Origin of the sequence: Ignisphaera cupida (assembly GCF_030186535.1) — an archaeon.
GTDB lineage: Archaea > Thermoproteota > Thermoprotei_A > Sulfolobales > Ignisphaeraceae > Ignisphaera > Ignisphaera cupida.
The window spans coordinates 230,686-277,156 of sequence record NZ_JASNVW010000003.1 but is presented as its reverse complement, the minus strand read 5'-3'; the positions used below and the strand labels follow the sequence as shown (position 1 = coordinate 277,156).

General features: G+C 35.9%; 42 protein-coding genes and 1 tRNA gene (1 of these 43 cut by a window edge). 10 read left to right on the top strand and 33 right to left on the bottom strand.

From position 1 onward, the window contains the following. Positions 1 to 110: 110 nt before the first annotated feature. A complete protein-coding gene (locus QPL79_RS06665; protein WP_285274023.1) occupies positions 111 to 1,298 on the bottom strand; it encodes a DUF763 domain-containing protein in 1,188 nt (395 codons plus the stop codon). 80 nt (positions 1,299 to 1,378) lie between these two features. Here QPL79_RS06665 and QPL79_RS06660 point away from each other — a divergent pair, with 80 nt between their 5' ends. Further along, positions 1,379 to 2,995: a glycogen/starch synthase gene (locus tag QPL79_RS06660; protein ID WP_285274022.1), complete on the top strand. Its 1,617-nt coding sequence runs from the start codon at positions 1,379 to 1,381 to the stop codon at positions 2,993 to 2,995. Between the two features lie 26 nt (positions 2,996 to 3,021). Here QPL79_RS06660 and QPL79_RS06655 read toward each other — a convergent pair whose 3' ends face one another. The 19 genes from QPL79_RS06655 to QPL79_RS06565 form a co-directional block, all read right to left on the bottom strand. Beyond that, positions 3,022 to 3,891, bottom strand: a complete 870-nt coding sequence (locus QPL79_RS06655) for a class I SAM-dependent methyltransferase (RefSeq protein ID WP_285274021.1) — start codon at positions 3,889 to 3,891, stop codon at positions 3,022 to 3,024. Between the two features lie 113 nt (positions 3,892 to 4,004). Continuing rightward, positions 4,005 to 4,931 carry a branched-chain amino acid transaminase gene (locus QPL79_RS06650; protein ID WP_285274020.1) on the bottom strand — a complete coding sequence of 309 codons (927 nt, stop codon included), beginning with the start codon at positions 4,929 to 4,931 and terminating at the stop codon, positions 4,005 to 4,007. A 102-nt stretch (positions 4,932 to 5,033) separates the two neighbouring features. Beyond that, the gene (locus QPL79_RS06645) at positions 5,034 to 6,185 is read right to left on the bottom strand and encodes an MFS transporter (protein WP_285274019.1); all 1,152 of its coding nucleotides are present in this window, start codon (positions 6,183 to 6,185) and stop codon (positions 5,034 to 5,036) included. 120 nt (positions 6,186 to 6,305) lie between these two features. Further along, a tRNA-Tyr gene (locus tag QPL79_RS06640) sits at positions 6,306 to 6,391 on the bottom strand. Between the two features lie 332 nt (positions 6,392 to 6,723). Next, positions 6,724 to 7,590, bottom strand: coding sequence for a putative RNA uridine N3 methyltransferase (locus QPL79_RS06635; RefSeq protein WP_285274018.1), 867 nt, complete (start codon positions 7,588 to 7,590; stop codon positions 6,724 to 6,726). Positions 7,591 to 7,734: 144 nt separating this feature from the next. Then, entirely contained in the window at positions 7,735 to 8,358 is a 624-nt protein-coding gene (locus QPL79_RS06630; RefSeq protein WP_285274017.1) for a translin family protein, read from the bottom strand. 169 nt (positions 8,359 to 8,527) lie between these two features. Continuing rightward, positions 8,528 to 9,805, bottom strand: coding sequence for a Ni/Fe hydrogenase subunit alpha (locus tag QPL79_RS06625; protein WP_285274016.1), 1,278 nt, complete (start codon positions 9,803 to 9,805; stop codon positions 8,528 to 8,530). A gap of 6 nt (positions 9,806 to 9,811) precedes the next feature. Further along, positions 9,812 to 10,540 carry an NADH-quinone oxidoreductase subunit B family protein gene (locus QPL79_RS06620; protein ID WP_285274015.1) on the bottom strand — a complete coding sequence of 243 codons (729 nt, stop codon included), beginning with the start codon at positions 10,538 to 10,540 and terminating at the stop codon, positions 9,812 to 9,814. Positions 10,541 to 10,586: 46 nt separating this feature from the next. Next, a complete protein-coding gene (locus QPL79_RS06615) occupies positions 10,587 to 11,417 on the bottom strand; it encodes an FAD/NAD(P)-binding protein (RefSeq protein WP_285274014.1) in 831 nt (276 codons plus the stop codon). A 3-nt stretch (positions 11,418 to 11,420) separates the two neighbouring features. Beyond that, the gene (locus QPL79_RS06610) at positions 11,421 to 12,497 is read right to left on the bottom strand and encodes a 4Fe-4S dicluster domain-containing protein (RefSeq protein ID WP_285274013.1); all 1,077 of its coding nucleotides are present in this window, start codon (positions 12,495 to 12,497) and stop codon (positions 11,421 to 11,423) included. A 275-nt stretch (positions 12,498 to 12,772) separates the two neighbouring features. Then, the gene (locus QPL79_RS06605) at positions 12,773 to 14,032 is read right to left on the bottom strand and encodes a DUF790 family protein (RefSeq protein ID WP_285274012.1); all 1,260 of its coding nucleotides are present in this window, start codon (positions 14,030 to 14,032) and stop codon (positions 12,773 to 12,775) included. Then, a complete protein-coding gene (locus QPL79_RS06600) occupies positions 14,022 to 15,671 on the bottom strand; it encodes a DEAD/DEAH box helicase (protein ID WP_285274011.1) in 1,650 nt (549 codons plus the stop codon). Before QPL79_RS06600 ends, QPL79_RS06605 begins: the two co-directional genes overlap by 11 nt. Further along, positions 15,643 to 16,929 carry a hypothetical protein gene (locus tag QPL79_RS06595; protein WP_285274010.1) on the bottom strand — a complete coding sequence of 429 codons (1,287 nt, stop codon included), beginning with the start codon at positions 16,927 to 16,929 and terminating at the stop codon, positions 15,643 to 15,645. The genes QPL79_RS06600 and QPL79_RS06595 overlap by 29 nt, the downstream gene beginning before the upstream one ends. Before the next feature lie 166 nt (positions 16,930 to 17,095). Then, positions 17,096 to 17,719 (bottom strand): phosphate signaling complex PhoU family protein, encoded by a 624-nt coding sequence (locus tag QPL79_RS06590; RefSeq protein WP_285274009.1) that lies wholly within the window; start codon positions 17,717 to 17,719, stop codon positions 17,096 to 17,098. Further along, the gene (locus QPL79_RS06585; RefSeq protein ID WP_285274008.1) at positions 17,720 to 18,472 is read right to left on the bottom strand and encodes a phosphate ABC transporter ATP-binding protein; all 753 of its coding nucleotides are present in this window, start codon (positions 18,470 to 18,472) and stop codon (positions 17,720 to 17,722) included. After that, on the bottom strand, positions 18,472 to 19,317 hold the full coding sequence (locus tag QPL79_RS06580; protein WP_285274007.1) for a PstA family ABC transporter permease: 846 nt from the start codon (positions 19,315 to 19,317) through the stop codon (positions 18,472 to 18,474). Before QPL79_RS06580 ends, QPL79_RS06585 begins: the two co-directional genes overlap by 1 nt. Then, a complete protein-coding gene (locus QPL79_RS06575; protein WP_285274029.1) occupies positions 19,310 to 20,224 on the bottom strand; it encodes a PstC family ABC transporter permease in 915 nt (304 codons plus the stop codon). Before QPL79_RS06575 ends, QPL79_RS06580 begins: the two co-directional genes overlap by 8 nt. A gap of 5 nt (positions 20,225 to 20,229) precedes the next feature. Beyond that, positions 20,230 to 21,360: a phosphate ABC transporter substrate-binding protein PstS gene (gene pstS / locus QPL79_RS06570; RefSeq protein WP_285274006.1), complete on the bottom strand. Its 1,131-nt coding sequence runs from the start codon at positions 21,358 to 21,360 to the stop codon at positions 20,230 to 20,232. A gap of 119 nt (positions 21,361 to 21,479) precedes the next feature. Further along, a complete protein-coding gene (locus tag QPL79_RS06565) occupies positions 21,480 to 23,483 on the bottom strand; it encodes a molybdopterin oxidoreductase family protein (RefSeq protein ID WP_285274005.1) in 2,004 nt (667 codons plus the stop codon). 189 nt (positions 23,484 to 23,672) lie between these two features. Here QPL79_RS06565 and QPL79_RS06560 point away from each other — a divergent pair, with 189 nt between their 5' ends. Further along, positions 23,673 to 24,380: a class I SAM-dependent methyltransferase gene (locus tag QPL79_RS06560; protein WP_285274004.1), complete on the top strand. Its 708-nt coding sequence runs from the start codon at positions 23,673 to 23,675 to the stop codon at positions 24,378 to 24,380. Between the two features lie 10 nt (positions 24,381 to 24,390). Here the strand turns inward: QPL79_RS06560 and QPL79_RS06555 are convergent, their stop codons facing one another. The 4 genes from QPL79_RS06555 to QPL79_RS06540 all read right to left on the bottom strand — a co-directional run bounded on the left by QPL79_RS06555 (position 24,391) and on the right by QPL79_RS06540 (position 30,311). After that, positions 24,391 to 25,815: a tRNA uridine(34) 5-carboxymethylaminomethyl modification radical SAM/GNAT enzyme Elp3 gene (locus QPL79_RS06555; protein ID WP_350309095.1), complete on the bottom strand. Its 1,425-nt coding sequence runs from the start codon at positions 25,813 to 25,815 to the stop codon at positions 24,391 to 24,393. Between the two features lie 315 nt (positions 25,816 to 26,130). Then, positions 26,131 to 27,627, bottom strand: a complete 1,497-nt coding sequence (locus QPL79_RS06550; RefSeq protein WP_285274002.1) for an L-fucose/L-arabinose isomerase family protein — start codon at positions 27,625 to 27,627, stop codon at positions 26,131 to 26,133. A 94-nt stretch (positions 27,628 to 27,721) separates the two neighbouring features. Continuing rightward, on the bottom strand, positions 27,722 to 28,729 hold the full coding sequence (locus QPL79_RS06545) for an ABC transporter permease (protein ID WP_285274001.1): 1,008 nt from the start codon (positions 28,727 to 28,729) through the stop codon (positions 27,722 to 27,724). A 40-nt stretch (positions 28,730 to 28,769) separates the two neighbouring features. After that, on the bottom strand, positions 28,770 to 30,311 hold the full coding sequence (locus tag QPL79_RS06540) for a sugar ABC transporter ATP-binding protein (RefSeq protein WP_285274000.1): 1,542 nt from the start codon (positions 30,309 to 30,311) through the stop codon (positions 28,770 to 28,772). Between the two features lie 122 nt (positions 30,312 to 30,433). On the opposite strand from QPL79_RS06540, the gene QPL79_RS06535 reads away from it, so the two are divergent. Then, positions 30,434 to 31,651 carry a sugar ABC transporter substrate-binding protein gene (locus QPL79_RS06535; RefSeq protein WP_285273999.1) on the top strand — a complete coding sequence of 406 codons (1,218 nt, stop codon included), beginning with the start codon at positions 30,434 to 30,436 and terminating at the stop codon, positions 31,649 to 31,651. 189 nt (positions 31,652 to 31,840) lie between these two features. Here the strand turns inward: QPL79_RS06535 and QPL79_RS06530 are convergent, their stop codons facing one another. After that, positions 31,841 to 32,812: an aldo/keto reductase gene (locus tag QPL79_RS06530; RefSeq protein ID WP_285273998.1), complete on the bottom strand. Its 972-nt coding sequence runs from the start codon at positions 32,810 to 32,812 to the stop codon at positions 31,841 to 31,843. Positions 32,813 to 32,940: 128 nt separating this feature from the next. After that, entirely contained in the window at positions 32,941 to 33,651 is a 711-nt protein-coding gene (locus tag QPL79_RS06525) for an HAD family hydrolase (protein ID WP_285273997.1), read from the bottom strand. A gap of 773 nt (positions 33,652 to 34,424) precedes the next feature. On the opposite strand from QPL79_RS06525, the gene rbcL reads away from it, so the two are divergent. Further along, entirely contained in the window at positions 34,425 to 35,759 is a 1,335-nt protein-coding gene (gene rbcL / locus QPL79_RS06520) for a type III ribulose-bisphosphate carboxylase (RefSeq protein WP_285273996.1), read from the top strand. Between the two features lie 72 nt (positions 35,760 to 35,831). Then, entirely contained in the window at positions 35,832 to 36,593 is a 762-nt protein-coding gene (locus tag QPL79_RS06515; protein ID WP_285273995.1) for a phosphoglycolate phosphatase, read from the top strand. A gap of 17 nt (positions 36,594 to 36,610) precedes the next feature. Here the strand turns inward: QPL79_RS06515 and QPL79_RS06510 are convergent, their stop codons facing one another. From QPL79_RS06510 to QPL79_RS06500, 3 genes are all read right to left on the bottom strand, one after another. Beyond that, a complete protein-coding gene (locus QPL79_RS06510; RefSeq protein WP_285273994.1) occupies positions 36,611 to 38,068 on the bottom strand; it encodes an FGGY family carbohydrate kinase in 1,458 nt (485 codons plus the stop codon). A gap of 7 nt (positions 38,069 to 38,075) precedes the next feature. Next, positions 38,076 to 39,569, bottom strand: coding sequence for a rhamnulokinase (locus QPL79_RS06505; RefSeq protein ID WP_285273993.1), 1,494 nt, complete (start codon positions 39,567 to 39,569; stop codon positions 38,076 to 38,078). A gap of 82 nt (positions 39,570 to 39,651) precedes the next feature. After that, entirely contained in the window at positions 39,652 to 40,377 is a 726-nt protein-coding gene (locus QPL79_RS06500; RefSeq protein ID WP_285273992.1) for a YqaA family protein, read from the bottom strand. A 162-nt stretch (positions 40,378 to 40,539) separates the two neighbouring features. Here QPL79_RS06500 and QPL79_RS06495 point away from each other — a divergent pair, with 162 nt between their 5' ends. Further along, positions 40,540 to 41,265, top strand: coding sequence for a molybdenum cofactor biosynthesis protein (locus tag QPL79_RS06495; protein ID WP_285273991.1), 726 nt, complete (start codon positions 40,540 to 40,542; stop codon positions 41,263 to 41,265). On the opposite strand, the gene QPL79_RS06490 is transcribed toward QPL79_RS06495, so the two are convergent. From QPL79_RS06490 to QPL79_RS06480, 3 genes are all read right to left on the bottom strand, one after another. Then, positions 41,249 to 42,121: a helix-turn-helix transcriptional regulator gene (locus QPL79_RS06490; RefSeq protein ID WP_285273990.1), complete on the bottom strand. Its 873-nt coding sequence runs from the start codon at positions 42,119 to 42,121 to the stop codon at positions 41,249 to 41,251. The genes QPL79_RS06495 and QPL79_RS06490 overlap by 17 nt on opposite strands. A gap of 124 nt (positions 42,122 to 42,245) precedes the next feature. After that, the gene (locus QPL79_RS06485; RefSeq protein WP_285273989.1) at positions 42,246 to 43,433 is read right to left on the bottom strand and encodes a SufB/SufD family protein; all 1,188 of its coding nucleotides are present in this window, start codon (positions 43,431 to 43,433) and stop codon (positions 42,246 to 42,248) included. After that, on the bottom strand, positions 43,411 to 44,115 hold the full coding sequence (locus QPL79_RS06480) for an ATP-binding cassette domain-containing protein (RefSeq protein ID WP_285273988.1): 705 nt from the start codon (positions 44,113 to 44,115) through the stop codon (positions 43,411 to 43,413). The genes QPL79_RS06485 and QPL79_RS06480 overlap by 23 nt, the downstream gene beginning before the upstream one ends. Before the next feature lie 379 nt (positions 44,116 to 44,494). On the opposite strand from QPL79_RS06480, the gene QPL79_RS06475 reads away from it, so the two are divergent. The 4 genes from QPL79_RS06475 to QPL79_RS06460 are packed head-to-tail and all read left to right on the top strand — an operon-like array spanning position 44,495 to position 45,759. Further along, complete coding sequence (locus QPL79_RS06475) at positions 44,495 to 44,740, top strand: hypothetical protein (RefSeq protein WP_285273987.1); 246 nt, start codon at positions 44,495 to 44,497, stop codon at positions 44,738 to 44,740. Beyond that, positions 44,734 to 44,991, top strand: coding sequence for a hypothetical protein (locus tag QPL79_RS06470; protein WP_285273986.1), 258 nt, complete (start codon positions 44,734 to 44,736; stop codon positions 44,989 to 44,991). The genes QPL79_RS06475 and QPL79_RS06470 overlap by 7 nt, the downstream gene beginning before the upstream one ends. 33 nt (positions 44,992 to 45,024) lie before the next feature. Then, positions 45,025 to 45,183, top strand: coding sequence for a hypothetical protein (locus QPL79_RS06465; RefSeq protein WP_350309094.1), 159 nt, complete (start codon positions 45,025 to 45,027; stop codon positions 45,181 to 45,183). 30 nt (positions 45,184 to 45,213) lie between these two features. After that, positions 45,214 to 45,759, top strand: a complete 546-nt coding sequence (locus QPL79_RS06460; RefSeq protein ID WP_285273985.1) for a zinc ribbon domain-containing protein — start codon at positions 45,214 to 45,216, stop codon at positions 45,757 to 45,759. A gap of 33 nt (positions 45,760 to 45,792) precedes the next feature. Here QPL79_RS06460 and QPL79_RS06455 read toward each other — a convergent pair whose 3' ends face one another. Beyond that, positions 45,793 to 46,471: the 3' portion of a DNA double-strand break repair nuclease NurA gene (locus tag QPL79_RS06455; RefSeq protein WP_285273984.1), read on the bottom strand. The gene runs 554 nt beyond the window's last position; the window shows 679 of its 1,233 coding nt (coding positions 555-1,233); the start codon falls outside the window, past its right edge; its stop codon occupies positions 45,793 to 45,795.

Below are 46,471 nucleotides of genomic sequence, written 5' to 3'. Positions count from 1 at the left end.
GTGGTAAGGCTAATTCGAATTAATATTGTGGTCATTTATTGTTTTTGTCAAGCTGTTTATACAATAAATATTAAATAAAACATTTATGTTATGTGCTTAATTTGATTTGTTTATTGATTAACGATATCTTTAAATAGTTTGTATAGTCTTTCTAAGGCCTTTTTCTTTGTGTTGTTATCTATTTTTGATTCTTGAATTGCCTCCTCCAAAAAGTTTATTGTTTGTTTCATTAGCTCTATTTTAATGGGGTAAGGAATGCCATCTTTTCCTCCATGTGCATATGAGTATATGAATGGGTCTAGAGGATGTGTGACAGGGTCTTTAAATGAGGGTTTTGAGTGGTATATTACATCAGCTACTAGAGCTAGTGCCCTAAGTGTTTCAGGTCCCAATCCCTTGAATAGAAGAAGCTCTTCAAATGTTTGTGGCTTGATTTCTGTTAGCTTCTTTAGCACATTCTCTATTCTTGCAATATTTGTTACTGGTCTATAAAATAAATGCCCTATTCTATGCACATTGTCATTGCTTTGTATGTTTTGTTGTAAAAATGGGCTTCTTTGGGCAATCCACTGCTCAAGGCCTTTATCCCCTCTGATCATTCTATTAATCAATGCTATGTCCCTTAAGATGCTGCTATACGGTGTTGATAACACTATATCCAAGATTGTTTTTCTGCTTTTCTCAGCCTCGCTATCAATAAGATTAATGGCAACACCAATAGAATTACAGGCTATGCCACTATGTGGATCGCCACTAATTCTTATCATGGAATTGCCGTGAATATGGTATCTTCTAGCAAGCTTTGTGCTAACATTCATTCCTTGTTGAACTATGGTCCAAAGACCCTTCTCACTCACCACAATGCTATGTATGTATAAGCTGTAGCCATCCTGAAGCGCAACACCATCAATTTTTGCACCTAATCTACTAACAGCTTCGATATAGTTAGCATCTATTCTATCTCCAATTTCCCTCACCTCATTAACAACACTTCTTGAGTCTTCTCCCTTACCACCAAGCACAGCTATTCCAAGATCCTTAAAAGAACTTGGGTTAGCAAAGCTTTTCAGCATGTATATAACAACTGTTGTAGCACCACTGCTATCCCAATCCATTCCAATCACATTATTGAATGCTTGAAACCAAAAAGGATCTGCAACTCTTTTAACAATTTCCTCAGGGCCGAACACCTCATGTATGTAGTTAAGTATTGCATGAGACAATTTCCTCATGTAGCGAAGAAGATACTGTGGAACTTTTCCCTCGTGTAGTATAAGCTCTGCAAAAGCTGTTTCCATAAAACTCTCCGTACAACACTATATGTGTAGCTAATCTAGGATTTTAAATTTGGAGTGTGGTAAAAGTTTTAGGAGTAGTTATGATAGTTGCACCTACAAAAATAAACAATGTGTGGCTATTAACATTTGAATTCGGTGGATTAGCCTCTCTTGGTGGTTTGGGAAGAGCTGTTACTTTATATGCTAAGGTTTTGAAGAAGCTGGGGTATAATGTTAAGGTTTTTATGCCTTCTCATGGTAGACATCTTTCGGAAGAGCATAGGCGGATTTATAGTATTAAACCAATTGATTGGTTCAAAGTATGTAGGGCTAGAAGAGGATTGGATGGGAATGAGTATAGATATTGTATTGGAGCTGAAGAAGCAATTGTAGATGGAATCAAAGTCGTAATGTTCAAGGGTCTTGATATTCAAACTGGTAGATTTCTCGATAATTGGCATATATATGCACATTCAGAGGAAAAAGCATGTTTATTTGCAAGAGGGTTACAGCATTGGATAGAAATCACTGGTGAGGTACCAGATGTTATCCACGCTAATGACTGGTCAACAGCACTTGCTGGTGTTGCTGCTAAGATAATTTTTGAAGCAAGGGGATATGCAATTCCCTTGGTTTATTCAATTCATTTACTATCATACAAGGCATTTCCATGGCATTACGCATCATGTGAATGGTGTGGAGTTCCAGATATTTGTCACAGAATTTGGATTCCAAATAAACATATTCATATCTGTACACAAAGGCTATGGGATAGTCTAAAAGGCGAAATCGATGCTTTTACATCTATTGAAGCAGATGTTATGGCAACAAATAGCTGGGGCTATTTAAGAGAGTTGTTATCGAGATTTGGATTTTGGCTAGAGGAAAAATCCTTTGTCATACACAATATTACAGACTGGAAAGAGGAAGAAGCATCTAGCTATAGTCTAGCCCTCTTCAAAACAACTAGCAGAAAAATTGTCAGGGAAATAATAATTAATGAATGGGCAAACAAATTAAATATAGCGAAAATTGGGTATCTAGGCACTAAATGCAAGTATCTAGTGAGTGCTGCAGGTAGATTAACATCAACAAAAGGTTTTGACATTCTATTAAAATCACTGGAACATACATCAAAAGATGTTTGTGTAGCTATATTTGGGCTTCCAATTGGTGATAGTAGCTATGAACACTATTTAGCAACACTTGTTGGCGAGGAATGGGGAAGGGCAATACTTTTCACGCAACCAGTTGATGAGAAAATATTGAAAACAGTAATATTTGCATCAAATGCATTTGTTGTTCCATCTCGATATGAACCATTTGGAATTGTTTCTATAGAAGCACAAGCTGTTGGCACACCATCAATTGTTTCAAACGTTGGGGGGCTTCCAGAAACAGTAATTGATTTGAAATGGGATTTTGCAAATGGTACAGGTGTTGTTGTTCCATCGGAAAATCCATACATTTTTGGAGAAGCAATTAATGACGTGGTTATGCTTACAGAGTTTATTGATACTGGTGATAGAAGTAATTTAGATAAGGTGAGAAGTGAGTGGGGTCGCAAAGTTGTTGAGAGAATTGGCAATATCAATATAAGATTGAATTGTGTAAACTGGGTTAATAGAAACTTTAGAGAAGATAAACTGGCGGAGCTTCTACAGTTATGCTATGAAAAAGCAAGGCAATACTCTTACTTCAGAGCAGTAACAATGTAGCTTTAAATAAACTTGGCTTAGGCATGTTAAGAAATTTTCAATGCCTTAAAACCCTTTGCTTTATCAACCCAGGTAACATATTCAAAACCTGCTTGCTCTAATCTATTCTTAATCCCCTTTATAATGCTAATATTTGAATGCTTTCCCGGCTCACCTGTGTAGTGAAAGATAACGCCGCCTTTTCTCAAAACCCTGTATAGATTACGATAAAACTCTAGACTATAAAGCTCACCAGCTATATTGAATCTTGGAGGATCATGGAAAATAGCATCAAATTCCTCATCAGAAAACATTTTCACAGCTTCAACAGCATCCTGAAGTATAATCTCGATTCTTTTATCCTCAAGGTTTTTAGACCATGGATTAAGAGATGCTATATATAAAACATTTTGATCCTTCTCCACAGTAACAACACTTCTAGCCCCCTTCATAACTTCAATAATGCTTGAATATCCAAGACCAGTACAAACATCCAAAACTTTTTTACCCTTTAAAGAACCTAGTGCAGACACTTTAAGCAAAGTATCTTCCCACGGATCCACATCTACAGATCTATGCATTTGAATACCATTTATCTCTAAAGTTGGAGGCTTTTTAGAAGCAACAGGTTTAAGCTTGTAGTACTTGCCACTATCATAAAAATCAATTCTATAGAGCTTGCCATTCAAAAATTTATACACAAACCCGCTTTCCAAAGACAAAATATCTTCAATTGGAATTTCAGCATCATCAATTATAACATACTTATCCAAAACCTTTACACTTCTTCTTGAGGTACCAAGATCCATAACCATTGTGAACTCTTTTACACCATTTCTAACATTATTTAGAATTTCATCGACATCCCACTTTGTTAACACCACGCCTTCAACATATTTATACTCATAGTATCTCATGGAAAATAAAACCTTTTAGCCTAACAAATTAAAATGTTTTCAGATTCATAAATCTTAAATGAAATGATGATGTCTATTGGGGCTGAAAAGTGATTGGACGGCGGAGTTCTGAACTAGTCAATTCTTACCTCTGTTACCCATTTTCTGTACTTCTCTATTTTTCCAAGTGTAATACTGTTGTAGTAGTCCATTATTTTCGATGTTACCTCCCCTATTCTGCCATTGCCAATAGTCCTGCCATCAACTTCTACAATAGGTGTTATTTCTGCTGCTGTTCCTGTGAAGAATGCTTCATCAGCTGTGTACAGCTCTTCCCTCCTAATTCTTCTCTCTATAACATTTAGTCCAAGATCCTCCTTAGCTACCTTGATAACAGTATCTCTTGTTATACCCTCTAAAATAGCATCGTATGTTGGGGGAGTTATTAAGGTATTGTTCTTCACTATGAAAATGTTTTCACCAGAGCCTTCAGCAACAAAACCTTCGTGATCTAGAAGTATTGCCTCGTCATATCCATTCATAGCTGCTTCAATAGATGCCAAGTGGTAAAGCAAGTATATTCCAGTTGTCTTTGCATATACAGGGAATGAGTCTGCTGATGGCTTTCTCCAACTAGAGATAGTGCATCTTATACCTGTTTTCTTAAGGTATTTACCAAATTCAACTGCTATTATGGCTACATCAACAGGGTTTTGAGCTCTTAAGCCAAAGCTTCCAAGACCTCTAAAAACAATGGGTCTTATGTATATATCCTTTGTAAACTTGTTTGCTTTAATAAGCTCTACTGTGGCATTTACTAAATCATGTACTGTATAAGGTATTTTGATGTGGATTATTTTAGCAGAGTTAAACAATCTCTTCATATGATCTTCCAATCTAAAAATCTTTATATAGCCACTATCATAGTATCCTCTAATACCCTCAAACACACCTGTGCCGTAGTGAAGCCCATGGACAAATACATGAACTTTGGCATTTTCCCATTCAACTATCTTACCATTAATCCAGGCGTATTTAGGCCACGAAACCTCTACAGACATGTTATCAACCACAATCATTTATAGCCTAATTATTGTATGCAAATAAAAATCTTTATACTGTATAAGCAAAATCTTAGCTCTTTAAAAATAATTAAAAATTTATTAAATCATTGTAAGCAAAGCTATGGACAAACACTGCATTAAAACAACATAAGTCGCTGCAAATGTTATTGATGTTTGCAGCAAAAATACAAAAACAAATGCTCCAACGGTCCATGAAATACCGTAGATAAGACCAAATATTCCATAGCCCATAGCCCTTCTTTCAGGAGGTAATATATCAGCTATAGACGCTCTCATTATAGTTTCGAAACAACCCATTGTAACTCCCCACAAAGCTGCTGATACATAAGCCATTATCTTATTAGGATTAGCAGCATTTAGCAATAGAATCAATGCAGCACCTAATGCTGATGGCGGTGCTATGTACAAGCTTCTAAACTTGAGTTTGTCATACATAACTCCTATTGGTACAGCTATTGCAGCATCAGTTAACATGGCCAGCATATAGGCCAAAGCTATTTCAGCATCCGTAAGCACATTCCAGTACCTCAAATAATATGAAATCACCATCCAATGGATATAGCCCAGTGAGAGAAACGTCATAGATGCAATGTATATCCAGAATCTTTTCCCCATACCCCTAAACCCTATTCTCGGTGGCGATATCTCAACAGCTTTTATTGTTGGATAAAGAGCATAGGATGTTAATATAAATGCTATTGATGCTACTCCAGGTATTAGCAATGCTGCAAAAGCAACTCTATATCCATAGAAAGCTAGCACAACAGAAACTATTACTGGTCCTCCAACAGCTCCTATTTGATCCATTAACTCGTGAATACCAAAACCCTTGCCTCTACCAATTTTCTCAGAAACCTCAGCCAAAATAACATCTCTTACAGGAGATCTAATACCTTTGCCAACTCTCTCCAAAAGAATTAGTGTTGTTGCCCATTGCCATGAACTTGCATATGATAAAAGCGGTATTGACAAAGCTGTAATGGCATATCCAAATATTGTGAAACCCCAGAAAATTGCTGATGATGCAAAAACAGATGCTAGAAAGGCGCTTACAAAGCGAAGCCCATAACCAATCAAATCACCTGAACTAGCAATAGCAGAAGCAATAGCGCTACCACCAAGAAATTCTATATAAGAACCGCCAACAGATCTACCACCCTCATAAACCATGTCAGCAGTTAGCGATGTTAAACCCAATAAGATGAATACATACAGCCACTTCCTACTCATGGCATCCACCATTCTGAAAACATACATTATTACGTGTTTGCTATGTCTAACATTTAAAAGTTTATGATAACATGTCATATCCAATTGAAATGAAAAAGATTTTGGAATAAGAACTGAAGGTCCCGCCGGGGGGACTTGAACCCCCGACCACCCGGTGTCCGCCCGCCTCACTACAGCCGGGCGCTCTGCCGCTGAGCTACGGCGGGTTTCTACAAAAACTTTTTTGTTTTAGCTTTATAAAGCTTTATTCTCTTTGTGTTATTGGTGACAGTTAAAGAGTTTTGATGAATGATGAGGGAGGTGATCATATATTGATTGGTGATAGGAGATCAACCGGCTGAATTACCACAACTAATTGTCATTTAATATTTAATTAGTACCAATGTTTTTAGTCAGCCCATGAAAGTTACATCATGTTTTCAGTATCTGCCGGAATCATCACTATGTACAAGTAATTTCTTATTAACATTAAAAGGTTTATAGATTTAATTTTGTTATCTTAAAACAAAGTTTTTCTCAATGAAGCTTTACGCTAAATTTATGTGGTGTTAATTCTTTCCTTTAAATAATTGAGTATTGCTAAGACTATGAATATTGCTTCTTCTGTTCTTATGCTTTCAACACCTTGGCGAGGTACAAAATTGATTATGTAATTGCAATACTTGTTTATATCTATATTAGATTCCCTAGCTATTTCATCAATATCAAGCTTGGGTCCACCAAACAACACATTTACTTTTTCACATGTTTTAAAATCCTTGCTAATGTTATCTTCAACATCATATATCATATTACCCTTTTTAGATGCACAAACTATGAGATAGTTATTGCTTTTGAGAAACTTTAGAAGATCTTCAATGCTATTAAATATTCTTGTTTCAAACCCCCAGTACCATTTAATTGAATTCTTATCCACAATTTTTCCAATATAGCTACTACTAGTTTCTTTTTCAAGCAAAACAGTAACTCTTTTACCAATTGGCAGCGTGTTGTAAACAACAACATGTTTCTTCAGCCCAACATCTACCACGCTTCTCACTTCATTTGATGAAATAACAATGCCATCTCTAATATTCAATTCAAATGCTTCTGGAACGTGATGAACGGATTTTAAAGGTTGAAGAAGTCCTGCAAACTTTAGTCTGGAATCAATTCTAACGATTTTCTTCTTTAAATAAGGTGGAATTTCCTGATACCTCAACAAAATGTCTATGTGTTCAGCATTATCTCTAGAATCATCCACATATATCATAATCTCATTAACTCTAAATATTGCAGCGGCTCTTCCAACAAAACCAATTTTTCTAACCTTTTCTCTCTCATCGAAAACATCTGATACTATTGATGATGGAATAGAAAATGATACTAGTGGCAATGTTCTAAGTGGTTGCAGTAAATTGTTCATTAAAATCATTTCACCATAAGTGTTTAACTTAATTTACAAGTAATTAATTTTCAACAATCTTCAAAAGCATAGATATTGTTTCAGTCCAGAAACCGATCATCATCAACTCAGATTATCTAGCCATCATCATGGAGAGCTCCATATCTAAACTTGTTTTATAGACTCTATAGCTTTTCTAAGCTTAACTCTAGATAAAAGATCTATTAACAATTCTCTCCAATCATCTAAAACCTTTCTATAGACATCAATTCTTCTTTTAAGACCTGGAATAGCATTTTCTATGTGACTTAGCTCGGCTATTTCCTCAAAAATTTTCTCAGCTACTTCAAAAATTTTTAGGCTATCATCATATCGCTCCTTCTCAATAAGCTCTAGGGAATATCTCTTCAATTCTCCAATAACATCTAAAAGACCTAAGACATAGGATGCTGGATGTACATTCAACTCGTTAACGGTTTTTATTTTCCCTTCATTAACTATGTAATAGAATTGAATTGCTTCAACATATTCAGACTCGACCATGCTATAGAAACTTGAGTAGTATATCTCTAAATGTTGCATAGCATAATTCTTAAACATGTTGAATGCTTCCTCAAGACTCTTGACATACTTGTTATTACAATCACCATATAAACATCGCGTAATTAAACGTCTGCATTGAGTTAAAACATCTCTGCTAAGCTTGATTACATGCTCTCTTGTGTTGCTAAGGGTTTCTAAATACTCTTTAACACTTCTAAGCGCATTGTTTAATTCATCAATACTCATAATACATCATCTCATGGAACTATTAAAACTTGATTCGATAGCACATAACCTCAAGCAGAGATAGATTCGCTAATCCATTTTTAACATTTTTGCTTTAAGCAAAACAAATATTGAAAGTTTTCTTTATTTCAAGTTGATACTTGTTCCATCTTCTATCTTGTTACCAAATCTAGTATTTAGATGATAACACGTGAACAGAACATGATATGCATGGATCAAAGGCTCTAACAATTCTCTCAGTTAACTTTGCTGCCTCATGTTCTGCTGCTCTACCCAACATTCTTAGTTTTTCTTGTGACAACTCCTCCATTGCCAATATGTTTTGCGCTGTCGGAGTAATAATGTTGCAGTGTAAAACCTTCAGTTTTTCATCTATATCATACCTATGGTAGAGAATGCCACGTGGAGCTTCCACAGCTGCTACACATCTTAACTTATCCGCCTTAGCAGGTTCTATCCTAGGTGAATATATCTCAAAAGGTTTGTAATTTTGAAAGAAATCGCGAAGAGTTAGCAGAGAATCTAGTATTTCTGCAACACGTGCAATTATCTGTTGTCTAACATCTTTTAATGGCGGTTTCCACCCATATGAAGATACAAAGTCTCTGGCTTCTCCATGCAACCTGTCATAAGATGTGTTAAACCTTGCAAATGGGCCTACAATATATGATTGGCCCTTGTATTTGTATAGAAGCGCTGTTTTGCCAGGCCTTTGCATAACATCTAAGACATTTTCAAAGTTTTGCACATCGAAAATCTCGGCATTTTCAGAATTGTAAAAAGCTATTTCGTCTGAGACATGGGGATAACCATTTCCATGCAATATCATGAGAGGTTTTGCAAGCTTTTCCTCAGGTATGTTTTTAAGTGATAAAACGAAATCTGCTAAAGGTTTGAAAAGCTCGATAGCATCTTTAATAAGCTTGACTATTTTAACAGCATCGCTTTCTGATGGCGGTTTGTAAACACCTCCAATTTTAATGTTAACAACATTATGCGTTCTACCCCCAAGAATATCCATTATGTTGACGGCTAGTGTTAGAAGCTTCATAGAGTTTCTAAGCATTGCTGAGTTAACAGCTCCTAGTCTAAATGAGTTAGGCATTTCTAGAAAGTCTGGCAAGTTTAAAAGGAATACGTGAATCACATGGCTTTTAACTCTCTCAGCTAAGTGGATAATTCTTCTAAGTTCCTCAACCTCTTGTGGAACATCAATCTTTAAACACTTTTCAAATGCACGTGTAGCTGTTAGCATGTATGAAACTCCACAAAGCCCACAGACCCTACTAACTATTTCCACAACATTGTTAATGTGTTTTCCTCGAACAATATACTCAAAGAATCTTGGTGCTTCAGTTATCTGTATTTCAACATCTATAACATTACCTTCCTTAACTTTTACCAGTACCTTGCCCTCGCCCTCAACTCTTGTCAAAACCCTCTCCATATAGAATCACCTGTGATATACATTTTGATACTTTGACCATGTCTTCCATGAATAAGCTTTAACAGTTTGTTCAAACCTATCATTGTCCATGCCGAGATCCTTTAATTGCTGAGCAAACATCTTGAGTTTTGAGTTATCAAGATCAAAATCTTTAAGTCCGAAACATCCATAGCATCCCCTACCGAAAGAGGGGCAAATAGCTCCACAACCACTAATTGTTATAGGACCTAAGCATGGTATACCATATGCAACCATTACACATACTATGCCTTTTCTTTTACATTCACTACAAACACTTTCTGGAATGGCTATTGGCAAACCCTCGCTAACAAATTTTTTGAGAAGTGAAGCAATAGCTTCGTGGTTTACTGGGCATCCAGGTATGAACATATCAACGCTAATCACATTATCCACAGGCTTAACATCTTTATTCACATCTATATGCTCAGGATTTGGATATACATAAGCTTTAACTTTTTCAATATCATCACCAATTCTAAGAGCTTGAACACCACCTTGAACAGCACATGTACCCATAGCCACTACAAAATCTGATATTTCTCTAAACTTCTTCACAACCTCCTCTTGTTCTCTAGTTACTGTAGAACCCTCTATAAGCAGCAAATCAATTTTCTTTGGCATTTCTAAACGCTCTGTAATTTCATCAAATAAAACTATGTTGTAGAAATTAAGCAATTTTTCCTCAGATGCTAAAGCCCTAACAACTTGATTCAAGCAGCCTGAACATGAAGCAAGCTTAATTATTGCTAAGGTTTTCACTTCAAATCCCCTCAACATTAATATAGTTCTCTATTTCAGAATATCTAAAAATGGGCCCATTTTTACAAACAAAGAGGTGACCGAATTGGCATGTTCCACAAATTCCCACACCACATCTCATTCTTCTCTCCATAGATAAAAATATTTTATCCTTTCTAAACCCCCTTTCAAGAAGCTTTTTTACAGCAACTTTCATCATAATTTCTGGTCCACATACAAAAGTGTAGCTATTACCTGTATCCACATCAGTATACTTAATCAAATCAGTAACGAAGCCTACATAGCCTGTCCATCCTGGATATGGCTTGTCTATAGATAGCAAAAACTTTGAGTTTGGAATCTTAGAATATTCTTCAAGTTCGTATTTGTAAAGAAACTCTTCTGGTGTTCTTGCACCATATAAGATATTTACTCTTCTAAACCTCTCTCTATTCATTATTATGTACTTAACCACTGGTCTAAGAGGTGCAAAACCTATGCCGCCACTCACAATAAGAATGTCACTACCTTCAGCTTCTTCCAAAGGCCATTTATTTCCATAAGGACCTCTAACACCTATTTGAGAACCTACCCTAATAGCTTTTATCATAGCTCTTGTAACAGCTCCAACAAATCTAATTGTATGCTCAACTATGTCTCTTTTTCCTGGATAAAGATTTGAAATAGATATTGGCACCTCTCCCAAACCAAAAACATATAGCATGTTGAATTGACCAGGCATTGGATTCATAGACCCATTGACAAGTTTAATTGTTATGGTCTTTGTAGTTGTAGTTTCGCTGATTTCATTAATAACCACGCCCTTAATAATTGATGTAAATGGGTTTGACATAGCCTATCCCCTATACCTAGATGCTACAGTCTTGACTGTTTCACGAATATCTATACCCACAGGACACCAAACAGTGCACCTACCACACCCAACACATCCAAATAAATCAATTTGCTTAGGGTAGAAAACAAATTTGTGCAAGATGAAATGCCTATATCTTGTGTAAAGTTCTTTTCTAAAATGACCACCAGCAACAAGGCCATATGTATATGATAAGCAGCCAATTAACTGCATGATTCTAACAGCCTCATCTCCTACAACATCATCTACAATTTCTGAACAAAAACATGTAGGACAAACCATATTGCAATTAGCACAACCAACACATTTCTCAGATACTTTACGCCATAATTCAACATCTGTTATAGATTTTTCGAGAGAAGTTTGAATATCTTCAACACCTATTCCTAGATTTGTTTTTCTCTTTGCCTCCTCCAAAAGAATTTCATATCTCTTGACATCATCATCAGATGCTTTTTGAAGATTAGCTTTTGCAACAATTTTTTCTCCAAGAGATGAGCCAGCTTTAAAGATTACAAGGTCTCTATCTACCTTAGCAAATGCCAAGTCAAATCCATTCCTAGCATCTGGACCGGTGCCCATTGTTGAGCAAAAGCATGTTTCTCCTGGGTTTAAACACTCCTCAACAACTATTCCTACAACAGATCTCCTTCTATTCAAGTAATATGGATTAAAATTGTTACCAAATAACTTATCAAAAACATTTATAGCTGCAACATCACATGGCTTTATACCAAAAAGTATAACAGGCTTTAATGAATTTTCCAAGGTCTTGATATTTAGTTCTTGATCCACTCTAAAAAGTTCTTGCTTAAAGGGGTAAAGCAAGTTTTTTGGGCTGTGAGAAGAATGTATAAATCCAAAGCCTCTAGAAACTCTATAGAAACCTGGTCTTTGAACAACATGCACATCTATTGGCAGTTCAGAACTGCTCTCTATGAAGTCAAACACTAAGCTATTTCCATACCTCTTATACCCATAAACATCAGCTTTCAAGAATTCCTTTACAATATTATAAATATTGATTATATCCTCTATACCTCCTCTATATAATTGCAAATTGCTTACACCAAACTATGCAACTATAATACGTCTTTTAACAACTGGCAATACTTGGTTGGACTAAGTATATAAATTTTAGATTCATAATGTTTATAATGTGGAAGTATAAATCTAGGAACAAAAACTGTATTTACAACTGAAAGCCATATTTTTCATGGCTTGGAGGAGGTCAGATAACAAATTATGCATTAACTTTTAATTATGAATAATCAAATGATTTTCATATTGGCACTAAATTCATTCCCACTTTGAACACATCATTAGATTCTCGATTAGGATTCCTGTAGGTTATTTATCTTCAGCTTTGTTATATAATCCAAAACGTTTTTATATGAGACTCTTGGTACACCATCAACTAGTTTATAATATATTACCAAGGTTTTTATGTTCTTCAAAAACTCCTTTAGATTTTCATCAGCTATAATAATAAGATTTCTGAATTTTTTGGAAAGTTTCTGCAACTTTTCTGCTTTTCTTTCTGCAACTTCTCTTTTCCAAAAACCAGCGACTTCAACATAGAATGTTTTACCATTTACAAAAATTTTGAAGGTAGGTATGTAGACAGTGTCTTCAACTATTAAAGGCTCTTCATTTCTAATTATCCTCAATCCAAATGCTTTTAATATATCATAGATTCTGTTCTCAATAGAACCATCGAATACAGGTTTTACTAAAAGCCATTTACTTATTGGAAGAAGTGGTTTTAAATTGCTTGATAACAACATAACATTGAAATTATCTATACCATTCTTGATAATGGCGCTGACATGCCAATTCGTTCCACAGCTGTAGAGCATTGGTGCAATAGTTAGTAGAAGTTGTGCAATTCTTAAACCATATTTGGATGCTTTTCCAAAAACTGTTGTAGGCCCCTCAATTCTTATTATATACCTGCCCTTTACATAATCAATATCATACAAAAGGTCGTATAACCTAGAGTTTTTACTAATAATTCTAATAACATCCCTGGCTTGGCAACCTTCATCAAGATCAATAACTATATAGGAACTGTAAATGCATAAAGTCTTAACTATATAGAGATTATATTCCGCCACAATTTTTTCTAAAGAAGCATCTTCAATCTTCTTAACAATGAACATATCATTCTCATCACACCACAGAATAGAGTCTAGATTAATTGCTTTAGGAATTCGAAAAACATATTTAATTCTTTTCACAATCCAGTTTCTCATTTCTGATGATGCAAAACCCCCATACCTCTTACTTACATAACGAAAAACCTGAACCCTTAAAAGCTTTGGCGATATGGGTATATCACATGTTTTAATGTCATAAACAGGCATGTAAAATTTTGACATAATCAATCTAATCATGTTATAAAATCTTCTATCACCAACAATAATTCTTAACTCATCCCAATCAACATCACTCACTTTTTTACCGGTAATCGAATCGTAGAACGATATTATGGTTTTCACTAGCTCTTTATCTACATCAACATCTAAATACCTAGGTCTATACACATCCTCATCCAACTTTATGAATGGAACATATCTTAGGCTAAAAACCATTTAATGCTCCCTTCTTCAAATCATTGATTTTCTTATCTTTAACATCATTTTCAATTTTATTGATATCTGTAACTATTTCTATAATTAGAGACTGTCTATTCTTAGGCTTCAGCAATTCCATGATTCTCTGAATGCATTTACTACATGAGAAAATTCTGCTAACAATAATGGCTATGCTTGGCTCAGGATATTCAACGCCTTTGCTAAACAGTATAGACGTTGCTAAAACTCTTACATCTTCACGTTTAAACATATTAAGATAAACTCTTTTTTCATCTTCAGGAGTATCTTGTAGTATTTTTGGCACGAGAAATGATCTAGAAATTCGTTTTATAATATCAATATTTCGAGAGAATATCAATATCTTCTCATTTTCAAACTTCTTCAAGAGATTTTCAACAACTTTGATCTTTCTTTCAGCATTCCAAGCAATTCTATTTGCTTTAAGCCTAGCTCTTAGAGCTTCTCTAGCCTCTTGATTCATAGGGCATAACTCCAACACCTTTCTAAATCTCTCTTTAGCGTTGTTAATGCCTGGAAAAGCCTTGTTGCAATAACTAAGATATATCCTCATAAGTCTTCTATACTCCTCAAACTCCTCTCTGGAAAGCCCAACTGGTATTCTAAACCCCTTTGGCTTATTTAAGTACTCCATACTTCGAAGTTCATGAAGTGTTAAATGATATACTATGGGGCCTAAAACCTTGCTATAGTATTTATGCAAACCATCATCTCTGTAAGGAGTAGATGTTAAGCCAAGTCTATATGGAGCAGATATGCTATTTAAAGCAATTCTATACAAATCGCTAACGGCATAGTGACACTCATCAGCTATTACAAGACCAAAGAACGTTGGTATTTTCCACAAACTGGAGGAGGCGTCATCATACGTCATTAATGTTATGTCTCTAACCTTTCTTTTTCTAGGATCAAAAATTTCTATAAAGTTTTGGGAAATACCTAGATGATTAACCAAATACTTAAACCATTTATTTAAAGACTCTAGTGTTGGAGCAAGAATAAGCGTTTTAACCTTTAAATCATCAATAGCCTTCAAAGCAACAACCATTCTACTAGCACCATCAGGCATTACAACAACTCCTCTATAACCAGCTTTTCTCCACTCTCTATACGCTTCCTCGTGGTATTCTCTAAGATTTACCTGTAAATTTGATTTAAAAGAGGCTTTGTAATCAAGTTTAAAGCCAAGTTTAACCTTAAGTCCTCTAACAGTGAAATAATCCAGTATTGTGTGAAGATCTTTTACCTTGGCAATGAAATTCTTGAAATAGATATCATAATCAACAATTCCCTCATTTATGAGAGAATCTAAAATTTTATTGTTAGCTGGGTAAAGATGAAGAAAACCATCTTTCAAATCTATAAAAAGATCGAAAGGCTCTGAAGAAACATCATTTAAAAGCTTCAAAATATTTGGTTGTATACTAACATTTAATTTATTTGTGAGAAAATCAATAGCATTTTTAATGCCGTAGAAAGATACCTTAGCAGGATTTAATCTATATACCCATATGCGTAAATAGTTATCATAGCTCACAATATCTCCTATCTTATCTATTTCTAAAAACAAAGCATTGTTTTGTTTTTCATCAACAGAAAACAACATCATGTTTGACATCCTCAACACAAATTTTTTTAATAATGTATTCAATAACAGCATCTATGCTTCTAAGATTCAAAACATTCTTTATCTCCTCAAGTTTAGCAGCAACATTTTTTGAAACCTCTATCAAAACAGTATCAGCAGAGCCAAAAGATGCTAAATCATTTAAAAACTGTGCAACAGCTTCAAGCTTCTTCTCGTTGAATTCAACATTATCAATAACATCAATACTATAATCCGCAAAAAACTTCTTTATATCACTTGGAATTTCTTTTCTTGAAACAAGAACCATTCTCATAGGCTTATATGTTGTTTTATACAACACAATAAGCTGGTATTCCTTAACCCTAAGTGAAGAGCCTTCCTCAACTCTCTTTCTAACCTCACTTTTCCTAATGCCCATTGCCTCTCCCAAACCCTCAAAAAGCCCATCAATCCACTTAGACTTCCACTCTTCGGCTGTCAAAGGCTTTTTGAAATAACCCCTAAGATCTCTTGACCTTCTCCACCAGTCTTCAAGTTCTTTAAACTCTAATATTGCATCTGGTTTTTCGACAGGGGGATTATTAGACAAGTTGACAATGTTTAGCACTTTTCCACTGTAAACCATGACATCTGGTCTCAAAGCTGTGTACAAACCCCAAATTCTTTGAAGATCACTTGTATCCTCCCAGCTGAGAGGTCTTGGAGCTTCGTGGAAAAAACTTAGATAGCCTTTCCCAATATTGAATAAAATGAAGTTTGGTGGAATAATGCCAAGCCTTTGTTTACCACTTCTATCAAAATTGAGATGCTTTGTTTCAGGATAAGCAATTGTGTAACCCATTTCACCAAGAATTTTTATAATCGATGTTAAAGCCCATATTTGATAGCAACTCCTCAAATTTGTTCTAATAGATGTTGTCAAAGCTTGGAAAGCCTTTGAGTAAAACTCATCTAATGTTATATTTCCTCGAATAAGATCATAAGAATAATTAAATATTTTCTTCTTCAAATGCTGAAAAGGGTCTGACATAAAAGAAATAAACTCTTTGGGAAAAGTGTATCCAGAAATTCCAAGAAGCTTTGAAGTTTCGTCTAAAACATTTTTAACATGAAGAAGCCATTCATTTACAATATCCATTTCATTACCAGCAATAAACTTGACAACGCAACCTCTAAAAATGTCAAAAAGTTCAACATCATCAACACTATTAAATCTGGGAACTTTGCTGGAATCTATATGAATACGCTCTTTTAATTTCGATAATAATTCTTTAATGTTACAACTCATTACATAAAACCCCACTTAATAATAGATTAAGATAATTTGAAGGTAATAAACTCTTCAAGACCTTTATAAGGAATGTAGCTAAAATTAGGCGAAGTTGGTTTATATTAAAGTTATGTAAATGTGGTTAGTTGACCAGGCATGTCTACAGTATCTTTGTGTGTTGAATTTATACAACTTCTGATAGGTGTTGCTCTATATATTGTGCATGATCAACTATTCGTTCTATGTGTCTCATTAGCAATGCTTTTACAGCCTTTTCTCTCGACACAACATCACTTGTTGTAATTTCTTTTAGAACTTCCTGATACTCTTTATCAATATTCTCATCAACATCACTAACAATATTAACTCTTTTAGGTGCAAACTCTACAAGATCATTTAATGCTGCTTCCAATGCTTTCATAGCTTCTTCAAAGGCGTTTGAAATGCTTTTTACTGTGGCTATGGATGATGATGGTGCTAGCAAAGAGTCTATTCTTGCTATTTCCCTACAATATCTAGATATTCTATAAACATCATACGCAATGCTTATTAATGCATGTGCTGTTAAAAGCTCTCTTCCAAGGGGCTGCCTTCTAGCTATAAAAACTAGAACCTCTGTCACAAACTCTCTTCTAATTTTATCTAGTATTAGTGAAAGCTCTTCTATCTCCTTCCAAAGACTCTTTCTTACTTCTAGATCCTCTGTTTTCATCATGTTTCTAGTTAGATTTGCTATGGCCTTTACATTTTGACTCATGTGAAGTAGAATAGTTCTTAGTTTTTCAAGTTCTGAAATTGTCAAAGACATCTATATTTCGCCTCTCAAAAGCTTTTGAGCAATTTCTGTAGACGGTTTTAGGAATATTTGGCTTGCGGAACCCTGCTCAACAATTCTCCCATCATATATTATAGAAACATAATCAGCAACTCTAGCTGCTTGGTGAGGATTGTGAGTAACCATAACTATTGTAATCTCGTTTTTTAGGGAGATTATAGCCTCTTCAAGTTTTCTAGCATTAACAGGATCGATATTGGCTGTTGGCTCGTCAAGTAGAAGAATCTTTGGCTTCATTGCAAGAGCTCTAGCAAGACACAATCTCTGCTTCTGACCTCCGCTAAGCTGATGTGGATAATCATGTAGCCTATCTTTAACCTCGTCCCATAGCATAGCTTTTTCTAAAGCCCATTTAACAACCTCGTAAAGATCTTTTTTATTTCTAGCAACATTATTTATTCTAGCTGCAACAGCAACATTGTCATATATTGTCATATGTGGAAATGGATTTGGAACCTGGAACAACATTCCTATATGTCTTCTAAGATCATATGGGTCATGATTTAAAGCGTTAAGTCCAAGAACCTTTACAACACCTTCAACTTTAGCATTTGGATTAACATCTATAAGCCTGTTTATAACCCTTAAAAGTGTTGTTTTTCCAGAACCTGAAGGACCCATGATAACATATACTGTATTGTATGGAACCTTCAAGCTAATATTCTTCAAAATGTGTCTGTTATCAATATAAACATTGACATTATTCATCTCGATAGCATAATCCATTACAGTCTCACCTCTTTAATTACAAACTTTGCAACAATAAAAATAATTAGATATGCTATTAGCAGAAGAGTTGCAGCACCCCAGGCAACCTCTTGAAATACTTTGTATGGTGTCAATATATAGTCAAATATTAGAAGAGGTATAGCATCAGATGGACTAAGAACAGAGAATGATACACCTGTTCTATATCTGCCAACAGTAAATAGCAGTGCAGCTGTTTCCCCCAGTATCCTTGCCATTGTCATTAGAATAGTTACTAGAAAACCTCTTCTAATAATGGGAAGCGACACATTTATAACCGCTCTCCACCTGCTCATGCCTATGGCAAAAGCAGCCTCTCTATAGGTTGTTGGAACAGAGCGTAGGTATGTTGAAAAATATGTGTATGTGTATGGCAGAGAGACTATTGTTAATGCAATAGCACCTGCAAGTATAGAGAATCTGCCCATTGGAACAACAACAAGTAGGTAAACAACCATGGAAACAACTATTGTTGGTACACTTGCCAAGGATTTTGCAACAACATCAACAGCAATTGATAGAGGATTGTTTGGAAACTCCACAGCCATTATTGAGGCAAACAATGCTATAAAAACTGTTATTGGAAGAGATAAGGCTGTTAAAAGTATTGAGCCAACTAGGGATGGAGCTATACCACCAACGTTTTTTGATGTTGGTGTTGGCGGGTTTTCTGTGAAGAAACCTAATCCAGCATTCAATATTACTGAAAAACCATTCAACATTGTTACAATGATTAAATGAATTAGTGGTGCAATAGCAACTATGGATATTGCCAATACTAAAGCAAGGAATAGTCTATCCTTTAATTTTCTCCAGCTATACAACTACTCTCCTCCTCCAATTACTCATAATAGTTAAACCAGTGAAGCTAAGCACAATAGCAACACCTAATATAACTAAGGATGAGGCATATAGAGCTGATTCAGCAAATTTATATAGATAAGCATTCCCAAACTGAGATGCTACAAGAGCTGAAACTGTATAGCCTGGTGAAAATAAACAAGAACTTAAATACATGGAATTCCCCACTGTTGTTACAGCTATTGTTGTTTCTCCCAACGCTCTTGCAATTCCAAGTATAACAGATGCTAATATAGCTGGTTTAATCAATGACAAAAGAATTTTTACAGTCTCATATCTTGTTGCCCCTATTCCTAAACAAGCCTCTTTATAGGTAATGGGAATAGAGTTGTAGCTTTCAAGAATAAGCGCTGTTATATATGGCACTAAATAAATCCCCATTGAAATGCCAGCAGTGAAGAGAGTAAAAGGCGATATTACTCTACAAGAAAATATGGGTATGAAGGATAGGTATTTGCTTAGAGGATCCATGACATATGTTTTTAGAATGAGAGATAAATATGTTGAGGACCACATTGCATAGATTATTGTTGGCAGACCACTCATAAGTTCAACAATTGATGACATGAAGTTTTTTGCTGCTCCATGCAAATACTCAGCTATGAGAATTGATAATGGTATTGATAGTGCAAGAGCTGTTAAAGTGGCTAATAATGATGTTATAAGAGAACCTGCTATAGGGCCTAAAACACCATATTTTTCATGCTCAGGATCCCACATATTTGATGTGAATAGCTTAATTCCAAAAAAGGCTATAGAGTCTATCGATCTAGAAGTTATTGCAATAACTGTTATTATGAGAATAGCTAAGAGAGATATTGAGAATGGTAAGAGAGATAAAATGAAAAACTTGTCCCTTTTGCTGATCACCAATTTTAGGACGCCACTTGCTTCTCTAAAATATTTGCTGCTTCAAGCAACAAGTTTTTAATTTTTTGTGGTGGCGCTACATAACCTTGAATTATATTGTTGTAACCTTCATCAACAACCCATCTAAGGAATTTTGCTAGTGCCAAAGCTTTTGAGGAATCCTGGTACTTCTTCCATAACACAATATGTGTTACAGCTGTAATGGGATAACTATTATCGCCTGGAGCATAAACAGATTCAAAAACTATGTTGCTAAAATCATCAAGTGGTGATTGAGGAATATTGACATTAGCTAGAGCCTCAGCTACTGACTTTTCTGAAGGTTTTACAAATCTACCTGCAGCATTCTTTATGGAGGCTGTTGGAAGATTGTTGAGTATTGCATAGCTCCACTCAACATAGCCTATGCTATATGGTGTTTGAATTACTGTTTGAGTTACTCCTTCACTGCCCTTGCCACCAATACCTCTACCTGTTGCTGCAACAGGCCAATTAACAGTTTTTCCAACAAGATCTCTAGACCAAGCACCGTTGGTTGCCTTGTAGAGAAATGTTGTAAATATTTCTGTTGTTCCACTAGCATCTGTTCTATAAACAGGTATTATCTCCTTGTGTGGAAGCATATTTGCAATATCGGGGTTAAGCATCTTTATTTGATCATCATCCCAGTAAACTATACTGCCATTGTATATACCTGCTAAAATATTTGCATCAAGTTTTAGTTCAGCATCTTTAGGAAGTTCAGGAATATTATAAATTATTGCCACAGGTCCTGCAAGCCATGGTATCTGCATTACCCTACCCTCATATCTTTTCCACATATCTTTTGAAAGTGGAGGATCACTACAAGCAAAGTCAGTAACATTCTGAAAGAACATGCTAAGCCCAGCTCCGCTTCCAACAGACTGATAACTTATTTTAATACCACTTTGTGTATAGAACCTCTGAATCCATTCATTTAGCTGTGGGTAAACAAGTGATGATCCAGCACCCTGCAATAAAACATTTGAAAGTGGTTTACTTGTTGTTGGAGAGATTTCTGCTGATGGTGTATGGAAAATGTTTAGCAACATAATCAATGAGATGAGTATAACAATCATTGCCACAGCTAATACAATCAACATAATTTTATTCATGTTGTGTTCACCAAACTATACCGAGCTTTATCTAGGAATATAACTAAATATAAATCTTTTGAATATAGCTCTATAGAGAATGATTATGGTAGTATAGATAAATTCATTAAAATTTATACTCAGTGTATAGATTTATTTCTAGTAGATGTTTCGAGAATTTTTATTTCCAAAATCTCAACACTTTTGAGAGGTTGCACATTTTTAGGACCAACCTGACTATTGCACGTAATAATGTTTGCTTTTTTGTGCCACGGAATGGCTATAACTCCTTTTGGAATTTTATCATCTATTTTTGCATGAAATGTGCTTTTCCCACATCTTGTAGCAATTTCAATTAAATCTCCATCTCTGATATTTAATAGATGTGCATCTTGCCTACTTAGAAAAGCTGTGTCAATATCAACGCCTTTAGTGTTGTTTATACATAGAGTGGTGTTGTAGCATTCACCTAATCTAAATGTTGTAAGTATTAACTTGCTGAAATTTTTAAAATCATTACTTTCAATGCTTAAAAACCTGGCCTTGCCTGTTGGAGTTTCAAACTTGTTTTGATACAATCTCTGTGAACAAACTTCGTTGTGACATGGCCACACCAATCCATCTTCACTAGCCTTAAGCCTTTCTGGTGTAATTCCATAGTATATTGGAACCGTGTTGCTTATTTCCATCAATATGTTCTCTGCTGATTCATAACTTCTCCAATTCCTTAACCCCATCAAATCTCCAAGACGTGAAAACACCACCCAGTCTGGAACAGCATTTCCTGGTGGATCAAATACCTTAAAAGACCACTGTACTCTTCTTTCCGAATTTGTGTAAGAACCATCTTTTTCTGTATGAGCAGCAGAGGCTAGTACATAATCTGCCAAATATACTGTTTCACTCCACCTAATCTCATTAACAACCACTAGCTCAATGTTTTGAAGAGCCTTTTCAACAAGGACTCTGTTTGGATGACTCACAACAGGGTTTTCACCAATTATGAAAAGCGCTTTTATATCCCCATTCAATGCTTTTTCAAACACCTCAACACTTGTGTAACCAGGTATGCTGGGAATCCAATCAACACCCCAAGCACTTTGAAACAACTTTCTAGCCTTCTCATCATTAACTCTTGCATATCCAGGTAAATAATTAGGTAAGCACCCCATATCACATGCACCCTGAACATTGTTTTGGCCTCTAACCGGGTAAAGACCACAACCCTTTCTACCAACATAGCCTAGAAGAAGAGCAAGATTAACAATTGCAGCAACATTGTTATATGCATTTGCATGTTGAGTCACCCCCATTCCCCACAGTATAGAGCCGCAGCCAGCCAATGCAAACTCCTCTGCAGCTTCCTCAATTAGTTTTCTTGGAATCATCAACATCTCTTCACAAAATGATGAATCAAATTTCTTCACAATAGATAAGAACCCATCCAATCCCTCTGTTTTCTGCAACAAAAACTCTTTGTTGTATAATCCTTTAGACAGTATTATATTTATCATGCAAAGCAAAATCATGTAATCTAGTCCAGGCTTCTTCACCTGTATAAAGATATCTGCCATTTTCGCAGTTTCGCTTTCTCTAACATCAATAACTATAACCTTAGCACCTCTCTTCCTAGCCTCCATAATTATTGATGCTAGTGGTGGATGTGAAACTACGGGGTTGTAACCAATGATTAGAATAGCCTTAGAATACAACAAATCTGAAAAAGGGTTTGTTTGAGCACCTAATCCAAGAGATTTTTCAAGAACTTCAACACTTATAGCATGGCAAAGTCTTGCACAATTATCTATATTGTTACTTCCAAGAAACCTAGCAAATTTCTGAATAATGTAGTTCTCCTCGTTGGAGCATTTAGAACAGCCAATGAAAGCTATTGAATCACCTCCATAAACCTTAACAATCTTTTTAAGTTCTGAAGCTATAGTATTTAAAGCTGTATCCCAAGAAACTTCAATAAACCTTTCTCCACTTCTGACATGAGGAGCAAGAATCCTATCCAAGTTTTTAGCAAAATTCTTCACCAATAATCCCTTGGCACAGCCATAGCCGTACATAGAATAATCTTCTTTGTTTATGTAAATAGGGCATCCAAAACCACAGAAAGGGCATATAACCTTTGTATTCAATATCAATACACCACAAAAATACTACAAGTTTAGTGAGCATTATAAGCAATATATTTACATAAATTATGTAATGGGTTAGAGATATTAGTGAGAATAATCTAAATTATTTATGGAAAAATGTTGTGAAATACCATTAATGATGAACCCTTCATGCCCTGAGGAAAACAATGATGTGTGCTGGGATATCTGATGATCCATAGACAGTTGAAGACATGCTACAAGGATCTTAGGGAAAATGTTTACTCGTATAATGTGATAGGTATTGGATATAGCTTTTGGAGGCAGAGGCCATGGCCCATAGTAGAGGTTGTGAAGGGTAAAAATATTTTGGATCTTGGCTCAGGTCCCTGCGTAAATGGTGCAGTAACAGCTTTGAGGAATCGTGGTTATGTTGTGTGTTTTGACATATCCAAAACAATGGCATATGCGTCTAAGGCAACTCTCATGAAATTGAATGTTCATGGAGATGTTGTTGTTGGAGATGCTTTGAAAATGCCATTTAGAAGCAATTCATTCGATGGTATATTAGCTATTGCAGTTATTCATCACATACCAAAACCATTTCTAATAATATTATTTACAGATGTTAAAAGAGTTTTGAAGAAACTTGGTGTTTTCGTTGCAACAGTTTGGTCTTGGAAGCAAAGAAGATTTGTTGTTAAAGCATTCATAGGTATTCTCAAATCCTTTTGTGGTGTTTTTAGCTATGTGAGAAGATATGTTGTTTCTTGGAAGAGTAGAAGAGGGGTTTTTAAAAGAATCTATTACCTATATGATCTGAACGAACTTGTGGAAATAGTGAGAGGTTTGAATATGGTTGTTGTTTCAAGTGGATACACATGGTATTTGAAGCAAGAAAACAAGAATGTGTATATAGTGCTACTGAAAAATGACTGAAGTAATTCAATTATTTAAGCTCCTTGACCATGTATGGAGAATTAAAATGTTTTCTATATCCACGCTTTCTATAGTAATCCCTTGCTCCAACACCAGACAAAACAAGTATCTTCCTACAGCTAAATTCATACCTTGCAATCTCCTCTGCTATTGCAAGAAGCTTTGAGCCCCAGCCCTTATGCTGCCAACCACTCTCATCATAGTCGCCAATAGGTATTTGAGGACCATAAACATGAAGTTCTCTCACAATAGCTGTTGAAGAATCTACTTCAGGTCTGTGAGCCATTGGGGAGGGTATTCTAAGTCTAAGCAAACCAACTAAAACATTGTTCTCAACGTCTTCAGCTGCTAGAAAAATCTCTACTCCTTGGCTAGCCTCATAAACCTCCTTAGTTATTTCTATTTTTGTTGGTTTAACACCTCTAAACAGCTCTTGCCTACCAACTTCCCTAAACCTAATCTCATTAATTTTAATACCCTTCTCCAAAGCTCTTTTCTCAACAAGTTCTCTTAGATTTGCTTTTCTAGGCCCTGCCACAATTAGTTGTGCTGGAATATCTCTCTGAATCCTCATCACCCTCACCCACCTCGGTATAAACCTATAGAACTCTGAAATCAGATCAGCAGCCTCATCATCTGCTAAAGCCTTGTATAAACCAGCTTTCCAAAGATCATAAAGCTTTGTACCTTCTACAACAAGTGTTGGGTATATCTTCAACATATCTGGTCTGAAGTCAGGGTTTTCAAAAATCTCTTTAACCATCTCAATATCCCTTTCTCTGTCAGATCCAGGCAAACCAGGCATTATATGGTAAACAATTTTGAATCCAGAATCCTTCAATATCCTTGTAGCCTCAACAACATCTCTAACAGTGTGACCTCTGTTAATTTTTTGCAAAACATCGTCATAGATGCTTTGAACACCTATCTCAACCTTTGTTGCACCAAGATAAAGCATCCAATCAGCGTCTTTCTCCTTAGCCCAGTCAGGTCTTGTTTCAAGAGTTAAACCAACAATTCTAATAGCAGCCTTCTCATTTCTTTCATGAGCCTCCAAAAGACTTGGGAGCTTCTCAGGCCTTGGCTCTGGAAACCTGTTAACAGCCTCGAAAACACTTGTTATAAACCATTCTTGGTAATCTCTTGGAAGAGCAGTAAAAGTACCACCCATAACAATTATCTCTACCTTGCTTGGCAAATGACCCATGCCAAAATACTGCTTCAGCCTCAGCCTAACCTGCTCATATGGATCAAAACCAACATGCAAAGCTCTCATCAAAGCAGGTTCATTACCTATATAACTCTGTGGAGTTCCAAACTCCACACCACCAGGACAGTAAATGCACTTCCCATGTGGACATGGAAAAGGCTTTGTCATCACAGCTACAATTGTCACACCAGAAAGTGTTCTTGTAGGTCTTATCACACCTTCCATTATCTTTAAAGCCATCGAGTTTCTCATAAAAAATTTGTTAAGAGTATTAAAAAATGTTTTTAGTTAGATATCGATTCACTTAGCCAATAACATCTAAAACACCATTACATAGTCCAAAACCCTTTTCACTTTCATCATCAAGATCAATACACTATGTAATTTACAAAACTCCTAATGTAGTGAACATTCTAATAAGTAGTAAACATGGTAATGATGTATCAAATGATGAAAACACAAAAATTTTGTTGATGCTTCAATCATAAAATAATGGTAAAAATACAAATTGAGATCAATTTAATAAAAATATATCGTATTTTATTTGAGAAGTTTCCATATGGGAGCTTTGACTTTTTCTCTGTCTTCACCTAGTACTATTGGCTCTACTCCAGCAATTTCGCAGAATTTAACCAATCTATTAACATGGTTACCTGGTATACCATGTATGTGATTTGCTGGAAATACATTTATAAATTCTTCATATGTTGCCTTTAGCTTAACATACATATGAGGCCAAGTTGGATTAGTTTGGTCTCTCAATTTCTTTTTTTCATCCTCTGGTAGATCTATAGATTCCCCTCTTACAATAACCATATATATTTTATCATCGTATATTCCAAGTCTTGCGAAAGTCATTTCACCTGGAGCTGCATCGAATTCTACTGAGGCTCCTCCTGCTGGGAAATACATCTCTATTGCTGGCCATAAGGTAACTTTTCTAAAGTTTTCTTCAGGGTTAAAACTTCTAGTAGCATACCAGCTTGCATGGTTTCCAGAATTTGCAAAGATCCAAAGATCCTTTTCAGGTACATAGAGTCTAACATCTGCAAAAAGCACAGGTAAACCTCCACTAACATACTTAAGTATTTGCATAGTTAATGCGCCAAAGGAATCTGCTTCAGTGGAACATACAAATGGCTCTTTAGTTCCATTCCAATCATATGGATCATTCATAAGCATTTCAGCGACATCAGTAATAACAACATGTTCTGTTAATTCTCTTTGACCCTTAATGCCGCAGAAATCGAATCCGTATTCTTCATTTATCATCTTCATAGCTAGATAAAGTCTCAGCTGTGTTTTCAGTTTTTCTGGAGTAAGCATTTTACCATCATACTTTATTCTATCACCAAGCATTTTACTAAGCCATTTAAAACCTTTCTCAACTTCCTCCTCAGAAACCTTTTCCATATATTTTACTAGGAGAAGCTGATCTATTTGATAAGCTGTTACACCAAATTTCTTCTGTATAGGTATCATGTGGAAATATCCTGTTTCCATACCCATTGAATGTCCTCCATATATTCCGTAGACTTGGCCTCTTAAGGAAACATATGCTTCAGCTGCCATGATCCAATCAATAATCTCTTCTTGTATTCTTGGATCTTCTATATCACCAATTACTCTATGTGTTATCATCCCAGCTTGTCTTAGTGCACCATCAGTTGCTAGAAGACCTACATTTCCTGGATATTCACCTTCATTATTAGAAACATTTAGTATTGGCTTATCCTTACCAAGAATATTCACAAGAGGCCAGACAAGATATGGATAATCCCATATATAGTATTGAATAATTAGTATCTTCACACCATTTTTAACAAAATACTCACCAACATCCTTAGAATCCTTAATGGAGCTTATTACTTTAGGAGCTACAACAACATCAGGTACCTGACCAGTAACATACTTAACCCTTGATTTTATTATTTCAGCTAATCTCTTCATACGCTTGATACACTCATTCTCAAGTCTCTCCATAACAGATCTTCTCTCATCTCCTAACATAGCAATTCCTATAGGAACTAGACGCAATCTATTCTCACCTAGTATTTGCTAAAACATTATTTAGATAAAAATTTTAATGAAAAAATAAAACGCAATAATTACTTTTAGCTATGTTTTACTTTTACTTAGCGTATTTCAAACCTCTTGTAAGTGCTGTTGCAGCAGCAATAAGCACTATGCCTACAACAGTTTGTTGAACTGCTATTTCAGTAATTCCAAGTAGAACCAATATATTCGATAATATGGTAAGTATTGCAGCTCCAAGCAATCCACTTAATGGATGTCCACTACCACCTGTCAACATAACACCTCCTAAAACACATGATGCTATAGCATTTAATTCAAATCCTCTAGCAGTCCAGGGATCCACAGCTAAGCCACTCATAGCAATTAACATAACACCTCCAATGCCATATAATGTTCCTGCCAATGTAAATGCTAAAAACTTAGCTAGATCTGCTCTTATTCCTGCAAGTCTAACAGCATCTTCATTACTACCAATACCATAAATATAACGCCCAAGAACTGTTCTTGTAAGCATAAAATATATAGCAATCACAATCATAAGTGTTATCACAAACCCCAATGGTATATAAGTTCCAAAATCTTGTACAAACACATTATATGCTGTAAGACCATATATCAGTTTGCCACCCGATATTACTATAACAAATGATCTCCAAATAACTAAAGCTGCTAGTGTTGCCACAAACGAATATATCTTGAACTTTGAAACTAATAATCCATTTATAGCTCCAATCATAGTTCCAAGAGCTATTGCGACTAGAATTGCCAGTTCTAAACTTCCATAGCGACGTATTACTAATGCTGAAAGCATTGCTGTAGCCGCTAATGCTGAGCCAGGACTCAAATCAATACTGCCCATTAGAATTATAAGCATTTCACCTGTTGCTATTAGAGTAAGTGGCGTTAACTGCATTAGTATTACCTTAATGTTTATGGGTTTTAGAAAATATCCAGGTGCTAATGCTATTGATACTATGATCAATAATATAAGTGGTACAACCGCTCTTGAAAGCTCATAGGTAAAGTAAACACCTTTGAACCATTTCCAAAAGCTATTAACAATACTTGCGTTTGCAGTAAATGCCTTCTTGGTTTTTTTCATAAGCACCACATCACTACTGGTTTAGGTTATTCCTGGCTTTTTAAGCCAAGATTTTGAGTATATCATCTCTATCAAGATTTTCATTTATGTATTCCTTAACTATGCTACCATCTCTCATAACATATATTCTATCCGCAATACCTAATGCCTCATCGACATCACTTGTTAAAATGATTGATGATACTCCCCGATCCCTTGAATATCTATATATAAGTCTTCTTATTTCTGCTTTGGCCCCAATATCTATGCCAATTGTTGGCTCATCAAATATTACAAGCTTTGCATTACTTAACATAGCACGTGCAACCAAAACTTTTTGCTGATTACCACCACTTAGTTGTTGTATATTAGCATATGGTGAAGGGGTTACAATACTTAGTTTTTTAATCATGTCACTACTCATTAAGACTTCCTTATCCAAATTTAGCCATATCTTGGCTTTGGTGAAGTAATATAGAGATGATATAGTCATATTTGAAGCAACTGTGAAATGAGGTATAAGTCCTTCTGTTCTTCTATCTTCAGGTAGATAAAATATTCCATACTTTACAGCTTCAGTAGGACTCTTAATTTTTATCTTTCTCCCCATATACTTAACCTCTCCAGAAAGAATTTTTGTTGCACCAACAATTGCTTTTCCCAATTCTGTTTTTCCAGCACCAACAAACCCAAATATTGCTACCACCTCCCCTTGATAAACTCTTAAATTTACATTTTTTAATGGTATTTCACTTGGAGAAGATGGTTGGGTATATATGTTAACCAATTCTATTAACGGTGTAGTTTTACTAAATTTTTCAATAAGAACCTTTGTATCCTTCTCTGTTCTAAATTTGTAAAGCTCTTCTGGTTCTCGTCCTAACATGAGTTTTATAAGTTCATGAGTATTTACATCAGTTGTCTTAACAGTGGCTATTTTCTCACCATTTCTAAGAATAGTTATTCTATCACATAACTCCATGGCTTCATTTACTCTATGAGTTACAAAAACCATTGCAATACCTTGTTTCTTTAACTGATTTAAAACCATGAAAAGTTTCTCTATTTCATGTAAAGAAAGAGGGCTTGTAGGCTCATCAAGTAAAAGAACTTTTGCATTAATACTTAGTGCGGAAATTACTTGAATAATCATTCTCTCAGCAGCACTTAAATCACGTACTTTTGTCTTAAGATCTAGTTCTATTCCAAGATTACTAAGTAAATTCTCAACATATTTTTTGAATTCCTTCCAATCAAATTTTGTTGCTAAATTGTTCCATGTGAATCCAAGCAAGGATATGTTTTCAAGTACTGAAAGATGAGGCATTACTGTTATTTCTTGGTGTACTAAAACAATACCATGTTTACGAGCATCTCTAGGTGATTTTATGTGGGTTTTAATACCGTTAATATATACCTCTCCCCTATCTGGTTTATAAACTCCATACAATATTTTTAAAAGAGTTGATTTGCCAGCACCATTTTGCCCTAATAAACCATGAATTTCACCATAATTAACATCAAAAGATACATTATTTAATGCTATAACACCAGGGAATGTCTTTGTTATGTTCTTTGCTAATATTGCTTGTGAACTGCTCATAGTTTAGCCCAATGATGCAATAAAGTTAAACTGTGTTTATAAATTTTAAACCTTTGATTAGAGGAACCAAATCAAAAAAGCTTAAATACTAAAACTGAGAAGAATATATAAGGGTAAGTGTAATGTCTACACCTAAAACAACAACACCATGGCTGTATGCAGCAATAGTTATAATAGTTATTTTAGCTGGATTGGTTGGATATTTTGCAAGTAGACCTCCTATTGAGAAAGTTACAACTGTAACAGTAGAGAGAACATTAACACAAACAGTATTGCAAACCGTACTGCAAACAATTACACAAACACAAGCAGCTGTTCCAGTTAAAAAGAAGATTACTGTATTCTTCTTTGATCCAGCTCCTGCAAATCCATGGTGGGATATCCTAGCTAAGGGTGTTGAAGACGCAGTAAGTGATTTAAAAGCACTTGGAATTGATGTTGATTATAGACGATTTGATGCTACATCATTAGATACTCAGATTTCACAGGTTCAGCAAGCACTTGCTTTAAAGCCTGATGTGGCTGTTGTAGGTCCAGTATCTGATGCTTTACAAGATGTTGTTAAGCAACTTAGGCAAGCGGGTACAAAGGTTATACTTGTTGATAGAGACTTTCCTGATCAAACTGCAAGAGATCTTTATCTTGGAACAGACAATAGATGGGCTGCAAGGATAGAGGCAGAAGCATTCTTGAAATGGTTAGAAGCCAAGGGCATTCCAAAGCCATGGAAGATAATAATATTCCGTGGTTTACCTGGAATTCCAACATCTTATTTAAGATATGAAGGATTTATGGACGCTTTAAAGCCATATATAGATCGTGGAGATGTTCAAGTTCTAGAAGAGGTGCAAGTGGATCCTGATTTGCTGCCTGAGTGCTATGCCAAGGCAAGCACTATTGTACCAAAGTACGGCAAAGGTGTAACAGCATATTTTGCCACTAACTTGTTACAAGCTATGGCTATTGTCCAAGCACTAAATGACAACAAGATAGCTCCAGGTGTTGATGTATATGTACTAGGATTTGATGCTCAAGTAACTGACTGGGTTAATCTCATAGCTAAAGGGCAAGTAGCATTAAGCATTCAGCAACATCCATACACAATGGGGTATTGGGGTGTTTGGGCAGGCTACTACCTAGTAACAGGACAGATGAAATTACCTGAAAAAGCTGTGATTAATACACCAACATATAAAGTTGTGCCATGCAACGCAACATACTCACTTTCCCTAGACTATTTCAAGATATCTCCAATAGAGCTTCTAAAGCTATCAGCACAACTATCCCCAACTAATCCACAACTTCATGCACCAGGATACTATGGTTTAGCATGTAGTTAAACACAATCTTTTTAAATATTTTAATTTTTATTAAAATATTTTGAATTGAAAGTAAAATTTATGTGTTTAAAGAATTTTCTAAACAATGTAAAGCTATGGCATTGCTAGATATTGTACAATATAATGAAAATAAAATTTGATTTTCAATCTTTTTGCTGTCATATTTCATATGTTGAAATAAGGTCATAATCATGTTGGGCTATACGATAAATAATACACAGAATAGCTTAATCTAATGGCTTTGCTAAGTTCATCAATAGCAATCCAGTCTTCAAAGCTAAGTCTCCAGTCAACAGAGCCTGCAAGTTCTGTTACTTGTTCAGGGCTTTTAGCACCTGGTATTGGAACAACAACAGGACTTGACATAACAAGCCAGTTTAGTGCCACTTGTGTTGGTGTTTTGCCATATTTTTCACCTATTTTCTTGAGTAGTTGAACAAGTGTCCACACTTTTTCAAAGTTTTGTGGATGGAATACTGGTTCTCTTGCTCTAACGTCTGTGAATTTTGGTAGGTTATCTGGTGTGTATTTTCCTGTTAGAGCACCTTTTGCTATTGGGCTCCAAGCCTGAAGTGTTATACCGTGTTTTTCTGCATATGGTATTATCTCTTCTTCTGCCCATCTCTCAACAAGATTATATCTATGCTGGAAAATCTCCACATCGACTTTCGAGAGATTGGATCTAAAGCTCTCAACAAGTTCAACAGGGTAGTTGCTTAGACCAAGATACCTCACCTTGCCCATAAAAACAAGCTTCTCCAAATACTTTGCATACATCCTAGTTGGATAGTTGTGCCAAACAGGTGGCCAGTGAATAAGAAGACCATCTATGTATCCAAGCCCTAGAACCTTTATCGAATGCTCAACAGATTTGAATATGTCATCTGGGGTTAGAAAGTCTGGTATTATCTTTGTTGTAACGAAAACATCATCTCTTTTAACACCAATTTCCTTCAAAGCCTTACCCAAAATATTTTCGCTTAAGCCAAGACCGTATGCCATGGCAGTATCGAAAAAGTTTATTCCAAGCTCAACAGCTTTTCCAACAACGCTTTTAGCTTTTTCATACTCTGTTACCCCCCATGCTTCACTAAATTGCCACGCCCCCAAACCTATTCTTGAAATCTTCTCTTTTGTTTTCCCAAGAGACACATACTCCACAAGTATTCACCTAGATTAGCCGGAACATTGTTATAATTTAAATTTTGCGTATATGAACACAGGCAAAAATCCTGCTGCAAAATTTAGCAAAGAATGCAATTGAATATGCAGCCATTTTTGTAAATATGTTAAAGTTCTTCCAAAGCATCTATAACTTGTGTCAATTCACCAATTAACGCTAATCCAATGTCTCTTAAGATAACTTTGTTTTTTCCTCTTCTCCTATCTATGTGTATTGCTTTCATACCTGCTGATAATGCCCCTCCAACATCCTCAATAACACTGTCACCCACGTGAGCAATTTTACTTGGCTCTAAACCAATGTTCTTTGAAAACATGAGAAAAATTCTTCTATCAGGTTTGTTAATTCTTGTTTCGTCAGAGAATATGGTCACCTCAAAGAGATTGTATATGCCAAGCCTTTTAAGCAAGTTGATTGTGTATATGCTGCTCCAAAAAACGGTATTGCCAATTATTCCAAGCCTAAACCCCAGTCTATGCAAAAGCTCTAAAGTAGTTATGGCATCACTAAAAATAATTTCTCTGGGATTTGCCTCTTCAAATGCTTCAGCAATTGCTTTTAAAATTGTGCTAATTTCAAGACCCAGCTCCTCAGCAAGAATGTTTTGAGACTCTATAACAATGTTGAATCCATCTACTTCACCAAGCCTTCTTCTCGTTTTACACTTCTCATAAACATTTAGAATAGTGCTCATAACCATGGCGCTGCTAAGACCATTAGAAAGCTCTGCAATTTTTATCGATATTAGATTAAATATTTTGTTTATATCAAGTAGAGTGTTCCACACATCAAAAGACAAAGCATGTACAGACACCATTGTTTTTCACCAAAATTGGTTCTTCATATAAAGGCAAATTAGAAGTGCAAATATAAGGTGATGCTATAAGAATTGCTATAGATAAGCATTTCAGAAATGACATAGCTTCTTTGTGAATCTAAATTAAAGAAACTTAGAAGAATGAAACTTGAGAAATGCAAGGCATTGCTATACTATACCTAACAACTCTCTTGTATATAGTGTTTGGATGTATTATAACAGTTTTGTTAATTTCATGTATGTTCAGAAAGCTTTTATCATCATTTATGAAAACATTTGTAGATATTCCCATAAGCATCTTTTGTAGTTCTTTTGTCCATGGTCATCGCTAAACAGGTGATTAAAAGAAGAACGCTTAACAATAAATAAAACACTTATAACACAAACCTTACTAATAAGCTGCTTATTGATTTACAAATAGCTCAACCTCTCTTGGCGTCACATAAAAACATATTTCCATGGTAATAATCATGATTTTATAGAACTCTACATAGAAAGGTTTACAACCTTAAATTAGCAAATCTTAGATAACATGAATAATGTGTAAGAATCGTTCTTAATAATAGGAAGCGTCGAATTTAAATGAAGCTATAACGACTCTTGTGCAGTATGTAGCTGCGATACCAAATAAAAACAGTTTCTCAATAGTATATGCTTTAAACATTTCATTATCTTGAAAACATTGCTACAGTTTGCTTAGTATACTCAGTAATAATTTTATTTTCAGCTAAACTTATAAACATGTAAACACAGGATGTTGTCAGGGAATGCACATGTCAAAGGCTGATTTTGAGCCATATCATATGTGGGTTGACAAAAACTATTCACCTGATTTCAAAAAGGATGTTGTTGTAACATTTAGGGTGACACCTGCTGAGGGCTTTTCCATAGAGGATGTTGCTGGTGGTGTGGCTGCTGAGAGTAGTACTGGTACGTGGACTACGCTCTATGTTTGGTATGATCAAAACAGGTTGGAGAGGCTCAAGGGCAGGGCTTACTTCTTCAAAGATCTTGGCGATGGTTCTTGGCTTATTAGAATAGCCTATCCTGCTGAGTTGTTTGAAGAAGGCAATATGCCAGGGTTCTTGGCGAGTGTCGCTGGAAACATATTTGGTATGAGAAGAGCTAAGTGGCTTAGAGTTGAAGATATCTACATGCCTCTTGACTTCATTAAATATTTCAAGGGCCCTGTAAAGGGTTTGCATGGAGTTAGAGATATTTTCAAGGTTTATGATAGGCCAATTGTTGGCACGGTTCCAAAGCCAAAGGTTGGCTATACTGCTGATGAGGTTGAGAAACTTGCATATGAGATTCTATCTGGTGGAATGGATTATATAAAAGACGATGAGAATCTTGCAAGTCCAAGCTATTGCAGGTTTGAGGCAAGGGCCAAGTCAATAATGAAGATTATTGATAAGGTTGAGAAGGAGACTGGGGAAAGAAAAGTTTGGTTTGCAAATATAACAGCAGATGTTAGGGAAATGGAGAAGAGATTGAAGCTTGTAGCAGACTATGGAAATCCATATATAATGGTAGATGTTGTTGTAGCAGGGTGGTCTTCTCTAACCTATATAAGGGATCTTGCTGAGGAATACAAACTTGCAATACATGCTCATAGAGCAATGCATGCAGCTATGACTAGAAACCCATACCATGGAATATCGATGTTCACATTAGCAAAACTCTTTAGAATAATAGGTGTTGACCAGCTACACATAGGAACACCAGAAGTTGGAAAGCTAGAAGCAAAAACAATAGATGTTATAAGAAATGCTAAGGTGCTAAGAGAAAACCCGTTTAAACCAGATGAAAACGACTTCTATCATCTACAACAAGAATTTGGATCAATAAAACCAGCTGTACCAGTGTCATCTGGTGGTCTCCACCCAGGTACTTTGCCAGAGGTTGTTAAGGTTCTTGGCAAAGACTGTGTAATGCAGATAGGAGGTGGAACAATAGGGCATCCAGATGGACCAAGAGCAGGAGCAGCTGCAGTTAGGCAAGCTCTTGAAGCAATTGCTAAGGGAATTCCACTAGAGGATTATGCAAGAGATCATAAAGAGCTTAGAAGAGCCTTGGAGAAGTGGGGAACAGTAAGACCTATATAAAACACAAAATTTTTTGCTTGAAATTAAATATTTTTCTGAACCCAGAATATGAACACCTTAGGTGTGTTACTATTGAGTATTGACATCATCAAAACTATTTCTGATTATCTAAAAGGGTCAAGGCCATCAGCTATATTCATTGATATAGATGGTGTTTTAACTATTGAAAGAGGTTCTTATGTGCTGGACTTGGAGCTTATAGAGCTTTTGAGAAAGGTCATGGCTTATGGAATTCCGGTTTGTCTTGTCTCTGGAAATGCATATCCAACTGTGTTAACACTTCAAAGATACTTGGGCTTAACACCAATATTTGTAGCTGAAAATGGGTGTGTTATTCAAGTGGGTAGAGAGCTTATCAAACTATGTAGAGAAAGTCTTGATTCACTAGTTGAAGATATTGAAAAAAGCTTTTCCCTAAAGAGATCAACAAGCAATTTGTATAGACTTTGTGATAGGGCATTTCATGTACCAGAACACATCAAATCTAACCCAGCCATGGCAAGAAAGTTGGAGAGCAGCATAATGGAGAAATATCCACATATATACGCACTGTACACAGGCTACGTCTTGCACATATATCCGCGATATTGCAGCAAAAGCAGTGCTATAAAGATAATTGCTGATAAAACAAATATTGATTTAAACAAATCAATAGCCATTGGAGACAGTGTTACAGATGTTGATATGATTAAGGCTGTAGGTATTGGCATAGTTGTTGGTGATGCAGATGAGGATGCTAAGAAAGAAGCGAAAATAGTTTTACCATTTAATGCATCAACATCAACAAAATACTTTATATCGGCACTGCTAAACTATATCTCTCAACACGTCTAAGAAACAATGTTAAAAAGTTATATTTTGTAAACTTCTCGTAATCTCATCCACATTTCCTCAAATTTCTCTTTGAATTTTTCATAGATTTTTGTCAGCTCCTTATCAGGATCTATAAACTCAACTGGTTTTAGAAACCTCTGCTTAATTTCACCAATATTTGTGTATATTTTGCTTCTGTAGAGCACTGGTATAATTGTTCCAACACCAATTAAATCACCATGAACAATAACTCTTCGGCCATATACAGAAGCTCTTATCCTATTCCAAAGCTTTGATTTAGCAGCACCACCAGTTAGGTTTACCTCGCTTATTCTAACGTTGAACAAGTTTTGAAATAGGTTTAGATACATGTTCTCCAGCATTGTTATTCCAAGTACGATGCTTCTCAATATTCTACCCACAACAATATCCCTAGGCTGATCATACATAGCAACATTTATAAATGCAGGTGCTAATTTTGGGTCGTAGAATGGACCTCTATCACCATATGGAAAGAATACATACTCTGTTCCAGCCTCAACAACTTCTATATATCTAAATGCCTCTTCTACAGAAAATCCAAAAACTTTTTCTGCAAACCATGAGAGGTAGGCACCGGTAAAACCTGTTGCAGATCCTGCTAAGTATCCATCTAGTGGATGTATGTGGTAGTATATGGCTGGATGCATAACAATTTTATCAACAGAAATTTTTGGTACTGTTGTAGAGCCTGTATATATATTCACATCTCCTTTTCCAAGAGCTCCACCAGCCAGTGCAGCTGCATTACCATCTGTCATACCCTGGTAAACAAATGCATTGTATAATCCAATGTTTTGCGCCATGCGACTTTTTGCCTTGCATATAAATTCTCCAGATGATGCTAGGTCTGGTAGCTTTTCTAGTTCAATGCCTATAGAATTGAACAGAAGCTCAAACCACTTTGGTGGTGTAGATAAAATGTCTAAACCAAACTTTAAAGCATTTGTATAATCTGTTTTAATGTCCTCCCACTGCTCTCCCTCATCATAGCAAAGTTTGTATAGAAGCCAGGTTGCTGCGGGAACAAATTTATAGATACCTTCATAGAGTTTACCAAAATGTTTCTTTATGTAGAGTATTTTAACAAATGGTGATGATGCATCAACACTAACACCATGTTTAGCAAGCTCATTAACAGCATCAACATTTTTTATTTCCTCAAATACATCACTTCTCTTCTCATAGTACATAACTGGACCATACAAAACATTACCATACTTATCTATAGCTACAAATGTGCCTGAGGTACTATCTATGGAAACGTGCTTTTCACAATCAACACAGTTTTTCACAACAGAAGGTGTTGCATTTTCTATGGCCTTAATCCATTCAACAACATCTTGCTTGGTTATACTGGCTTTTCCAGCAGATATAAGATTTCCTTCAACATCATACACCTCTACACGAACTCCACTACTACCAACATCTATTCCTATGAAAAACTGCTTTGCCATACTCTAATCACCTTCTATAGCCAATAACTCCAAGAAACTTTTCGTATGCTTCTTCATACTCGCCGCTATACCTAGGCTCAAAGACTCTGATCTTGTAAGAGTTTTTAATGTATTCTCTAAGCTCCTTCAAAGACTTTATAATACCTAGCCCAGCAACCTGCAGCAAAACATTGCCTATTGATGTGGCCTCTTCAGGTCCTGCATAAACAGTTTTGTTTGTAAAGTCAGCTGTTAACTGATTTAGGAACCAGTTTCTAGATCCACCACCAAATATGTTAATACCTCTAAGCTTTCTACCAAGCAAATCCTCTGCTTGTTCAAACACAAGTCTGTACTTAAATGCTAGACTCTCAAAAACAATTCTGAAAAGCTCTCCAAGACTCTGTGGCTTTCTCTGTCCTGTCTTCTCTAAATAAGCATTTATTGCTTCTACCATATTCTCAGGAGCTATAAAACCTTCATAATCTGGATCTATGAATGCCGTAAATGGTTTGGCTTCTTGAGCCATTTTCAATATTTCATCATACGATAGCTGCTGTCCCTTATCAGCCAAAACCCTTCTAATTTCCTCAACAATCCACATTCCCTGAATATTTCTTAGAAATGTTATTGTGTTAAATGCCCCACCTTCATTAGTGTAGTTGTATTCCATAGCCTTTTTATTTATAAGTGGATGGGGAAGCTCAACACCAACAAGAGACCATGTACCTGAGCTAACATAGCCCACATCTTCAGCAACCATAGGACCTGCAGCAATAGCAGAAGCTGTGTCATGGGTTGCAGGTGCAACAACATCTATATCCTTTGGAATATCAAGTTCAGAAGCAAGCCTTGGATCGATTTTCCCAATTCTTGTTCCAGGCTCTATAACCTCTGGAAATATATGTGTTGGAACACCCAAAGCCTCTAAAATATCGAATGTCCACTTCTTTGCCCCTGGGTCAAGAAACTGTGTTGTTGTAGCCTCTGTATACTCTGCAAACTTTTCTCCTGTTAGCCAATAGTTAAAGAGGTCTGGTATCATAAGAAATGTTTTCGCTATTTTCAGCTTTGGATCGTTGTGAAAAACCATTGAGAATATTTGATAGAGTGTATTGATTCTAATGAATTGTATACCTGTTCTCTCATAGATTCTCTCTTTTGGAACTCTCTTAAAAACTTCTTCCATCATACCCTCTGTTCTAGGATCTCTATATGTGTGAGGATTTTCAATAAGCATTCCTCTTTCATCTAACAAGGCAAAGTCTATACCCCATGTATCAACACCTATGGAGACAAGGTCTTTACCAAATTTTCTATAGGCCATTTTAATAGCATTCTTCATTTCATGCCATATTCTTAAAACATCCCAGTAAAGACTATCACCAACTCTAATCATGAAATTAGGCCATCTATAAAGCTCCTCAACACTTACTGTCTTCTCCTTCTCATCTACAACACCAATCATTGCTCTACAGCTTGAAGCACCTAAATCAAATGCCAGCACAATTATTTTGTTCATAATTTCACCATATAGTTATTAAAAGGTTCAGAAATAAAACTTTTTAATAAAGTTACTATAAGCAAGAATTACGAAGTTGTAACTATTTTTCAATTTTCACAATTCTTCTTTGTAAATAGTTTAAAAGTATATTATCCCATTTAACAAATAATGTAGCAGCCATTGTAGCAACCAATAAAATAGTTGAGAGCACAAACATTGTTGCCTCATTTCCTATGAAGAATTCTCCAAGAGCTCCCCAAACATTTCCAACAAGCAAAATCGATATTATCATTAGAAATTTTCCAATGAAGGTTACTGGCATAACTTTCCATATGCTATACCCCATCATGCCAAGTGGTATATACAGAACCTTATCAGGTAAATGTGTAAATGCAAATATGAATACCAATAAAGCAACAGCTTTGTATCCCCATATATCAACTAGTTTCAAAAGGCTTTCCAATCTATTGAAATACCCTGTATCCTTTAGTGCTGCTCTACTAGCTTTTCCAATAACCCATGCAATTGCCTCTCCAAGTGCAGAACCCAATCCACTTACTAGTGAAAGCAAAACAATGTAGCTCAAGCTCATTTTATATACTGATGCTATTAGAAACAATATATATGTGTATGGTATTGGAACTATAGATACAGATGCTACAAAGGAAATTAAAAACGATGCTAATAGAAAGTTTGTAGTGAGAAAGAAGCGAATAAAGGCTTTTCTAAAAACAAATATCACCATGCTTACTACAATAAGAATAAGAAGTGTTGAAAACGCTTCCAGAACCTTAATAACTTGAATAACCTGTTTAAAGATTCTCATGAGATGCACCAAGATAATTAATATTAGCAAACAATGCTTTTCGAAAACACCTCTTCCACATTAATATAACACATATAAAGTTATTAAGTTTTATTCTTAAAAGAATTCTAGTGATGAACTCGTAGGGTGGAATGAGTAGATGATTAGAGGAGGTTTCGGCTGATGAAGCTAAAGGTTAAATTGTTTTCAATATTTAGAGAAGCATTTAATGCAAAGGAGATAGAAATTCAAGTAGATGATGGAAACGAAATCACTATTGCAAAACTCAAGGAAATTTTATCAAATATGAGTTATAAATTTAGGGAATTGATGAATAGTATTGAACCAATTTTCATGGTTAATGGCATTGTTGCTACAGATTCCACCAGAGTTAGTGAGAGAGATGACATAGCATTATTGCCACCTGCTTCTGGCGGATCTAAGCATGTTTATGCTAAATTGTTTAAAGATGATAGTGAAATAGATTTTAATACTAGGATTGAGAGTGTTCTGAAGAGGCTTGGTGGAGAGGGTGTAGGCGCTATAGCAATCTTTATAGGAGTTGTTAAGGATGTTGTTGAAGGTCACAAAGTTAAGGAGCTTGTTTACGATGCCTATGAACCATATGCTACAAAAGCCTTAGAAAAAATAGCATTGGAAGAAAGCATGGTGGAAGATGTCAAGGCTATTGAAATTATGCATAGAGTTGGCTTGGCAAAACCAGGTGAAAAAACTTTGTACATACTCGTTGCCTCTAAAAATAGAAAAGATGCTTTGAATACCTTGTCAAGAGTTTTGGAAAGAGTGAAGCACGAGGTTCCTATATATAAGCTTGAGAAAAGAGATGATGGATATTTCTATGTAATTGGAGATGGAAAGAGAATTAAAAAGTCTAGCGAAGTTTCTTAACCAAAACAACTCTATTTTGTAAACCAACCTTTTCAATTCTAACATAGCCAAGTTTTTCAAGCTTCCTTACATGTCTCCACAGGGTTGTTCTTGGAATAGCAACATCTTTTTGCAACTCTGATTGAAGAGCAGATCCACCTCTCTTTTCAAGAGCTCTCAATATTGCTAAGTCAACTTCATTTAATAATTCCAATTCCTTTCCTTTCCCACCTCTAAATCTTATAAAATAAATGTAGAGTGACAAGGCAATTACAATAGCCAAGGCTATAACTATGAACAAGAATGCTGAAGATAAAAATTGTTGTGGCATCTCAGTTTTTTGTGTTGTAATTGGAGTTGATACAGTTGCTGGTGGCTTTACAATGTAGCTTATAACTTGCTTATCAGAAAACTCTATGTATAGTATAGACCTGTTTATGTATCCATATCTAGATATGTTTCTTGGAACATTTAACAAAATTATGTTTGGATCAAGTAATAACCTATACATATACCCATTTGAGAGATGAAGTGTAAAAACATTGTTTTCAATACTAACATTTGCCACATAGTTAATAGTGCAATTTCCACTAGTGAAAGCCACTACATATAATGCATTAGCACTGCTATTATATAGAAAAGGTAGTTCTTGGCCATTTAGGGAAATAGAAACTGTTTCAATAACTGGAGGCGCTGGTAAATAAATAATGTTTAAACCTGTTGTTAGATAAATAGTAGCATTGATGTGTACAACACCATTGCTATCTATGTATATAACACTAACAGGTTTTGAATATGCCAAGACCAAGCTACTCACAATTAGCAGAAACATAAATAGAGTTGCAAGTTTTAACATAACCACTTTTTCTTTTAACAATTAACTACACCACAATCATGATCAGTATTCTTTATAATAAGAATATATAGGTGTTTTTATATATTTTTGGGCAATGTAATGAGGTTAGATTCTTGAAAGAGTAGAAAGAATCTATTTTGACTATTTACATGCTTTTTTCAACTGTTAGCTTTTCCACGGTTTCTATATATTCTTGAACTTTTTTAGGTAAACCCTTAATCTCAACACTTATAAACCCTCTTAAAAGAATTGCTATGGCCTCGTCCTTTGCAAATCCCTTGCTTATGAGATAGTTTATTTCATCTTCAGCTAGTCTTCCTATTGAAGCTTCATGAGTTAAGATAGTGTTTGGGGTTAATGCATAGAGTTCTGGTATTGTTCTAATAACTGCCTTATCCGATAGCATAAGGCCTCTGCAGTCTATATGTCCCTTGCCATGTCTACCCATTATAGAGGCTCTAGCAACTATTTTAGCACTGTCTCTTGCTAAAGATCTTGAAACTATTTCTGCAGCAGCGTTTTCTCCATTGAGATTAGCTCCACTACCAACATCTATATCAGAATCCTCTAAACCAAGTATTATAGATGCTAAATATGTATATGCATTATCACTTAAATAGACAATTGGATATGTTTGAAGTGTTTTTACCTTTGAGAGATTAACGTAGTAGGAAATGTACTTACCATTAGGTCCTACATAAACAGCTGTTCTCGGTCTTACATGAGATACCTTATTCCATGAATGAACCATTACAAATCTAAGAGTTGCATTCTCTTCAACATAAAATTCCGATATACCTACATGAAGCCCTATTACTTCAGGTGCTATGGTGCAACCAGTATAAACAGTTGCTTCAGAACCCTTTTCAGCAATGACAATATTATGTGGTGCTTGCAAACCCCCTATACTCATAAATAAACAGGCCATTATAGGCTCTTCAACTTTAGTATTTTTCTTAATTCTTATGAAATATCCACCTCTACCTCTAAGAGCAGCTAAAGCAGTATACTTATCCTTGCCTGGATCAATAAGTTTCCAAACATATTCCCTAGCCTCATCTCTATTACTCTCCACAAAGTCTTCTATTTTCATAACCTCTACCCCTGGTATTTTGCTAAGATACTTAAAATAAAGTTGATCAACTTGTGTATAAAGAGCCTTGGCTGAAAGATCCACACCCACCTCCTTAACCCTAGACTCATCTAAGCTAGGCTTACCTTCTTTAACCTCTAGAAACTGTGTTACATCAACATCAATGCCATAGGGTGAGGGTTTGTTCAGGCCTTCACGAGCCCTAGTCTCTATTTCTTTAAGCCAGCTCCCTAAACCCATGCTTAAACACCTCGTCTATGAGCTCCTTACCATTGCAAGCTCTTATGGCTTTGGAAGCTATGATGCAAACCTTTGTAGGCTCTATGTATCTCGATATCAATGCAGAGTGAGTAACTATTATAGCTGATTTATAAGGAGATAACTCTATAACTTTTTTAATTGCTTTAGCCACAATTTCAATAGAATCAACATCAACACCACTATCAGGCTCATCTATAAGAGCTAGCTTAGGTTTTTGTGCTAGTAAAGTCGCTATTTCAACTCTTTTAAGCTCACCACCTGAAAAGCCCTTGCCAAATTCTCTATCAAGAAGATGCAGTATACCAAGATCATCAGCTATTTCATACACATCACATTTATTCTTGTGACACAAAGCCTCAAGCAATTGCCTAACTCTTACACCCATTAATTTCGGTGGTATTTGATGAGCTATGGCAATACCTTTAGAAACTCTGGTCTCCATACTAGTGTTAGTTATATCCTCTCCCTCAAAAAAGATTCTACCAGACACAATATTGTAACCAGGAAAACCCACTAAAGCTCTTAGCAAAGTTGTTTTACCTGCCCCATTGGGACCTAGAAGAAACACAACATCATTTTTCTCAACAGACATATTAACATCTTCAAGCACGATTTTCTCACTAACAGCTATGCTAACATTTTTAAGCAATAGCACACTCACATCAAGCACCCTATAGATTCGAAGAAATTATTCTTCTGCTAATAAGTATTAAGCATATCTTGCAAAACTTCTATGGCGTTTCTAGAGGTTGTGTCAAAAAAGTAGTGCTTTTAAAAAACCATGTATTTCCACTCTTTTATTAAGCAATGTAAAGAACTTTAAGAAAAGAACAGCATTTAAATACATAGGAAAAGTGTTGAATTCTTTACAACTGAAAGCCTTGCTCTTTAGGACGGGGATGGCTAAGGTTTATAAGCTCTTTATCCTCTATATCTTCGGGGTCTTGGCGGGCTACTCTCTAGCGGTTGCAATATAGAGATGGCCAATCTATCTCTATGCCCGTCAGGGCTCCGAGCGTGGTATCTTGAAGAGAGTGGTGATGCTGAGGCTGCTGCTAGATGAAGAGACTGAGGCGGGGTTGAGAGCTTTATGCAGTCTATCCTCTAAGCTTTGGAATGAGGTCAACTATGCTAGGAGAAGACAGTTCTTCGAAACCAAAAGAGTGGATCTTAGGAACACATACAAGAAGTTTTACGAGAAGTACAAAATGCTAATAGGTTCTGCTACAGCACAGCAAATCCTGAATAAAAACGATGAGCCTGGAGATCCTTCTTCGGATTGCTAAAGGCTAGAAAGGAGGGCAGAACACCACCATTCATGGCAAGGGTCAATCCACCGGGGTATAGGAAGAGGGGTGGGAGGAAAACGTTGTGGACTGTGCTTAGAAACGATCAGTATAGAATCGAGGGTGAATACATAATTATCAAGGGCCTGGGAGCTGTTGGATCTATTAGGATTAGATATTCTGGGAAGATACATATAGCTGGGAGGCAGGGTAGAGCTGAGATACACTATGACCATGACGAGAAGAAGTGATATGTACACGTATCATACGAGGTTGAGAGGAGGATAGTAAGAGGCAGCATCCTTAGAATACTTCTCAAACCTCTTGGAGATAGAGAAGCTGGAATAGATATAGGTATTAATAACCTCTTAGCCATATATGTTGAGGATAGATCTGCACTGCTAGTGAATGGAAGGTCATTGAAATCCATAAGCTTCTACTGAAGGAGCAAAATCTCTGATTACCAGAGTACTTTGAATAGATATGGTTTGAAGTTTTCTAAGAGGCTTAGGAGGATGTTTAAGAAGTGGAGAAGGCAGATCAAATGCTACATAGACTGGGCTGTTAGAAACTCTATAGAATGGTTATACCATAGAGGTGTGAGGAAGATATTCATAGGATATTCAAAGTATGTTTCTCAGAAGCCTGGTAAAGGCTCCAAGATAAACTTCGAGGTGATGCATATATGGAGCTATGGCTACTTATTAAGAAGGGTGAAAGAGGTTGGAGAGGAATATGGTATTGAAGTAGAGTATGTTGATGAGAAAGACACATCGAGAACATGCCCAATATGCAGAGCAATAGAAAATCATGAGAGAATATATAGAGGATTGCTCAAATGCTATAAGCATAACAAAGTATTCAACGCAGACCTCGTGGGAGCATTCAACATATTCTCAAAGAGAAGAGCCATATCCCCAAGCCCCGCACTAACCAGGGTAGGGGTAACGCGCCTAAGACCGGGCGCGAGGCTAAACCGGGTGGAGGCCCGGAATGTAGCCCAGACCTCCCCACACTAAAGGGAACCCTCACCCTTAAGGGCGGGGAGGAGGTCAGAGCATAAACAAATAGCTTTTTTGTGGATTTGTTAACCCAAGTGCTATTAATGCATTGCTTTTTTCTTTAATGCCATAATTTAGTATGAGACTGTAAAGCCTTTTTATGGATGTTGACTCTAGGCGTATAAATCTATCAGCATAGTCTATCGGTATTGGCACAGCATTTTGAGATGTGTTAAGCATCACATATTTCACAATCTCATCGATTCTCGATTTAGGGTAGACATCGAGTCTTATAGCCTGGGGATAGACCATGTCGCTAGGCGGTTTATAGAATATTATTGCTGTTTCTTTCATTGCGTTGCATAGCTTCTTCAGCTCTTCCCCTGCTTCCTCGCTTACACACATTTCAATTGTATCCAATATTGCCTGTATTCTTCTATGTTTCAACGCTTTTGAAAATCTCTTCATAATGTTTAAATGCTCCTTAAAGATGTCTAGATAGCTGCTTATCACAATGTATTCTCCTGGCTCAAGAACATAGCTGAGCATCACCTTATCATTTAATTTTCTCAGCCTGTTAGCAAGCTCAGGGTCTGATCTCTCGATATAAGATGCTATGAACGTGCTTGAAACCCTTTTAACAACTCCAACAACAGGCACATGAGCTTTATCGGCCTTGTTAAACAGTTTTAGCAGCATTGCTGAGCTGATCGAAATAAGTTCATCGATG

What these genes read in the sequence shown, in the direction of transcription:
- QPL79_RS06600 (WP_285274011.1), bottom strand. Translation starts at nt 15,671, where the DNA reads ATGTCAAACATGATGTTGTTTTCTGTTGATGAAAAACAAAACAATGCT.
- QPL79_RS06660 (WP_285274022.1), top strand. Translation starts at nt 1,379, where the DNA reads ATGATAGTTGCACCTACAAAAATAAACAATGTGTGGCTATTAACATTT.
- QPL79_RS06635 (WP_285274018.1), bottom strand. Translation starts at nt 7,590, where the DNA reads ATGAACAATTTACTGCAACCACTTAGAACATTGCCACTAGTATCATTT.
- QPL79_RS06495 (WP_285273991.1), top strand. Translation starts at nt 40,540, where the DNA reads ATGAAGCTAAAGGTTAAATTGTTTTCAATATTTAGAGAAGCATTTAAT.
- QPL79_RS06645 (WP_285274019.1), bottom strand. Translation starts at nt 6,185, where the DNA reads ATGAGTAGGAAGTGGCTGTATGTATTCATCTTATTGGGTTTAACATCG.
- QPL79_RS06585 (WP_285274008.1), bottom strand. Translation starts at nt 18,472, where the DNA reads ATGGATTATGCTATCGAGATGAATAATGTCAATGTTTATATTGATAAC.
- QPL79_RS06535 (WP_285273999.1), top strand. Translation starts at nt 30,434, where the DNA reads ATGTCTACACCTAAAACAACAACACCATGGCTGTATGCAGCAATAGTT.
- QPL79_RS06475 (WP_285273987.1), top strand. Translation starts at nt 44,495, where the DNA reads ATGCTGAGGCTGCTGCTAGATGAAGAGACTGAGGCGGGGTTGAGAGCT.
- QPL79_RS06605 (WP_285274012.1), bottom strand. Translation starts at nt 14,032, where the DNA reads ATGGTTTTTAGCCTAAGATATGTTCCATTCATAAAGTTGGATGAGGAT.
- QPL79_RS06540 (WP_285274000.1), bottom strand. Translation starts at nt 30,311, where the DNA reads ATGAGCAGTTCACAAGCAATATTAGCAAAGAACATAACAAAGACATTC.
- QPL79_RS06500 (WP_285273992.1), bottom strand. Translation starts at nt 40,377, where the DNA reads ATGAGAATCTTTAAACAGGTTATTCAAGTTATTAAGGTTCTGGAAGCG.
- rbcL (WP_285273996.1), top strand. Translation starts at nt 34,425, where the DNA reads ATGTCAAAGGCTGATTTTGAGCCATATCATATGTGGGTTGACAAAAAC.
- QPL79_RS06525 (WP_285273997.1), bottom strand. Translation starts at nt 33,651, where the DNA reads ATGGTGTCTGTACATGCTTTGTCTTTTGATGTGTGGAACACTCTACTT.
- QPL79_RS06510 (WP_285273994.1), bottom strand. Translation starts at nt 38,068, where the DNA reads ATGGCAAAGCAGTTTTTCATAGGAATAGATGTTGGTAGTAGTGGAGTT.
- QPL79_RS06655 (WP_285274021.1), bottom strand. Translation starts at nt 3,891, where the DNA reads ATGAGATACTATGAGTATAAATATGTTGAAGGCGTGGTGTTAACAAAG.
- QPL79_RS06590 (WP_285274009.1), bottom strand. Translation starts at nt 17,719, where the DNA reads ATGTCTTTGACAATTTCAGAACTTGAAAAACTAAGAACTATTCTACTT.
- QPL79_RS06650 (WP_285274020.1), bottom strand. Translation starts at nt 4,931, where the DNA reads ATGTCTGTAGAGGTTTCGTGGCCTAAATACGCCTGGATTAATGGTAAG.
- QPL79_RS06615 (WP_285274014.1), bottom strand. Translation starts at nt 11,417, where the DNA reads ATGTCAAACCCATTTACATCAATTATTAAGGGCGTGGTTATTAATGAA.
- QPL79_RS06560 (WP_285274004.1), top strand. Translation starts at nt 23,673, where the DNA reads ATGATCCATAGACAGTTGAAGACATGCTACAAGGATCTTAGGGAAAAT.
- pstS (WP_285274006.1), bottom strand. Translation starts at nt 21,360, where the DNA reads ATGAATAAAATTATGTTGATTGTATTAGCTGTGGCAATGATTGTTATA.
- QPL79_RS06545 (WP_285274001.1), bottom strand. Translation starts at nt 28,729, where the DNA reads ATGAAAAAAACCAAGAAGGCATTTACTGCAAACGCAAGTATTGTTAAT.
- QPL79_RS06595 (WP_285274010.1), bottom strand. Translation starts at nt 16,929, where the DNA reads ATGAGTTGTAACATTAAAGAATTATTATCGAAATTAAAAGAGCGTATT.
- QPL79_RS06625 (WP_285274016.1), bottom strand. Translation starts at nt 9,805, where the DNA reads ATGGAGAGGGTTTTGACAAGAGTTGAGGGCGAGGGCAAGGTACTGGTA.
- QPL79_RS06665 (WP_285274023.1), bottom strand. Translation starts at nt 1,298, where the DNA reads ATGGAAACAGCTTTTGCAGAGCTTATACTACACGAGGGAAAAGTTCCA.
- QPL79_RS06505 (WP_285273993.1), bottom strand. Translation starts at nt 39,569, where the DNA reads ATGAACAAAATAATTGTGCTGGCATTTGATTTAGGTGCTTCAAGCTGT.
- QPL79_RS06630 (WP_285274017.1), bottom strand. Translation starts at nt 8,358, where the DNA reads ATGAGTATTGATGAATTAAACAATGCGCTTAGAAGTGTTAAAGAGTAT.
- QPL79_RS06555 (WP_350309095.1), bottom strand. Translation starts at nt 25,815, where the DNA reads ATGGAAGGTGTGATAAGACCTACAAGAACACTTTCTGGTGTGACAATT.
- QPL79_RS06485 (WP_285273989.1), bottom strand. Translation starts at nt 43,433, where the DNA reads ATGGGTTTAGGGAGCTGGCTTAAAGAAATAGAGACTAGGGCTCGTGAA.